At 59.9% G+C, this 57,264-nt stretch carries 54 protein-coding genes and 1 pseudogene (1 of these 55 only partly in view); 33 read left to right on the forward strand and 22 right to left on the reverse strand.

All coding sequences use genetic code 11. The features are described 5' to 3' along the window. Nucleotides 1-552: 552 nt before the first annotated feature. A pseudogene (selD, locus tag OXI69_07865) lies at nt 553-1,530 on the forward strand (selenide, water dikinase SelD). Between the two features lie 58 nt (nt 1,531-1,588). Further along, the gene (locus OXI69_07870; GenBank protein MDE2666051.1) at nt 1,589-3,004 is read left to right on the forward strand and encodes a sugar transferase; all 1,416 of its coding nucleotides are present in this window, start codon (nt 1,589-1,591) and stop codon (nt 3,002-3,004) included. Between the two features lie 11 nt (nt 3,005-3,015). Here the strand turns inward: OXI69_07870 and OXI69_07875 are convergent, their stop codons facing one another. The 4 genes from OXI69_07875 to OXI69_07890 form a co-directional block, all read right to left on the reverse strand. Further along, a complete protein-coding gene (locus OXI69_07875; GenBank protein ID MDE2666052.1) occupies nt 3,016-3,747 on the reverse strand; it encodes a 7-cyano-7-deazaguanine synthase in 732 nt (243 codons plus the stop codon). Nucleotides 3,748-4,115: 368 nt separating this feature from the next. Continuing rightward, the gene (locus OXI69_07880) at nt 4,116-4,385 is read right to left on the reverse strand and encodes a hypothetical protein (protein ID MDE2666053.1); all 270 of its coding nucleotides are present in this window, start codon (nt 4,383-4,385) and stop codon (nt 4,116-4,118) included. 89 nt (nt 4,386-4,474) lie between these two features. Then, on the reverse strand, nt 4,475-7,279 hold the full coding sequence (locus tag OXI69_07885; protein MDE2666054.1) for a pitrilysin family protein: 2,805 nt from the start codon (nt 7,277-7,279) through the stop codon (nt 4,475-4,477). Between the two features lie 31 nt (nt 7,280-7,310). Beyond that, a complete protein-coding gene (locus OXI69_07890; protein ID MDE2666055.1) occupies nt 7,311-8,078 on the reverse strand; it encodes a methyltransferase domain-containing protein in 768 nt (255 codons plus the stop codon). Between the two features lie 474 nt (nt 8,079-8,552). On the opposite strand from OXI69_07890, the gene OXI69_07895 reads away from it, so the two are divergent. Genes OXI69_07895 through leuD form a run of 4 tightly spaced genes read left to right on the forward strand, consistent with a single transcriptional unit; the run spans nt 8,553 to nt 12,438 of the window. Next, a complete protein-coding gene (locus OXI69_07895; GenBank protein ID MDE2666056.1) occupies nt 8,553-9,794 on the forward strand; it encodes a molybdopterin molybdotransferase MoeA in 1,242 nt (413 codons plus the stop codon). Between the two features lie 47 nt (nt 9,795-9,841). Further along, nucleotides 9,842-10,315, forward strand: a complete 474-nt coding sequence (gene moaC / locus OXI69_07900) for a cyclic pyranopterin monophosphate synthase MoaC (protein ID MDE2666057.1) — start codon at nt 9,842-9,844, stop codon at nt 10,313-10,315. A 59-nt stretch (nt 10,316-10,374) separates the two neighbouring features. Beyond that, complete coding sequence (gene leuC, locus OXI69_07905; protein MDE2666058.1) at nt 10,375-11,787, forward strand: 3-isopropylmalate dehydratase large subunit; 1,413 nt, start codon at nt 10,375-10,377, stop codon at nt 11,785-11,787. A gap of 39 nt (nt 11,788-11,826) precedes the next feature. Beyond that, nucleotides 11,827-12,438: a 3-isopropylmalate dehydratase small subunit gene (gene leuD, locus OXI69_07910; GenBank protein MDE2666059.1), complete on the forward strand. Its 612-nt coding sequence runs from the start codon at nt 11,827-11,829 to the stop codon at nt 12,436-12,438. Nucleotides 12,439-12,889: 451 nt separating this feature from the next. On the opposite strand, the gene OXI69_07915 is transcribed toward leuD, so the two are convergent. From OXI69_07915 to OXI69_07955, 9 genes are all read right to left on the reverse strand, one after another. After that, complete coding sequence (locus tag OXI69_07915; GenBank protein MDE2666060.1) at nt 12,890-13,639, reverse strand: hypothetical protein; 750 nt, start codon at nt 13,637-13,639, stop codon at nt 12,890-12,892. 532 nt (nt 13,640-14,171) lie between these two features. Continuing rightward, nucleotides 14,172-14,909: an RsmE family RNA methyltransferase gene (locus OXI69_07920; GenBank protein ID MDE2666061.1), complete on the reverse strand. Its 738-nt coding sequence runs from the start codon at nt 14,907-14,909 to the stop codon at nt 14,172-14,174. Between the two features lie 72 nt (nt 14,910-14,981). Next, nucleotides 14,982-15,887: a 50S ribosomal protein L11 methyltransferase gene (gene prmA / locus OXI69_07925; GenBank protein MDE2666062.1), complete on the reverse strand. Its 906-nt coding sequence runs from the start codon at nt 15,885-15,887 to the stop codon at nt 14,982-14,984. Nucleotides 15,888-15,995: 108 nt separating this feature from the next. Continuing rightward, the gene (gene dnaJ, locus OXI69_07930) at nt 15,996-17,111 is read right to left on the reverse strand and encodes a molecular chaperone DnaJ (GenBank protein MDE2666063.1); all 1,116 of its coding nucleotides are present in this window, start codon (nt 17,109-17,111) and stop codon (nt 15,996-15,998) included. Between the two features lie 23 nt (nt 17,112-17,134). After that, a complete protein-coding gene (gene grpE, locus OXI69_07935) occupies nt 17,135-17,827 on the reverse strand; it encodes a nucleotide exchange factor GrpE (protein ID MDE2666064.1) in 693 nt (230 codons plus the stop codon). A gap of 122 nt (nt 17,828-17,949) precedes the next feature. Then, the gene (gene hrcA, locus OXI69_07940) at nt 17,950-19,032 is read right to left on the reverse strand and encodes a heat-inducible transcriptional repressor HrcA (protein ID MDE2666065.1); all 1,083 of its coding nucleotides are present in this window, start codon (nt 19,030-19,032) and stop codon (nt 17,950-17,952) included. 177 nt (nt 19,033-19,209) lie between these two features. After that, on the reverse strand, nt 19,210-20,091 hold the full coding sequence (locus OXI69_07945) for a lipoate--protein ligase family protein (GenBank protein MDE2666066.1): 882 nt from the start codon (nt 20,089-20,091) through the stop codon (nt 19,210-19,212). Nucleotides 20,092-20,156: 65 nt separating this feature from the next. After that, a complete protein-coding gene (locus tag OXI69_07950; protein MDE2666067.1) occupies nt 20,157-20,804 on the reverse strand; it encodes a hypothetical protein in 648 nt (215 codons plus the stop codon). Nucleotides 20,805-21,126: 322 nt separating this feature from the next. Continuing rightward, nucleotides 21,127-22,689 carry a Do family serine endopeptidase gene (locus OXI69_07955; GenBank protein ID MDE2666068.1) on the reverse strand — a complete coding sequence of 521 codons (1,563 nt, stop codon included), beginning with the start codon at nt 22,687-22,689 and terminating at the stop codon, nt 21,127-21,129. 321 nt (nt 22,690-23,010) lie between these two features. On the opposite strand from OXI69_07955, the gene ndhC reads away from it, so the two are divergent. The 9 genes from ndhC (at nt 23,011) to OXI69_08000 (ending at nt 29,675) form a co-directional block, all read left to right on the forward strand. Then, on the forward strand, nt 23,011-23,388 hold the full coding sequence (ndhC, locus tag OXI69_07960; GenBank protein MDE2666069.1) for an NADH-quinone oxidoreductase subunit A: 378 nt from the start codon (nt 23,011-23,013) through the stop codon (nt 23,386-23,388). Nucleotides 23,389-23,400: 12 nt separating this feature from the next. After that, complete coding sequence (locus tag OXI69_07965; protein MDE2666070.1) at nt 23,401-23,919, forward strand: NADH-quinone oxidoreductase subunit B; 519 nt, start codon at nt 23,401-23,403, stop codon at nt 23,917-23,919. Further along, nucleotides 23,916-24,476 (forward strand): NADH-quinone oxidoreductase subunit C, encoded by a 561-nt coding sequence (locus OXI69_07970; GenBank protein ID MDE2666071.1) that lies wholly within the window; start codon nt 23,916-23,918, stop codon nt 24,474-24,476. The genes OXI69_07965 and OXI69_07970 overlap by 4 nt, the downstream gene beginning before the upstream one ends. Before the next feature lie 48 nt (nt 24,477-24,524). After that, on the forward strand, nt 24,525-25,649 hold the full coding sequence (locus OXI69_07975; protein MDE2666072.1) for an NADH-quinone oxidoreductase subunit D: 1,125 nt from the start codon (nt 24,525-24,527) through the stop codon (nt 25,647-25,649). A gap of 36 nt (nt 25,650-25,685) precedes the next feature. Beyond that, nucleotides 25,686-26,762, forward strand: coding sequence for an NADH-quinone oxidoreductase subunit NuoH (gene nuoH / locus OXI69_07980; protein MDE2666073.1), 1,077 nt, complete (start codon nt 25,686-25,688; stop codon nt 26,760-26,762). A gap of 19 nt (nt 26,763-26,781) precedes the next feature. Then, nucleotides 26,782-27,276 carry an NADH-quinone oxidoreductase subunit I gene (locus tag OXI69_07985; GenBank protein ID MDE2666074.1) on the forward strand — a complete coding sequence of 165 codons (495 nt, stop codon included), beginning with the start codon at nt 26,782-26,784 and terminating at the stop codon, nt 27,274-27,276. 10 nt (nt 27,277-27,286) lie between these two features. Continuing rightward, nucleotides 27,287-27,787, forward strand: coding sequence for an NADH-quinone oxidoreductase subunit J (locus OXI69_07990; GenBank protein ID MDE2666075.1), 501 nt, complete (start codon nt 27,287-27,289; stop codon nt 27,785-27,787). Continuing rightward, on the forward strand, nt 27,787-28,089 hold the full coding sequence (nuoK, locus tag OXI69_07995) for an NADH-quinone oxidoreductase subunit NuoK (GenBank protein ID MDE2666076.1): 303 nt from the start codon (nt 27,787-27,789) through the stop codon (nt 28,087-28,089). The genes OXI69_07990 and nuoK overlap by 1 nt, the downstream gene beginning before the upstream one ends. A gap of 95 nt (nt 28,090-28,184) precedes the next feature. Next, nucleotides 28,185-29,675, forward strand: coding sequence for an NADH-quinone oxidoreductase subunit N (locus tag OXI69_08000; protein ID MDE2666077.1), 1,491 nt, complete (start codon nt 28,185-28,187; stop codon nt 29,673-29,675). Here the strand turns inward: OXI69_08000 and OXI69_08005 are convergent. Genes OXI69_08005 through OXI69_08015 form a run of 3 tightly spaced genes read right to left on the reverse strand, consistent with a single transcriptional unit; the run spans nt 29,670 to nt 32,514 of the window. Next, nucleotides 29,670-30,380 (reverse strand): lactate utilization protein, encoded by a 711-nt coding sequence (locus tag OXI69_08005; protein MDE2666078.1) that lies wholly within the window; start codon nt 30,378-30,380, stop codon nt 29,670-29,672. The two genes, OXI69_08000 and OXI69_08005, sit on opposite strands and share 6 nt — an antisense overlap. Continuing rightward, a complete protein-coding gene (locus OXI69_08010; protein ID MDE2666079.1) occupies nt 30,380-31,786 on the reverse strand; it encodes a LutB/LldF family L-lactate oxidation iron-sulfur protein in 1,407 nt (468 codons plus the stop codon). The genes OXI69_08005 and OXI69_08010 overlap by 1 nt, the downstream gene beginning before the upstream one ends. An 8-nt stretch (nt 31,787-31,794) precedes the next feature. Beyond that, nucleotides 31,795-32,514, reverse strand: a complete 720-nt coding sequence (locus OXI69_08015; GenBank protein MDE2666080.1) for a (Fe-S)-binding protein — start codon at nt 32,512-32,514, stop codon at nt 31,795-31,797. Nucleotides 32,515-33,038: 524 nt separating this feature from the next. Here OXI69_08015 and OXI69_08020 point away from each other — a divergent pair. After that, nucleotides 33,039-33,761: an SDR family oxidoreductase gene (locus OXI69_08020; GenBank protein MDE2666081.1), complete on the forward strand. Its 723-nt coding sequence runs from the start codon at nt 33,039-33,041 to the stop codon at nt 33,759-33,761. Nucleotides 33,762-33,772: 11 nt separating this feature from the next. Continuing rightward, complete coding sequence (locus OXI69_08025; GenBank protein MDE2666082.1) at nt 33,773-34,174, forward strand: EVE domain-containing protein; 402 nt, start codon at nt 33,773-33,775, stop codon at nt 34,172-34,174. An 11-nt stretch (nt 34,175-34,185) separates the two neighbouring features. On the opposite strand, the gene trxA is transcribed toward OXI69_08025, so the two are convergent. After that, the gene (trxA, locus tag OXI69_08030; protein MDE2666083.1) at nt 34,186-35,055 is read right to left on the reverse strand and encodes a thioredoxin; all 870 of its coding nucleotides are present in this window, start codon (nt 35,053-35,055) and stop codon (nt 34,186-34,188) included. Nucleotides 35,056-35,663: 608 nt separating this feature from the next. On the opposite strand from trxA, the gene OXI69_08035 reads away from it, so the two are divergent. The 4 genes from OXI69_08035 to thpR are packed head-to-tail and all read left to right on the forward strand — an operon-like array spanning nt 35,664 to nt 38,268. Next, nucleotides 35,664-36,362: a hypothetical protein gene (locus OXI69_08035; GenBank protein ID MDE2666084.1), complete on the forward strand. Its 699-nt coding sequence runs from the start codon at nt 35,664-35,666 to the stop codon at nt 36,360-36,362. Between the two features lie 24 nt (nt 36,363-36,386). After that, the gene (smpB, locus tag OXI69_08040) at nt 36,387-36,869 is read left to right on the forward strand and encodes an SsrA-binding protein SmpB (protein MDE2666085.1); all 483 of its coding nucleotides are present in this window, start codon (nt 36,387-36,389) and stop codon (nt 36,867-36,869) included. A gap of 23 nt (nt 36,870-36,892) precedes the next feature. After that, complete coding sequence (locus OXI69_08045; protein ID MDE2666086.1) at nt 36,893-37,651, forward strand: Fic family protein; 759 nt, start codon at nt 36,893-36,895, stop codon at nt 37,649-37,651. Nucleotides 37,652-37,686: 35 nt separating this feature from the next. Continuing rightward, complete coding sequence (gene thpR, locus OXI69_08050; protein ID MDE2666087.1) at nt 37,687-38,268, forward strand: RNA 2',3'-cyclic phosphodiesterase; 582 nt, start codon at nt 37,687-37,689, stop codon at nt 38,266-38,268. A 338-nt stretch (nt 38,269-38,606) separates the two neighbouring features. On the opposite strand, the gene cobA is transcribed toward thpR, so the two are convergent. From cobA to ccsA, 4 genes are all read right to left on the reverse strand, one after another. After that, complete coding sequence (gene cobA, locus OXI69_08055) at nt 38,607-40,124, reverse strand: uroporphyrinogen-III C-methyltransferase (GenBank protein MDE2666088.1); 1,518 nt, start codon at nt 40,122-40,124, stop codon at nt 38,607-38,609. Nucleotides 40,125-40,182: 58 nt separating this feature from the next. Beyond that, nucleotides 40,183-41,106 (reverse strand): hydroxymethylbilane synthase, encoded by a 924-nt coding sequence (hemC, locus tag OXI69_08060; GenBank protein MDE2666089.1) that lies wholly within the window; start codon nt 41,104-41,106, stop codon nt 40,183-40,185. A gap of 177 nt (nt 41,107-41,283) precedes the next feature. Then, the gene (gene hemA, locus OXI69_08065) at nt 41,284-42,549 is read right to left on the reverse strand and encodes a glutamyl-tRNA reductase (GenBank protein ID MDE2666090.1); all 1,266 of its coding nucleotides are present in this window, start codon (nt 42,547-42,549) and stop codon (nt 41,284-41,286) included. Then, complete coding sequence (gene ccsA / locus OXI69_08070) at nt 42,546-43,346, reverse strand: cytochrome c biogenesis protein CcsA (protein ID MDE2666091.1); 801 nt, start codon at nt 43,344-43,346, stop codon at nt 42,546-42,548. The genes hemA and ccsA overlap by 4 nt, the downstream gene beginning before the upstream one ends. 167 nt (nt 43,347-43,513) lie before the next feature. On the opposite strand from ccsA, the gene OXI69_08075 reads away from it, so the two are divergent. From OXI69_08075 to OXI69_08125, 11 genes are all read left to right on the forward strand, one after another. After that, nucleotides 43,514-44,230 carry a site-2 protease family protein gene (locus OXI69_08075; protein ID MDE2666092.1) on the forward strand — a complete coding sequence of 239 codons (717 nt, stop codon included), beginning with the start codon at nt 43,514-43,516 and terminating at the stop codon, nt 44,228-44,230. A 24-nt stretch (nt 44,231-44,254) separates the two neighbouring features. Beyond that, on the forward strand, nt 44,255-45,256 hold the full coding sequence (trpS, locus tag OXI69_08080; GenBank protein MDE2666093.1) for a tryptophan--tRNA ligase: 1,002 nt from the start codon (nt 44,255-44,257) through the stop codon (nt 45,254-45,256). Nucleotides 45,257-45,265: 9 nt separating this feature from the next. After that, nucleotides 45,266-46,057: a segregation/condensation protein A gene (locus tag OXI69_08085; protein MDE2666094.1), complete on the forward strand. Its 792-nt coding sequence runs from the start codon at nt 45,266-45,268 to the stop codon at nt 46,055-46,057. A gap of 255 nt (nt 46,058-46,312) precedes the next feature. Next, on the forward strand, nt 46,313-46,996 hold the full coding sequence (scpB, locus tag OXI69_08090) for an SMC-Scp complex subunit ScpB (GenBank protein MDE2666095.1): 684 nt from the start codon (nt 46,313-46,315) through the stop codon (nt 46,994-46,996). 5 nt (nt 46,997-47,001) lie between these two features. Beyond that, entirely contained in the window at nt 47,002-47,739 is a 738-nt protein-coding gene (locus OXI69_08095) for a pseudouridine synthase (protein ID MDE2666096.1), read from the forward strand. 136 nt (nt 47,740-47,875) lie between these two features. Continuing rightward, nucleotides 47,876-48,283, forward strand: coding sequence for a CoA-binding protein (locus tag OXI69_08100; protein ID MDE2666097.1), 408 nt, complete (start codon nt 47,876-47,878; stop codon nt 48,281-48,283). Nucleotides 48,284-48,388: 105 nt separating this feature from the next. Continuing rightward, the gene (locus tag OXI69_08105) at nt 48,389-49,723 is read left to right on the forward strand and encodes a peptidoglycan DD-metalloendopeptidase family protein (GenBank protein MDE2666098.1); all 1,335 of its coding nucleotides are present in this window, start codon (nt 48,389-48,391) and stop codon (nt 49,721-49,723) included. Between the two features lie 61 nt (nt 49,724-49,784). Continuing rightward, the gene (locus OXI69_08110) at nt 49,785-51,356 is read left to right on the forward strand and encodes a radical SAM protein (GenBank protein ID MDE2666099.1); all 1,572 of its coding nucleotides are present in this window, start codon (nt 49,785-49,787) and stop codon (nt 51,354-51,356) included. Between the two features lie 73 nt (nt 51,357-51,429). After that, a complete protein-coding gene (locus OXI69_08115) occupies nt 51,430-53,331 on the forward strand; it encodes a pyrroloquinoline quinone-dependent dehydrogenase (protein ID MDE2666100.1) in 1,902 nt (633 codons plus the stop codon). A 24-nt stretch (nt 53,332-53,355) separates the two neighbouring features. Then, nucleotides 53,356-53,916, forward strand: coding sequence for a cytochrome c3 family protein (locus OXI69_08120; GenBank protein MDE2666101.1), 561 nt, complete (start codon nt 53,356-53,358; stop codon nt 53,914-53,916). Between the two features lie 305 nt (nt 53,917-54,221). Then, nucleotides 54,222-55,508: a porin gene (locus OXI69_08125; GenBank protein ID MDE2666102.1), complete on the forward strand. Its 1,287-nt coding sequence runs from the start codon at nt 54,222-54,224 to the stop codon at nt 55,506-55,508. 12 nt (nt 55,509-55,520) lie between these two features. On the opposite strand, the gene OXI69_08130 is transcribed toward OXI69_08125, so the two are convergent. Next, the gene (locus OXI69_08130) at nt 55,521-56,669 is read right to left on the reverse strand and encodes a cache domain-containing protein (GenBank protein ID MDE2666103.1); all 1,149 of its coding nucleotides are present in this window, start codon (nt 56,667-56,669) and stop codon (nt 55,521-55,523) included. A gap of 501 nt (nt 56,670-57,170) precedes the next feature. On the opposite strand from OXI69_08130, the gene nuoL reads away from it, so the two are divergent. Continuing rightward, nucleotides 57,171-57,264: the beginning of an NADH-quinone oxidoreductase subunit L gene (nuoL, locus tag OXI69_08135; protein ID MDE2666104.1), read on the forward strand. Its footprint extends 1,964 nt past the window's final position; the window shows 94 of its 2,058 coding nt (coding positions 1-94); its start codon is at nt 57,171-57,173; its stop codon lies off the right edge, out of view.

The following is a 57,264-nucleotide window of genomic DNA, read 5'->3' on the forward strand; positions in this document are numbered from 1 at the left end:
ACATAAAGAAGACTGGCCGTGTAAACCATGTATGCGGTTTATTGTGTAAACCATGAATGGATTGCACACTTGAGGCCAGCACAAGGCTTCCGGTAGAACTCTATCACTCCCCCCTTGAGGGGGAGTCGGCGAGGCAAACGCGGCGTCCCTTCGACCAGGCCGCAGCATGCAGCCGAGCCGGAGGGGGGCCAACGCGGCGCCCCGAAAGCGAAGCCCGCAGTCGAACCGGTGGGGGGAACGGAACCGGCGAGATCGCCACCTAGGAGATTGAGCCCGCAGTCGAGCGGATGGAGGGCAAACGCGGCGTTTCGGCAATGACTCTCTGCGGAACGGACACCGCCAGGGAGCATGGGCGTACCCCCAAACAATGCCCGGCATAGCTTTGGATATCTCCCCCAACTTGGGTAATCCCGGGTCCGTGATCGGAAACTCGAGGCGGATGCGTGGCATAATAGGGCGATTTTGGTGGTTTCCAGCAATCCGGAGGCGTGCATGCGCAAGCGACTCACAGAGATGGTGTCCTGCGCGGGTTGAGCTTCCAAGCTCGCCCCACAGGCGCTCATTCAAGTGTTGAGTGAGTTACCCCGACAACCTCGGAATCCCGATCTCCTGGTCGGCTTCGACACTGCCGACGACGCGGGAGTATTTCGTCTCCGGGACGATCTGGCCCTGGTTCAGACGCTGGACTTCTTTACTCCGATTGTCGACGATCCCTTCGACTACGGACGTATTGCCGCTCTGAACTCCCTCAGCGATGTCTGGGCCATGGCCGGGACACCGGTAACGGCTCTTTCAGTGACCTGTTTCCCCAAGAAGGGAGTGGACTGGGCCATCTTGTCGGAGGTGATGCGGGGGGGGCTGGATGTCTTGACACAACACAAGGTGACCCTCCTGGGCGGCCACAGCGTGGATAATGAGCAGATCATGTTCGGCTATGCCGTGACCGGCACCATCCATCCGAATCAGGTGACCACCAACGCCGCTGCCCGACCCGGGGAGCTGCTGGTCTTGACAAAGCCCATAGGGACCGGAGTGATCTCAACCGGGATCAAGTTTCAAACCGCATCGTCTTCGGTTGCCGAGGCCGCCGTGGGCACCATGCTGCTGCCGGGAGAGGCGGCAGCTCTGGCCATGCGTGACTTTAACCTCCGTTGTGCCACCGATGTCACCGGCTTCGGACTGTTGGGGCACCTTTGGGAAGTGGCTCAAGCCAGCCGGGTGAGCCTGGAAATCGATTCGGCAAGGGTTCCGCTGCTGGAGGGAGCTTGGGAGCTGGCGAGGCAAAAGATGCTGACCAGCGGGGACACGAGCAACCGGGAATTCGTAGGGTCGGGAGTTGCCCTCAGGGAAGGCATCGAGTCCGAGCTGATCAGCCTGCTATTCGACCCTCAAACGGCGGGCGGCATCCTGATGTCGGTTCCCCAACAGAGAATCGAGCCCCTGTTGGCTCGGCTGCGGCGAACCTACCCCAGCGCAGACGTGATCGGGCAGGTTGCCGGATGGGGAGACCCGGCCATCCTTGTCCATTGAGCCGAGTTCCGGACTGGCGGACCGTGCCGGTCTCGGGGATGAGGGGAGGCGATGACCCATGATGCAGCGCAAGTACCGCATCGCCCGGCTGGTTTACGCCCTGGTGGAGACGGCAGTCACGGTGGTCTCCTTCCTGCTGGCTTATGTGATTCGAGACCATCTGCCCCTGGCCTACTTCGGAGAGTTGTTTCCCCTCCGCGACTACCTGGGACTGCTGCTGGTGGTGGTCCTGTTGTGGAACGGGTTGGCTCTACTGATTCAGCAGCAGCCGGCGCTCTCGGCCAGCGACAGGCTGGGTGTGGTCAAGGAAACGGCGCTGCTGGTCTTTCTGGGTGGGGTCCTCATCAGCGCGGCCATTTTCGTGCTGAAATACCAGTTCATCAGCCGGCCCTTCATCCTGATATTCGTTCTGGTCAACTTGCTTTTCCTGCTGGCCTTCCGACTGTATGCGGCCAGGGGGGTCAGCCGGTTCGGCCGTCTGGTGTCGGGAGACCGGAATCTCCTGATCGTGGGCAGCGGTGACCGCGCCGCACGGGTTGCGACCGTTCTGGAGGAAGCCGAGGCCTGGGGGTATCACCTGGTCGGCATTGTGCCGGAATCTCCCGACACCCCGCCCGATTCCCGGCTCGGAGGCTATCCCAGGATTCCGCTCTCCCAATTCGGCGAGGCCATCAAGAGGCATACCGTCGATGAAGTCATTTTCGTGGTATCCAAGGATGCCCTGGCGGGACTGGAGGAAATCTTTCTCCTGTGCGAGGAAGAGGGCGTCAAGACCAGGGTCATGCTCAGCTTCTTTCCCCACGTGACGTCCAAGGTCTACCTGGAGGCCTTGCAGGACCTGCCCCTGCTGACCTTCACCACCACGCCCCAAAACGACTACCTGCTCCTGGTCAAGAACGGCATCGACCTGGTGCTGGCCTGCAGCCTATTGGTGTTGACGGCGCCCCTCTTTGCCTTGATCGCACTATCGATCAAGGTCACCTCAAGAGGGCCGATTATCTTCAAGCAGGTCCGCTGCGGGTTGGGGGGACGGGAGTTCGTCTTCTACAAGTTCCGGTCCATGGTCGAAAACGCCGAAGCTGCCCAGGGGCAGTTGCAACATCTCAACGAGATGTCGGGACCGGTTTTCAAGATCGGCAAGGATCCCCGCTGCACGCCGGTGGGCCGCCTCCTGCGCAAGTTCAGCCTGGATGAGCTTCCCCAGCTCTTCAACATCCTGAAGGGAGACATGTCTTTCGTGGGGCCGCGCCCGCCACTCCCGCGAGAGGTGGAAAACTACCAGCGCTGGCAGCGTCGAAGGCTTCGGATGAAACCGGGACTTACCTGTTTGTGGCAGGTTCGCGGCAGAAACGAGATCGATTTCGACGAGTGGATGAAGTTGGACCTGCACTATATCGACAACTGGTCCCTGCTGCTGGACGTCAAGATCGCCTTGAAGACCATTCCGATTGTGCTGCTGGGGAAGGGAACCTGACCGGCTTGGTTTCAGTCCGCCTGATCCCCCCGGACGGAGCCCGCCCGGATCTCCAATCCGGGCAGCCGGTGGTAATCGGTCCGGTCCTGCACGCCCGCCTCGAGGAAGGAGCGCCGGCGCTCGGCGCACTTGTTGCAACCGCCGCAGTGTTTTTCCCCAACCGGGCGGATACAGGAGAACGTCAACTCCAGGGGCAGCCCCGTGCCCAGTTGGACCACCTCTGTTTTTGAGAGATTTCTGAACGGAGTGAGAATCTCCAGTGGATGGGTTAGAGCGTCGCTTGCCAAACGTTCAAAACCGCGAAGAAAGGCCGGGGTGGCGTCGGGGAAGGGGTTCCCCTTCAACAGCCCCAAAGCGATGACGCCGATCCGGTTAAGCGAGCAATAGACCGCGGCCTTGGAGAGGAGAAGGAGGTTGCGGCCCGGCAGATAGACGGCGCTATCCTCGGAATGAGCTCCCGGAACGGCCTGGCCGGTGGTGCTCCAATGGGATTGGTAGGTGTCCTCGACCGGAAGACTGAGCTGCCTCAGGGGTTGGATTCCGGAATAGTTCAGTCGGGCCAGAAACCTCCGGAGCCATATCAGCTCGATCCTTTCCCAGACCAGGCCGGCCCGGACATAAAGGGGTGTGAGCTCCCAGCCCTGTTCGGCAAGGTGGGCCAACAGAACGCAGCTATCCAGCCCGCCACTGATCAGCACACAGGCCCGGCGATGCTTCCGTCCTCTTGAACTGACCGCGGTCATTGCCGTTTCAGGTGGGCCCAGCCCGGTGTGCGGATCATTCGAGGATAAAGAGCCGGTCGTCAATACAGGCGAACCACGAATGGACACGGATGAACACGAATAGACTCGATAACAGATAGACCTGCTTCAACGGCAAGCGGCACCAAAATGTGTCTGAAATCTTGCCCCCGTGGCGTGAGTTCGTGTCCTTGGGGAATGACTCGCTACATTGGTTTCAAGATCTCTTGAATCGAAGAAACACGGACAGGTGAGTCAAGAATTGTGGATTTCAGGCGGATTGCAGCAAATTTATAATTCAAATATTTGGTGTCCATTCATGGTTCTTCGTGCCCCTTCGTGGATAACCCCTCAACTGGTTCGACACAAGGTCAATCCTTGAACAGACTGTCAAAGGCCGACCTGGCGTCGAGGGCTGCGGTTCCGGAAGAGGCGCCGGCCCTTGTCTCGGCGGGTGAAAAGTAGTCGCAGAAGTTTGCCCGCTCTCTGTCGCTCACCCATTCAGCCTGGGTCTCCCGGCATTGATTGTGGACGGTTGGATCGTGGAAGCTGCAATTCTTGCAGACGTGGAGGTCGCTGTGGCATTGGTCGCAACTGTCGTTTCTCGAGATCCTGCTACCAGGATCAAGATCAATGGACATGCCGCATTTCCAGCATTGCACGACACTACCTCCCGGATGGCCGCCAATCACTCCCGACGGCTTCAGCCTCCGAACTAATCGAGGCAGTTCTACTTCTTGGCAGCCGCGGCGAAGTCTCCTGCCTTGACGATGGTCATCTTGTCCAGGTCCAGGTGGCGTCCGAGGGCGGATAGGATCTGGTCCGCGGTGAGAGCATCGATCTTCCGCTCGAAGTCCTCGTCCCAGGCCAGCGTTCGACCCTGAAAAAGGCGACTGGCCATGGTGCCGGCCAGGCGGTTGTCCTGAGATCGGCTCACCTGGCGGGACTGCAGGTACCCCGACTTGGCTGCCGCAATTTCCTTGGCGGTGAACCCGTCGGTGAGCGCCCGCTCAACCTCCTCCCGGAAGGCCGCTTCCACTCTTTCGATATTTTGCGGCGCCGCAATCGCCCAGGTGCTGAAGGCACCGTGCTCGTCCTTGGCTCGCGCTTCCAGATAGGCTCGAACCCCGTAGCTGAGCCCCTCTTTCTGGCGAATGCGCACCGCCAGGCGAGAGTTGAGAAATCCGCCGCCCAGCATGTAGTTGCCCAACACCAGCGCCGGGTAGTCGGGGTGGCTGTCGCTGACAGCCAGGGGCATTCCGGCGATGAAGACTGCGTTGGCCTTGTCGGGCGTCTCTACCGAACGGTTGGCCGGGGCGATTTCCTGATAGGGGTTTTCAACTCTCTGGTAAGCACCGGGGCTGCTCCAATCGGGAAAGATCTCCTTCAGGACCTCAACGATGCTGTCGGTTTCGAAGTCCCCCGATATGGCCACTTCTCCGTCTGAGGCGCCGTAGAAGTCCCGGTGGAATCCTTTCACCTCCTCCAGAGTTGCAGACTTGATGGAGTCAATTCGCTCGTCAAAGGTGGGCGAATAGTTGACATGCCCCTTGGGATAAGTATTGCCGTGGCGCGCAAAGGTGCTCGCGGCAATCGCTTGGGGATTGCTCATCTGCTGCTCTATGGCGGCCAGTCGTTCCTCCTTGAGCGTGTTGAACTCCCCTTCCGGAAAGGAAGCCTGGCGAAACACTTCCCCGACCAGCCGCAGGACTTCGGGAAGATTCTCCTTGACAGTCTCCATCGATGCGGAGGCGCCGGTCGCGCCTCCCGAGACGCGGCCTGTCGCCTTGAGCCGATCCAGTGCATCCTGGATCTCCTGCCTGGTGCGCCCCGCCGTGCCTCGCATGAGCATCGATCCGGTCAATCCCGCGATGATGTTCTTATGCATCAGGCTCTTCTCGTTGCCGAAATGAAGTCTTATGTTGGCGACGACCGTGCTCCCGCGCGTTTTCTTGGGAAGCAGCGCCAGTTTCAGGTTGGATCCGATCGACAGTCGTTGCACTCGAGACTCGATGTTACCGGGTGACGGATCGAATGCCTCACCCGCGGCGACGGCGGCGTCCCCCTTGTAGTCCTTGAGCATGGCTGCGACGTCGGGGCGTTGGGGGATTTCGGCCCTGTCCGGATCCTCGGTGGGGACGAATTGCCCCAGGGTTCGGTTGGATGACTTCAGATAAGTGGACGCCGCCCGGTGCACATCTTCAGGCGTCACTTTTCTGATGCGGTCCCGATGGAGGAAGAAAAGGCGCCAGTCACCCATGGCTACCCATTCACTCAGGCTCAAACCCACTCGATTCACGTCGTTGAGAGCCAGATCGATGTTCTTCAGCAGTTGCGTCCGCGCCCGCTCGACCTCCTCAGCCTTGGGCGGTTCCCGCCGGATGTCCTCGACCGTGCTCAGGTAGGCCTGCCGGGCCTGCTCCAGCGAATCCTGCTGGCGCACTTCGGCGCCCAACAGCACAACTCCCGGGTCGTGTAATTGAAAGTTGAAGCCGTAGACTCGGCTGGCCTTCTTGGTTTCGACCAGTGTCTTGTGCAAACGCCCCGAGGGTGTATCGGAGAGGATATGGGTCAGGAGATCCAGGGCGGCAAAGTCGGGGTGGGATCCCGCTGGAATGTGGTAGGCGGCCATCAGCAACTGCACGTCGCCCACCCGACGCAGCGTTACCGTGCGTTCGCCATCCTGGGTGGGCTCGGAGGTATAGGGTTTCTGCAGTCGTCGGGTCGGGCGGGGAATGGGACCGAATTTCTTGGCAATCAAGGCCAGGGTGCTGGCGACCTCGAACTTTCCGGCCACCAGCAGGACGGCATTATCGGGCTGGTAGTACTTGCGATAGAAAGCCTTCAAGCGGTCAATGGAGACGTTTTCGATGTCGGAGCGGGCGCCGATAGTGGACTTGCCGTAGTTGTGCCAGAGAAAAGCAGAGGCCAGCGTGCGCTGCATCAGGATGCGGACCGGATTGTTTTCCCCGCGCTCAAACTCGTTGCGGACCACCGTCATTTCGCTGTCCAGGTCCTTCTTGGCGATGAAGGAATTGATCATGCGGTCGGCTTCCAGATCCAGTGCCCAATCCAGATTTTTGTCGGTAGCTCTGAAGGTTTCGAAATAGTTGGTCCGGTCGAACCAGGTAGTGCCGTTGGGGCGGGCTCCATGCTCGGTCAGTTCCTGCGGGATGTTGGGGTGCCGCGGAGTGCCCTTGAAGACCAGGTGCTCCAGCAGGTGGGCCATCCCGGTCTCACCGTAACTCTCGTGCAGGGATCCCACCAGGTAGGTGATATTCACGGTAATGGTGGGCTTGGAGGGGTCGGGAAAGAGCAGAATCCGAAGCCCATTGTCCAGGCGGTATTCGGTGATTCCTTCGACCGAAGTCACCCGCTCCATTCCTTCCGGCAGGCTGGAGTCTTGCGGCCGCACGGGAACCGGCGCCGCGGCAGCGGTGGACCCCGTCCACAAAACCAGGGCGAACAAGACCACGCCCGCCAAAATCATGGCAAGGGGTCTGGAAGAGAGGGAGATTGTTCTGGGAGACTGCATGGTTTCTATCCTCGCTTTTATTGGAGCGGTATCAATTCTTGACAAGCGGTGCCACTGGCTCCTTGTCGCGATTCATCTCCGGCAAACCGCTGCCGTCAGAGCCTTTGCGGCAATAGCGGGCTTTGGCGGGCGGGAGATTCCACCACACCTGGCGGCAGTCGAACTGGTGTTGTCGGGCAAACCTGCCAATCCTCGAGTTGACCTTCCGGAGCCGGTCGCGGTCCGCGGCCTTGAGAAAGCGGCTCCTGACGCCGGGGGACAGGGAGTATTCGAAATAGACAAACACGCCCCTGGCGGTCAGGTGGTTCATCAGGATCTCCAGGATTTCATCGACCGTCTGAACATCGAAACTGTTGAAGGGAAGTCCGCAGACGATGAAATCGTAAGGCCGTGCCTGCTCCAATTGACGCACGTCGGCATTGTGGAGGTTGCATCGGACGCCCCGGGCGTGGAGGTCCTGATTTTGAAGGAAGCGACTCAAATACCGGCAGAACCTGGGGTTCGACTCGTAGATGTCCAGCCGGTCTCCGGGGATCAGAGACTTGAGGATCCGGGCGGTGAAGACCCCGGTGCCGGCTCCCACTTCCAGGACCGCAATGGGGCGTTCCGGCCGGTCCTGAAGGGGTTGGACAATTGCCTTGGCCAGAAGCGGTGAGCTGGGGGCGATGGCTCCCACGGTGCCGAAACTGGACAGGACCTGGGAAAGAAAAATCCGATTCTGGTCCCAAAAAGGTCTGACTCTCCCCATGGCCTGTTGCAATGGACCGCGGCTGGAGGGGCAGTCGATCAAAGGACTCACCGGAAATTCCCGGGTATGGGTTTCAACCCGGTTGCTGGACGAGTTCCGGCCTTGAAGCATACCCGATCTCGGACCGTGCGCCAAGCGCGGCGGGCGAGTCGGCGCAAGCGTGTCCCATGCTGCCCCACTGTTCGGGCAACCCTTGTGGATGCCCATTGTCGGCGCTCGCCCGGTTATCTCCGCATGGGACGTCCACAAGGGGCACCCACAAGGGGCGCCCCTACGGTCGCACAAGGAATCTGGGCCTGATGGGGAACAATAGATCAGTGGCGCAATACCTCCCGGAGCCAAGAATTGATTCCGGGAGGCACTGCCAGCCCTGTATCATAGGGGCGCAAATCGGGGAGAGAGGGTGGTTTTCAATGGGAATTCAGTTACCCTCTCGGCAATAGTCGACCCGTGCGGCGTCACCTGATCTTGTGTTGGGGTGCCCGCCAATCCGCACTAACCAACTGCTGACTTGGAGTTTCTTCAATGTTGACCGTCAAGGCCGCCAGGGGAATCGTTCTGGACCATTGCGGCTCCATCCGGCCCGGCCGGTTGTCCACGGAAGTGGTGTCGTTGCCGGCCTCACAAGGTCGGGTCCTGGCCGAGCCGGTACACCTCGACACAGACCAGCCGCCGTTCGATCGCAGCATGCGAGACGGATATGCCGTCAAGTCCCGGGATCTCGATCCGCTGCCGGCCCGGCTCCGATGTGTGGGTGAGATTAAGGCGGGGGAGGTCCCGACCCGGGTTCTGAAATCGGGAGAGGCCATTCAAATCATGACAGGGGCGCCGGCGCCCAAGGGCGCAGACGCCGTCGTCATGGTCGAGCATACGGAAAGCCTGCCCAAGGATGAAGTGGCTGTGCTTCGATCGGTTCCTTCGGGAGCCAACATCGCCCCCAGAGGTTCGGAACGCAGGTGCGGCGAACTCCTGATGCCGCCCGCCACCCGCCTGGGTGTTCTGGAGGTGGGAGGCCTGGCCGCGGTAGGAAAGGCACGGGTTCAGGTTTTTGGGCGTCCGGAGGTCAGCATTTTGGCCACCGGGGACGAACTGGTCGACGTCGATCAGGAACCCGGTCCGGGGCAGATCCGCAACTCCAATGCCTATTCTCTATCCGCCCAGGTGGTGAGTCATGGTGGCGTGCCCCGAGTCTTGGCCACAGCCGGAGACACCATGGAACAGCTCAGGCGGCAAATTCGCCTGGGTCTGGAGAGCGATGTTCTGCTGGTGAGCGGTGGCGTTTCGGCAGGGAAATACGATCTGGTCGAGGAGGTCTTCGAGGAACTCGGTATTCAAATCCTGTTCGAAGCGGTGAGCATGCGACCCGGAAAACCCACGGTTTTTGCGAGGCGCGAGCAGCAATTCGTTTTCGGTCTTCCCGGCAATCCCGTGTCGACTTTTGTGGCCTTCGAGCTTTTTGTGTCTCCCGTGCTAAAGGTCCTGCAGGGGTTGCCGGCCGGAGCCCTGAATATGGTGAGGGGGCGGGTTCAGGAAAAAATTCTGGAGAAATCAGGACGCACGGCTTTGCTGCCGGCAACCGTTACCCTCGACTCCGGCCGCATCTGCATACGACCCGTGTCCTGGAAGGGATCGGCGGACATCTTCAGCCTGGCGGAGGCCAACGGACTGGTGGTGGTTCCCTTGGAGTGCAGGGAACTGCTTCCCGGCCAGGAGGCTGACGCGCTGCTGTTCGAGCCCATGAGAGGACTGTCCGGTTGTGAATTTTGAAGCGCGGACCCTGTGATTTTCTTCTTGACGTGGGGAGGAGTTACAGCATGAGCCAGTTCTCTCACCTCGACGATGCAGGCAGGTTGCGCATGGTGGATGTCTCCTCCAAGCCCGTCACCCAACGCAGGGCTCGCGCCCGGGGTGAGGTCAGGGCGTCCGCGGAAACCATCGCCCAAATCCACAATAACCGGCTGGCCAAGGGCAATGTCCTCGAAGCAGCCAGGCTGGCAGGGATCATGGCGGCCAAGAACACCGGACAGTGGATTCCTCTGTGCCATCCTCTGCAACTGAGCCACGTTCAACTGGAGTTCATGGTCAACGACGAAGGGGTGGAAATCGAAGCGACCACCCTGGCCGAGGGGAAGACCGGGGTTGAAATGGAAGCCCTGGTGGCCGTGTCGGCAGCGGCGTTGACCATTTACGATATGTGCAAGGCCATCGACCGAACCATGGAGATCGGGAACATCCGCCTGATGGAAAAGTCCGGCGGCCGGTCCGGGCACTTCGTCCGTTCCGATTAGGCTGCTCTGGTACCGGTTATAATGGGGGTCAGAAATTGCTGGTGAGGAGTTACTGAATCATGAAGCCACAGACCCTGTTCGACAAGATATGGACAGCCCACCTGGTCCGTGAAGAGCCGGGCCAGCCCTGTCTCCTCTACATCGACCGGCACCTGGTGCACGAGGTGACCTCTCCGCAGGCATTCGAGGGACTTCGACTGGCCCGACGGCCGGTTCGCAGACCGGACCTCACCTTCGCAACCATGGACCACAATATCCCGACCACGGACCGCCAACTGCCCATCCGGGACCCCATTGCAGCCAAACAGGTGCAGACGCTCGAGGAGAACTGCCGGGAATTCGAGATCACCCTGTTCGACCTGAACAGCCCCTACCAGGGCATCGTGCACGTCATCGGTCCGGAACTCGGCCTGACGCTGCCCGGGTTGACCCTGGTGTGTGGAGACAGCCACACCTCGACCCATGGCGCCTTCGGAGCGCTGGCCTTCGGGATCGGCACCAGCGAGGTGGAACATGTTCTGGCCACGCAGTGTCTACTCCAGGACAGACCCAGAACGCTGTTGGTCCAGGTGGAAGGCCAGCGACCCTATGGTGTTGAGGCAAAAGATATTATCCTTTCCATAATCGGTCGTATCGGGACCAGCGGCGGGGCAGGGTCGGTGATAGAGTACGCCGGGCAAACCATCCGAGAGCTCACCATGGAAGAGCGCATGACCGTTTGCAACATGTCGATCGAGGGAGGAGCACGGGCGGGGATGATTGCCCCGGACGACACGACTTTCAACTATCTCCGGGGCCGAAAGTATGTTCCGGCGGACTTTGAAGCGGCCGTTGCCGGCTGGAAACACCTGGCCAGCGACCCTGAAGCGGAGTTCGACGACAGCATCCACATCGCGGCCTCCGGCTTGAGTCCACAGGTCACCTGGGGCACCAATCCGGGCCATGTGGCTCCCATCGATTCCCGGGTTCCCGACCCGGCGGAGTTCGATGATCCCAATGCACGCAAGTCGGCCGAGCGAGCTCTGCAATACATGGATTTGAAGCCGGGCACGCCCCTGGTCGACATTGCGGTGGATCGTGTCTTCATCGGATCCTGCACCAACTCGCGCCTGGAGGACCTCCGGTCGGCGGCGCGCTTCGTCAAGGGGCGACGCGTTTCTTCCGGAGTTCAGGCCATGGTGGTGCCCGGATCTCAGCAGGTGAAATGGCAGGCTGAAAAGGAGGGGTTGCACCATTTGTTTCGGGAGTCCGGATTCGACTGGCGTGAATCGGGGTGCTCGATGTGCCTGGGGATGAACCCCGACATTCTCAGCCCGGGCCAGCGGTGCGTGTCCACCTCCAACCGCAATTTCGAGGGGAGGCAGGGAAAGGGAGGCAGGACCCACCTGGTCAGTCCCATCATGGCGGCTGCCGCGGCCGTTGAAGGCCATCTGGTGGATGTCAGACAATACGACCTGGACGGAACACCTTAACCCAACCTGTCCTGACGCCCAGTCGCCGAGGATGCGAATATGGAACCCTTTGAGAAAGTTCACGGAGTGGTGGCGCCGCTGGATCTACCCAACGTGGATACAGACCAGATCATTCCCAAACAGTTCCTCAAACGGATCGAACGGACCGGCTTCGGCCAGTTCCTTTTCTACGACTGGCGCTTTCTGGAAGGGAAGACCCTCAATCCTGAATTTGAGTTGAATCAGGAACGCTATCGGGGGGCACGCATCCTGGTCGCCCGAGCCAACTTCGGGTGCGGCTCCTCTCGGGAACATGCCCCTTGGTCCCTTCTGGACTACGGCTTCCGTTGTGTCATCGCTCCCTCGTTTGCGGACATCTTCTTCAACAACTGCTTCAAGAACGGTCTGCTCCCGGTGCGGCTCTCCGAGGAGCAGGTGGAAGCCATTTTTCAGCGCGTTCGAGGGACCGCTGGCTTTCGGATGACGGTTGACCTGCAGAAGCAGCAGATTCATGCCGAAGGCGGGATGAGCTACAGCTTCCAGGTCGATCCCTTTCGGCGCCGTTGCCTCCTCAACGGTTGGGACGATATCGGCCTCAGCCTGCGGCATGAAGACCTGATCTCACAGTTCGAATCCCGAAACGCCCCGCCTCTGAACCACCCGTCGGTCTGAGCCTGAGCGGCCGGTTGTTTCAAGCCGCGTCGCACGGGCAGTAGACGAGCCTTGCCGCCCAACCGCATCGGGCTTCGCCATCCGGCTCGGCTTCTGCGACTCCCCCTCAAGGGGAGAGTGATAGCTGGGGTTCTTGAAGGATGTTATGCGAATATGGAGGGCAGACGCTCGAAGATAATCAGTTGAAAAATCCTATCCGCCGGCAGTTTTGTGGGTTAAGGGGGAGCTGCGAAGCTGCGGCTGGCGTGGGTTACCCGGCGAGACGTCTCCTGCAAGCCATCCTTGTAGAGCTGCAACGCAGCGGCTTCGTGTAGCCCCGGACGGCAGCCCGGGGTCGTTGGAATTCCGCGCAAACCTAGCCGCGAATGCGGCGCATTTAGAGCTGCGTTTCCGAACCCACAGCCACCCAACGTACAGAGAGCGGGGAGCCGGATTCAACTGAGACGGGACACTAATGCTTGGGAGACAGGAAGGAATCGAACTGCTTGGTCAGGCCGAACACGATACCCGACTTGGGGGAGTGGTGTGCCAGCCCGGCCACGGCGGCGACGTCCCAACGCAAACCACCGGCGTGGATCTGGAGTCCCATGCGAAACTGAGAGAGGCTCTCGGTTCCCAGAGGCGCTTGGTGGCGGCTGTTGCGGTGGCCGAATACCTCACCGGCGAGATTGACCTTGGAGGTAAGGGGGTAGATCCCGGCCAGCCCATAGAGCATGACGTCGTTTTGAACTCCCGCCAGTACGGGGTTGGCCAGGATCCCCAATCCCAGATTGCCGAAGACATGGAGTTCACCGAAGTGCTTCCCCACCAGAATGCCGCCGCGATATTGGGTGGCGTTCAAGCCGAGGCCCTTGGCGGTGGATGCATTGGGCACCTGAACCGAAGTGAAGAAGCCAAAAGAAGGTTTGGGGCCGCCTTCGCGCAACATGCGTATCTTGGTGGAAAGGAAGAGATCGCCGTAGTCGCTGGTTGCGGTCCCGCCGGAACTCAAATGGGGCCTCACCGGGGCGGGCGTGGATTCGGTAACCGAGAGAAGGTTGTGCGCAGTCCAGTCCATCTGTACTTCCGCCACCCCGGCCAGGCTGATATGAAGGCCCATGACTCCCAGACCGGTCTGATCCCCTCGTAGTCCCGAGACCGGAAATTTGGCGTCCTGCAGGAAATCGAACCCGAACTCCACCGAGGCGCGACCCGATTTCAAGATGGTGGGGTCTTCGGTTTGCAAGGGACGCTGTTGTGCGTCCGCATAAAGGGAACACACCGCAAAAGCCAGCACTAGAGTGGAAAGCCTCTGGAGGCTGCGAACGATCGGGCGGACTGGCGTGCAATGAGATGGATTCAATCCTCCGAAGTGAGATTTCGGGGGGCTGGTGTTCTGTCTCAGAAATAGGGTTGCCATTTTTCGGCGCGAAGCGGGGCTGGATGCTCGGAGCGGATACTAGTGTCCTGTCTCAGGAATAAGGTTACCATCTCCGATGGAGGTTCCACCGGGAAACGGTCGTAGGAAAGGTCCGTTGCGTTTCAGAGAACCGCCACCGTTGTGCTCCCCCGCCCTGGAACCTCCATCGGCCCTCCGGGTTCGGGCGGAACAGCGCCGTCGTCGTCGTCGCTCCTCCTCACAATGAGTGGGCATTGCATCGTCGTCGCTCCTAGAATGCGGCGCTGTTGCGCTCCGAAATATGGCAACCCTATTTCTGAGACAGAACACTAGTCCAAGGCCGGTGCGGAAGCAATCAATTTCCCGGGAACAGTTCGTACCGCAAAAGGGCCGCCGCAACCGTAGCAGCGGTTTCGGTTCTCAGGGTGCTGTGGCCCATTTGAACCGACTGAAACCCGCTACGCAGGAAGGTCTCGCATTCGCCGTCGGTCCATCCGCCTTCCGGACCGACGGCGAAGGCGACCGACGGCCAGGACCTGCCCCGGAGCAGCTTCTTGAGGGACATAGCCTGGGGAGCGGCCTGAAAGAGAAGTTTCAGATCGGCATCGACAGCTTCACAAATCTCACGGCACTCCACCGGTGGATAGAGTGTCGGTATGGTGGACCGACGGCACTGCTTGGCAGCGTTGACAAGGATGGTCCTCCACCGTTTCACCTTGGCCCGCCTCCTGTCCTGGTCGAAACTGACCACCGAACGGCGACCTTGAACCAGGTAGATCTCGGAGACCTCCAGTTCAGTGGCCTTCTGCAGGATCCAGGTCAGTCGATCGGACTTGCATAGGGCCTGGATCAGTGTCAACCGGACGTCGGGGTCGGCTGTCGAGGAGAGTAGGGAAACTTCCACCAGCCGGACCCGGTTTTCCGATATTTCCCCGACGCGGGCCGACCACAACCGTCCCCTTCCGTCTATGAGCTCCACGCTGGTGCCCACATCCGCCCGCAGGACATGAATCAGGTGGTGAGCCTCGCGTTTCTCCAGCATTGCGATGGCTCCGCTTGGGGGTGTGTCCAGAAAGAATCGTCGGACCGGCATGGTGGATCCCAAACAACCGGTTATTCGAGAACCGGGAGAGTGGCCGGGAAGTCAGGTTCCGGGCCGTTTGGATCAAGATCCCTCGGGCCGGGACGAGGGGTTCCTTCCAAACACGAGACACCGCCATTCTCCCTTGGCGATGTCTTGCGACAGCGTCAGTGGCAGGTCGCGAACGATTTCCGACCGGAATATGCCCGTTGCATCCCGTTCCAGCAGCCCGGAGAGAATGAGGCTGCCCTGCGGATTGAGGTGTTGGGCGAAGTCGGCCAGTTTCTGCTGAATCAGGTTGCCCTCCAGGTTAGCCAGGATGACATCGAATCCGCTTCCGGCAAGAGCGTCGACTTCTCCCGTAAACAGGCGGATCCGTTGGTCAACCCGATTGCGGCAACAGTTGGCCCGGGCGACCTGAATGGCCACCGGATCGATATCGAACGCCAGGACGCTTGCAGCGCCCAATTTGGCGGAGGCGATTGCCAGAATCCCGGATCCGGTGCCGATGTCCAGCACGGTTCTGCCGGTCAAGGGGAGTCTTTCCAGCACCTCCAGGCAGAGCTGGGTCGATTCGTGCGTGCCGGTTCCAAAGGCCATTTGAGGCTCCAACCACATGGAAATGCGATCCTGGACGGAAGTCCCGGAAACCTGCCGCCCGGGAATGATCCAAAAGCGAGCGCCGACCGGGAAGGGCTTCAGATTCCGGCGCCATGCCTTCAGCCAGTCGTGTTCTTCCTCGATTCCGGCGGTGCAGCCGGCAACCGAGACGGCTGAATCCCGGCATCGGGACTGGAAATCACTGTGCACACGACCGATGTCGCTGGAGGCATCGAAATAGGCCTTCAGTAACACCGCTCCCGACTTCAGTGGCTGTTCGTGCAGGCCTCGGGTCCCCATTTCGGCAACGATGGCCGAGGCCACTTCAACATGCCGGGGGTGAAGGGAGAACTGGAGATAGTTCCACTGTCGCATCGAAATTTGAACCAAGGGACGATACCGGCGACAGTCTTGACAAACCGGCTCCCGGCGGGGGACCTGTGGTTCAGGGCCTGTCCGGTCAGGGAAATGCGGAATGAGAGAGGCGGGTCTCGGGGATCAACCCAGAATGTCCTTGACCCTGTCGAACAACCCCCGCTCCAGGGGCTTGTTCTCCACCGGTGTCAGTTTCGCCAACTGCTCCAACAAGCGGCGTTGGTCCCGATTGAGCTTTCTGGGAGTCACCACGTTGACGGAGACGAATTCGTCTCCACGGCCGCGGCCGTTGACACCGGGGATGCCTTTGCCTCTCAATCGAAAGACCTTGCCACTTTGAGTGCCTGGCGGGATCGACAGGGTTTCCTCTCCTTCCAGGGTAGGGACCTTGATGGTCGCACCCAAAGCCGCCTGGGTGAAACTGATGGGAATCCTGCAGTGAATGTCGTTCTCCTGGCGCTCGAAGACTTCATGGTCTCCCACTCTCAAGACCACGTAGAGGTCTCCCGGCGGTCCACCCTGGAGACCTCCCTCACCCTCCCCGGAATACCTCACCCTGGAACCGCTGTCGACTCCGGCCGGAATCGTCACCTGGAGGAAGCGCTCCCGGCGAAGGCGACCCTCTCCGCGGCAATCGACGCAACGATCCTTGACCAGTCGTCCCGATCCCTGGCACTGGTGGCAGGGGCGGCTGATAGTGAAAAACCCTTGCTGGTAACGCATCTGGCCCTGCCCGTGGCAGGTGGGGCAGCTGGTGGCCGTAGCCCCGGGCGAGATACCGGAACCTTGACAGGGCTCGCATGACTCCATGCGGGGCACCTTGATCCGGGTCTTCATTCCAAAGGCCGCGTCCATGAAGTCGATCTGCAGGTCGTAACGGAGGTCGGCTCCCCTGCGCGCGGAAGATTGGCGGCGGGACGCTGATCCGAACAGGTCGCCAAAGCCGAAAAAGTCGCCAAAAATGTCTCCGAATTCCGAAAAAATGGTCGGGTCGAAGCCGGCTCCCCCGCTCCCGCCGACCGAACTGTGGCCGAAACGGTCATATTGAGCCCGCTTTTGGGGATCGCCCAGAACGCTATAGGCTTCGGCAGCTTCCTTGAATTTTTCTTCGGCGGATCGGTCCCCGGGGTTCTTGTCGGGGTGGTACTTGACGGCGTGCCTGCGGTAAGCGCTCTTGATCTCCTGGTCGGAGGCCGATTTGGAAACACCGAGGACTTCGTAGTAATCGCGCTTGCTCAACGCAACAATCTCCCTACACCGTTCTAATTGCTTTGTGTTTCGGTCGTCGTCTTGTCCGGAGCGGCAGCAACCTTTACCAGAGCGGGACGAAGCAGACGGCCCTTGAGAGTATAGCCCGGCTGCAGTTCATCCATAATCTGATTGTCGGCAAAAGCTTCCGTCTCCTCCCGCATCAGGGCTTGATGGCGATTGGGGTCGAAAGTTTGACCCGAAGTTTCAATGGGTTCCAGACCTGATTGGGCCAGCAGGTCCGTGAATTGCTTCAGGACCAGTTGAAACCCCGTCTTGTAGTCTGCAACCGTCTCACCCTCGGCAACTTCAAGCCCTCGTTCAAATGCGTCCAGGACCGGCAGCAACTTGCGTACAAAGTCGGTCAGAGCATAATCGAAGAAGTCATGCTTTTCCCGTTCGGTCCTCTTGCGAAAGTTATCGAATTCGGCCTGAAGTCGAAGCAGCCTCTGAAAAAGCGCCTCCTTTTCGGCCTTGAGGCGATGGAGTCGGGGATCCTCAGGGGCCGCCACGGCCGTTTTGTCGGTCGGGGTTTCGCCAGCGGGCTCCTCCGGGCCCTCAGCCGGTGGCTGTGCCCCGGGCGGCCCCTGCCGTGGGGTGGACTCCCGATCTCCTGTTTCACCTCGTTCGAGCGACGCCGATGGGTTTTGAGCCTCCGCGGCAGCCGTCACCGGGGGAGAATCCGCATTTTCTGAAGTTGAAGCCATGGCTGTGGTCATGCCGCGCGACGGCACCGGTTCGCCGTGCCTGCGTGTCTTCGCAAATTGGATGCAGCCGCTGTGAAGCGGTCGGTCCGAGGTGGCTTTTCGACTTGAATGGGGGAATTCAATCAGAGGCGCGCCACTTCGCCGCTTCCGGAGTCGGCGCCGAGGATCTGACCATAAAGCTTGGCGACATAGTCAACCGTGTTGATGGCTTTGGCATATTCCATACGCGTCGGCCCCAGGATACCCACCGAGCCCAGATTCCGATCATGGATCGTGAGCGGAGAGGAGATCAACGTGTATTCCCGTAATCCCGGCAACGAGTTTTCCGAGCCGATGATGATTCTTACACCCTGTCCGGGTCGTGCTTGAAGACACTGGTTGAGGATCTTTACCAGCCGGCTCTTTTCTTCGAAAGTCCTGAAGATGGACCGCATCCGTTCGGTGTCGGCAAACTCGGGTTGACCCAGGAAATTGGAAGCGCCGTCGAGGTAGATGTCGACATCGGGCTCGGCCACCTCGTCGATCAGACCTCTATCGCAGAGCAATATCACGTTGTTGAGGAAACGGTCGTAGAGGGCTTTTTCCTCCTTCATCTTCTTGAGGATGTCATCGCGGATGGAGAGCAGGCTGTAGCCGGAGTAGTTCTCGTTCAGAAACCTGGCCGTCTGGTCCAGCTCGCGTTGGTTGAACGACTCGTCGATTTGAATGATTCGGTTCTGCACCAGACCCGATTTGGACACGGTGATCACCAGGATCTTGGAATCGCTGAGCTGAATCAACTCAAGGTGTTTCAACAGGCTGTGACCGAGCGAGGGAGATATGACGAAGCCGACATTGTTGGTGGCGTGGGAGATCGCCTGGGAAATCCGCTCCATGACGTTATCGTGGGAGTCCGGAGTGAAAATCCTGCCGTTGATCAACTCCTGGTCCGAGCTGTTCAGGCAGGAAGATTCCAGCAGGTTGTCCACGTAGAATCGGTATCCCTTGTCGGTGGGAACCCTGCCTGCCGAGGTGTGAGGCTGAATCAGATAACCCGCTTCCTCCAGGTCGGCCATGATGTTACGAATGGTTGCAGGGCTGATACGCTGACTACGCTCCTTGGCAAGGATACGGGAGCCTACCGGTTTGCCGCTGGCGATGTAGTGCAGGATTACAGACTTCAGAATGTCTCTTTCCCGCTCATTCAACTCACGCTTGGTGTCCATTGGAACCGTTGCCTGATCGAAGGTTACTGAACGGTTTATAGTATCTGTATTCTGGAGTGTCAAGCGCTTTTGGCTTGCCGTTATGTCTCCCCTGGAGCCTCGCCGTGGCATTGGATTTTTCCCTGTGCCCCAGTGGCATACGGAGAATGAAACGGGCCGTGTCCGTCCTCGTGACAGTCATTGAAGTCGTGGCTCAGGACGAGGAATGGGGCAAGCGTCGACCAGGCGGGTCTGTCCCAGTGCCTCCGCCTCCGACCGCATGTCCGGGTCCAGGGAGCAGGCCTCTATTCGGACGTTGAGACCCCGCCGAAAGCCGTCCTGCAAGCATGAGACAACCGCAGAGAACTCCGGTGCCTCCCCAAGGCAGGATTTGAGGGTGGCAACGTTCGAGGCCAGGTTCGAAAGTGTCTGTCCGCGCAGGGCCCCTTGCAGCAAACCCGGATCAAAGTCCAGGAGAATGGACCCGTGCTGCAGGAATCCCCGGAGGGTCCTTCGCTGGGCGCTGCCGACAAGTTTTTTGCCCGCGAATAGAATCTCGTGGTGAAGGGTGGTGGCAAAGCAGGCATGGCTGCGATGGGACCGTTGACTGCGTCTTTGCCCGACTGCCGGGCCGGCGAGGGTGGTGTCGATCCCGAGCAGTGCCAGACCCTGCTGCAGAGCTGCTGAAATTTTCCCGTAGGTATCTTGTATGGACCAGGCGGGGAAGAGGGAGCGGTCGTTGGAGATGAAGGAGTAGGTGACTTCCCGATGGTGCAGCACTGCCTTCCCCCCGGTGGCCCGGCGAGCGACCGCAATGCCATGTCGCCGACAATACCCGAAATCCACCACCCGGGAAGCCTGTTGGGACATGCCGAGGGACAAGGTCGGTTTCGGCCAACCGTAGAAGCGCAGGAACGTCTCGACCACAGCCGATTCTACCGAGACTCGACGCAACAACAATTCATCCAGTGCCAGGTTGGAGGCTCCGTCGCCAAGTTGTTCCAGAACCAGTGCGCAGAACGGATCAGCCGGGTCGGAGACTGGACCGATACTGTATTCGGTAGCGTCGGCTGGCGCCATGGACGGGGGTTAGGAGTGTGGGTACGCAGCCTGCCGCCGGCCTCTCGTGGGGCGAGCGATGACACCTACCTGGTGGAGATGACGGTCAACGGGCGATCCAGGCGGATGACCATGAGAGTACCTGCCGGGATTTCTATTTCCTTGCCACCCCGCCTCAAGACGTCGACCAGTCCGATGAGTCCGCCGGCGCCCGCACCGATGGCTGCTCCCTTTCGGCCGCCGGCGATGGCTCCGATCCCGGCGCCGATTGCTGCCCCGGCTCCGATTTCGGCGGCGCTGCTCTTGCGGCTGGACTCTCCCAGGATGGTCCCTTCACGGCGGTCCATTTCCTCTTTTTGAGTATCGTCCAGCTCGGCCTGGGAGGCGATGATGGTCTCCGAAACGCCGTTGGGAAAAATCAAACGCTCATAGATGAGGTTGACCTCCGCCCGCCCCTTGATGCGGCCAGGTTGTCGGACTTCAGCAACCCGGCCCTCCACCGTGGTGCCCATCGGAATGACCTCCTTACCCCGAACCTGAACACTTTCAACTACCTTTGCGGTGAAGCGGTCTCCCTGCCGATTGGTCTTGGAGTTGACGGTTGATTCCAGGCGCACCTGTATGCGTGTTCCCTCGGGCACCAGGTAAGATCGGGTGGCCTGGGCCTGTAGATTGATTGGGGAAAAGAGGCCGGCACAGAAGAAAACGGACAGAACGGTTGGAAACGATTTCATGGCGTGTCTTCTTTCAACTCTCGTCTGACGTTAGCGCGAAAAATCCGCGGCTCGCGGAGCAACCAGACCGGGCACGAGCCCGCATTTCTCACCAGGGGGCATGATCATGGCGCAGGAATTTTCCCTTCAGCGCGTGCTCGCGACCGAAGAGCGTAGCGGTCACTACGGTCGAGGGAGCCTGTGCGCGCTGAATGGAAAAGGACCAGTCAGGGCATGCCCAGCGCCGTCTGTTACCTGCAAGCCCTTACCATGGAGCCAATCAAGGTACTGAAAGATAAACTGCCTTTCGTCATGCTACCAGCGACCTGGTGAGAAATGCGGGCTAGGGCACCGACCCCGTCAGGAAGAGCGTGGTAATTTCTCCCGCTTCGCGGTCCCAGCGCTTCACCAGGAATAAAAGGTTCATGCCGGACTGCAGGTCGGAGGTGAGTTCCTGCAGGTCACCGACGGTGCGGGTCGGCTTCTTGTTGATCTCCATGATCAGGTCGTGGGGTCTGATCCGGGCCTCCTCGGCAATGCTGTCGGGTTCGACCCTCATGACGTAGACTCCGCTCTCCTCATCCGACAAATTGAATTGCCGGGCCAGTCGGGGAGTGAGGTTCTGTGCGGAAATTCCCAGGCGGACCGATTCGGAAGGTCCCTCCTCTGCAGGAGCAGCGCCGCGGGAAACCGAAGGAAGGTCCTCTCGATCCATGGCCGTCAGTTGGGTGGTCCTGAGCCGGCCGTCCCGAATGTACTTGATGGTGATCCTGGTTCCCGGGGCCACGGCGGAGAGCACTCGATGCATATCGTAGGTGTCATTGATCTTGTTCCCGTCCACCTCCACGATCACGTCGCCCTGCTCGAGCCCGGCCTTGGCGGCGGGACCGTCAGCCGGGTCGGCCCTTTCCACAATCACTCCCTTGCCGTCGGCTGCACCCAAGGCCTTGAGTGTTTGAGCGGTAGCCTCCCCCTGCATCCGAATTCCTATGGCCCCGCGCCGAACCTTGCCATGTTCGATGAGCTGGTTATAGACGTTGGTGGCCAGGTTGGAGGGAAGAGCGAATCCGATACCGAGATTTCCCCCCATTCCCCCAAAAGTGTTTTGGGTCAAAATGGCGGTGTTGACGCCGATGACCTCTCCGGCCATGTTGACCAGGGGGCCTCCGCTGTTGCCCCGGTTGATGGCGGCATCGGTTTGCAAGAACTGTTGCCAGGGCGTGGCATCTCCCATGTTCTTGCGACCGGTGGCGCTGATGATGCCGGCGGTGACCGTCTGCTCCAGACCAAAGGGGCTGCCCACCGCCAGTACCCAGTCGCCCTGACGCATCCCGTCCGAATCGCCCAACCTGGCAGCGGTGAGCTTGTCTTCGGCTTCTACCCGGATTACGGCCAGGTCGGTATTGACATCCTTGCCCACCACCTTGGCCTCGTACTCGTCTCCGGTGGACAGCTTGACGGTGATGGTGTCGGCATTTTCAACCACGTGGGCGTTGGTGAGAATATATCCCTTGGCATCCACCACGAAGCCCGATCCGAGGGACTGGCTCCTACGACTCCGGCGGGGCATTTCCGGACCGAAGAAGCGTTCGAAAAAGTCCTGGAACGGGTCGTTGCGGTACTGCCGGCGGGGGGAAGACTGCCGCCTGACGATGGTTTCAGTGCTGATATTGACTACCGCGTTCTCGACTTTTTGAGCCACTGTTGAAAAGTGCGACGACAGCTTGGTGGGAGAAGGCACGCTGATGGGCGCGGGCGTGGAGGCCGCCGACCTGGCGGCGCTCACGGAATGGTCGATCATGGTGCCGATGGCCACCCCCAGGATGAGGGTTCCCAGAATCATCGAGAAGAAAAGAAGTCTGCGCCTCCTCATGGCTCTCAATATCCTTTCGACGGAAGCGATCATGTTCACACCTTGAACAAAGTGTAAGTTATCGCCTCGGTGAGGGCAACCTTGAATGCGCGCGGTACGGGAGCAGCCGGCCCCACCCTCGCCTCATGATCCTGCCAATATCTTTTTTGGTAATCGTACGGGGATATGCTAACATCCCGCCGTAATTTGGGCGAGGACGGGCCGGGCAGTTTCGGTCCCCGGCGGACCGCCTGAGTCCCGGCGGTGGCCGCGCCCTGTGCTTTCCGGGTCCGGGACAGCATTGCTTTCGAACCCCAATCCCTCACATCATCCCTGGCAAGGGATCCTTCGGTTCCCGACCGGCCACTATCGCCGATGACGCTTCAATTTGCCAATGTGCTGGTTTTTCTGGGCGTCGGCGCGCTGTTCATCTTCGTCAATCTGCTCATTGCAAGCTTGATTCGCCCCTCCAAGTACAGCGAGGAAAAGTTGATTCCCTACGAGTGTGGGGAGAATCCGGTCGGCAGTCCCTGGATCAAGTTCAATATTCGTTTCTACGTTTTCGCCTTGATTTTCATCATATTCGACGTGGAGGTGGCCTTTTTGCTGCCGTGGGCTGTGGTTTTCAAGGAACTGGGGTGGATCGCGTTCATCGAAGGACTCATCTTTATCGCCATACTGGTGGTCGGCCTGGCCTACGTTTGGGCCAAGGGGGATCTGCAATGGGTGCGGCCCGAAGAACGTTACCAGTGATGGAAGGGAGCCATGGGAATCCTGGAGAATAGGTTCGGCGACAACATCGTTCTTACGACCGTGGATACATTGCTGAACTGGGGAAGAGCCTCGTCGCTATGGCCGATGACCTTTGGCCTGGCCTGCTGCGCCATCGAAATGATGGCGACCGGAGCTTCCCGCTACGACTGGGATCGCTTCGGAATGATTCCCCGGGCTACGCCCCGCCAGTCGGATGTCATGATCGTGGCGGGGACGGTCACCTTGAAGATGGCCACCCGTGTGAAGCGGCTTTATGAGCAAATGCCGGAACCCAAGTATGTGATCTCCATGGGCAGTTGCGCCAACAACGGAGGACCCTACTGGCAGCATGGCTACCATGTTCTTAACGGCGTGGACCACGTGATACCGGTAGATGTCTACGTTCCCGGCTGTCCCCCGCGTCCGGAAGCCCTTCTTTTCGGCGTCATGAAGCTTCAGGAAAAGATCATGCGGCAGCGTGTACTTCGCAAGAAAGGGTCCACGCAAGAAAGGGCCCGCCAAATCGGATGAAACAGGCCTCGGAGATCATCCAGACCCTCCAGGATCAATTCCCGGACCAAATCATCAAGTCCAGCCAGGAATGCCTCCAGCCCTTCGTTGTAGTGGCTTCGGATGCCGTGGCGGAGATCTGCGCCTTTCTCAAGAACGATCGCGACCTGGCTTTCGATACCTTGATGTGCTTGAGCGGCGTGGACTACAAGAGTGCCAAGAACGAACCGGAGCGGCTCGAGGTGGTCTACCACCTTTTTTCCATGCACCACAGGCACAAGATCGTGCTCAAGGCGGAACTGCCGAGAGAAGACCCGGCCCTGCCCACGGTCGAAACCGTCTGGGACATCGCCAACTGGCATGAAAGAGAGGCCTACGACATGTACGGCATCCACTTCGACGGCCATAGCGACCTGCGCCGAATCCTTTGTCCAGACGACTGGGTGGACTTTCCGCTGAGAAAGGACTATGTCCAACCGGAGACCTACCGCGGCATGCCGGCCGCGGCGTCCAAACAGTTTGCCGAACGGGCCCAGGAGGGAGAAGATCTGGGAACCGATCCCTTCCAGGCCGGTTGACGGGATCGTTTCAACCTGCCCCGGAGCGCCGTCCCCCGAGTAATTTACATGCAAGTCGAAGCTTACGCCGGCGAGGAAATGGTCCTGAACATGGGCCCCCAGCATCCCAGCACGCACGGCGTGTTGCGCCTGGAGCTGGAAACGGACGGTGAAATCGTCAGGAACGTCACTCCCCACATCGGCTACCTGCACCGCTGTTTCGAGAAGCACGCCGAACACATCGACTATCCCGGCGTCATCCCCTTTTGCGACCGCATGGACTACATTGCCTCCATGAACAACAGCCTGGGCTATGCGCTGGCCGTTGAAAAGTTGATGGATCTGGAGGTCAACGAGCGGGTGAAGACCCTCAGGGTGTTGATGGCCGAACTCAACCGCATTGCCAGCCATCTGCTTTCGGTTGGCACCTATGCCATGGATATCGGGTCTTTCACCCCTTTCCTGCATTGTTTCCGGGAGCGGGAGAAAGTTCTGGACCTGTTCGAATGGCTGTGCGGCGCCAGGCTCCTGTACAACTACAACTGGGTCGGTGGCGTTTCGCACGACATTCCCGAGGGCTTCGAGGCCAAGACCCGCGAGTTTCTGACCCAGTTCGAGCCCGTCATCGCGGAGTTGGACAAGTTGCTCAGCTATAACAAGATCTTCCTGGAACGCACGGCCGATGTCGGGATCATCAGCGAGGAGCAGGCCCTGTCGCACAACGTGACCGGACCCAACCTGCGCGGATCCGGAATCGCATGGGACCTGCGCAAGGAAGAGCCCTACTGCGGCTACGAGACCTATGAATTCGAGGTTCCGGTGGGCCTGGGCGAGCACGGTCCTCTCGGCTCCTGTTGGGACCGTTACTATGTGCGGGTTCGCGAGATGGAGCAGAGCCTTGGACTGATTCGCCAGGCCTTGGATCGACTTCCCGAAGGAGACGTGCACGAGCACATTCCCCGACGGGTGCGGCCCGCCAAGAGCGAGGTCTACGACCGCACCGAAACGCCTCGAGGAGAGTTGGGATACTACATAGTGAGCGCCGGAGGACTCATCCCCTTCCGGGTCAAAGTCAAGTCCCCCTGCTTTACGGTGCTGAGCCTGCTTCCTGCCATCGCCAAGGGTGGAATGGTGGCGGATATCATCGCCATAATCGGCAGCATCGATATCGTGATGGGTGAGATCGACCGTTAGTTCCTTCGGCAGGGCCGAGGATCGACTGCCGATTTCATGCCCACAAAGAAGATCCGGTACGCATCCATGGAATACCTCAGAGAGGTACTGACTCAGCAGGTGGCAGGGTACGATCAATTGCCCGAGGTTCTGCAGATCTTCCTCCCCATGCTGCTGGCCTGTTTACTGTGCCTGGGGTTGGTTGCCTTCATCCCCCTGGTGGCAATCTGGGGGGAGCGCAAGGTTTCGGCCCACATGCAGGACCGGTTGGGACCGATGCGGGTGGGCGGCTGGCACGGATGGGCCCAGACCATCGCCGACGGAGTCAAGCTGCTATTGAAAGAGGACATCATCCCGGCTCAGGCCGACCGGCTGCTCTTCAAGCTGGCCCCACTGGTGGTTTTCGCCGGGGGCTTTGCCGCCTTTGTGGTGTTGCCCTTCGGCGAGCGGCTCATCGTCAGCGACCTCAATATCGGAGTGCTGTATATCGCGGCCATCTCCTCGTTGGGCGTGGTGGGGATCATCATGGCCGGTTGGGCCTCCAACAACAAGTACGCGCTGTTCGGGGGAATGCGGGCGGCTGCCCAGATCGTCAGCTACGAGATCCCCACCGTTCTGGCCATCCTGACGGTGGTGATTCCGGTGGGCAGCCTCAGCATGCAGGAGATCGTGCGGGCTCAATCGGGGGGTGTTTTCAACTGGTTCATCTTCCAGCCCGTCACCTTCCTGGCATTCTGGGTCGTCTACCTGGGTACGCTGGCCGAGGTGAACCGGACTCCCTTCGATATTCCGGAGGCCGAATCGGAGCTGGTGGCCGGGTACCACACCGAATACAGCGGCATGCGCTTCGCGTTCTTCTTCCTGGCGGAGTATGCCAACATGTTCCTGGTGAGCGCGCTGGCGACCACCCTCTTCCTGGGGGGATGGCATGGGCCGGGCTTTCTTCCGGGGCCGGTCTGGTTCATCCTCAAGGCAACGGCTCTGGTCTTCGTGCAGATGTGGTTGCGGTGGACCTTGCCCCGTTTGAGGGTCGATCAGCTCATGCACGTGAGTTGGAAGGTCCTGTTGCCCATTTCTTTCGTCTTGGTGTTGGCCGCGGGGACGCTGGCCCTGTGGCGGGAGGGAACCCCTTGACCATGGGGAAGGGGAAGCCATGAAACGTTATATTCGAGATATTTTCCAATCCATCTGGACGGTGCTGCAGGGAATGAAGATCACCGGGATCCACCTCTTCACCCGCTCCTGCACGCTGCAGTACCCCAACGTCAAATGGGAGCTGCCCGAGCGCTCCCGCATGCGGCTGTTCAACAAGATCGAGGACTGCATCGGCTGCGGTCAGTGCGTTCGGGCCTGCCCGGTCGACTGCATCTACATGACCACCGAGAGACGCGGCAAGGAGGAGGCTCCCATCTTCGCGGCCGACGGGACCCCCATCAAGCTGCGGGTCACCCAGTTCGATATCGACATGTCTCTCTGCTGCTACTGCAACCTCTGCACTTACCCATGTCCGACCCATTGCCTGGTCATGACTCCCGAGTACGAGTTTGCGGTGCAGTCCAAGCAGGACTTTCTCTACCGCTTCGCCAAGGACGAACCCCAGGCCCCGCCCAAGCCCGCTCCGAGCCCCCGGCCGGCAGGGGCCAGTTGAGGGTATCCCGATGAGTGTTACCGACATCGTTTTCATTCTTACCGCCATCGTCACGGTGGGATCGGCCGTGGTGGTGGTGGTGTCCCGAAGCTTGATCTACTCGGTTTTTTCCCTTCTCTTCACCTTTTTCGGGGTGGCGGTTCTTTACGTATTCCTGGGGGCCGACTTCCTGGCCGGTGCCCAGGTGCTCATCTACGTGGGAGGGATCCTGGTTCTGCTGCTGTTTGGCGTGATGCTGACCCACCGGCTCTACAATCTGAATCTGACTACCGAAAGATTTCAGCCGGTTGCAGGCACCCTGATTGCGGCGGCGGTTTTCGCTTCCATCAGCCTGGCTGCGTTCAAGACCAAATGGAAGCTGGTTGGCGAGAGGGAATTGGAGCCTACCACCCAACAGATCGGGGAGGCCTTCCTGAGCAGCTACCTTCTTCCCTTTGAAATTGCATCGGTACTCCTTCTGGTCGCCCTGATCGGAGCCGCCATGCTGGTGAGAAGGAGGACGGACGTTTGATCGAACTCAAGTATTTCCTGCTGATTAGCGCGTGTCTGTTTTCCCTGGGCGTGTTCGGCGTGTTGACTCGGCGCAACGCCGTCAACGTGCTGATGGGAGTGGAGCTGATCCTGAACTCGGCCAACCTGAACCTGGTGGCCTTCTCCCGCTACAGCTCTACCGGGATCGACGGACAAATGTTTGCGGTTTTCGTCATTGTGGTGGCCGCCGCTGAAGTTGCCGTGGCCCTGGCGATCGTCCTCACCCTCTACCGGGTTCTGAACACGGTGAACCTGGATCGGGCCGATGTGCTCAAGCGGTAGACGGGCCGGAGGCCTGCCTTGGCGCCGGGACCCCTCGTGATCCTCCTGGGCGCAGCATTTTCCAAGCGGGAAGAAAGAAAGAGGTTGGATCCTCAATGAACCTCGGCAACCTGGACAGCCTGACCTTTTTCCGCCCGGAGCTGATCCTGCTGGGTGGCATCCTCCTGGTGGTGATTTCCGACATCGCGCTCAAGGGGTTGAGGAACCACGTCAACCCGCTGCTGACCCTGGCGGCGCTCCTGCTGGCTCTCTTCTACACGCTGCAGACCGATCATGGCTCGGCCATGACTCTCTTCGAAGGGATGCTGGCTCTGGACAACTTTGCCCTCTTCTTCAAGGTCTTCCTGCTGATGGCGGGGATCCTGGTGCTGCTGGGTTCTCTGCACTCGGAGGAATTGGCTTCCGTCCACCAGGGAGAATTTCACGCTCTCCTGCTGGCGGTCACCCTGGGCATGCTGCTGATGGCCAACTCGGCCCACCTGGTCATGCTCTACCTGTCACTGGAGCTGGTGTCACTGACCTCCTATGTCATGGTGGGCTACCTGCGCAGCGATCGTCTCTCCAACGAGGCCTCCATGAAGTACATCCTGTTCGGCGCCGTGTCGACTGGAGCCATGCTGTATGGATTCTCCCTGCTGTACGGCATGACCGGAAGCCTCGATCTCTTCGCAATCCGGGACGCGCTGCTGGCGCAGGAAGTGGTCGGGTTCAATCAGGTCACCCTGGTGCTGATCGTGGTGCTGACCACGGCCGGTTTCGGATTCAAGACGGCAGCGGTGCCCTTTCACTTCTGGTGCCCGGACGTCTATACCGGCGCTCCCACACCGGTGACGGCCTTTCTCTCGGTTGCTCCCAAAGCCGCCGGCTTTGCCATTCTGGTGCGCTTCTTCCTGGGCGGACTGAGTCAACCGGCTGGGGAGCAGTGGGGATTCATCAGCGGAATCGACTGGCCGACGGTGCTTATCGTGGTGTCGGTAATGACCATGAGCCTGGGGAACATCGCCGCGCTCACCCAGAACAACCTGAAGCGGATGCTGGCCTATTCCAGCATTGCGCACGCCGGCTACATCCTGATGGGTGTGGTCCTGCTGACCGGCACCGGCCTCAAAGCCATGCTGGTCTATCTCTTTGTTTACCTGTTCATGAATCTGGGCGCCTTCTTCGTGGTCACGGTAATTTTCAACAGCGAGAAGACCTTCGAACTGGAGGACTACAACGGCATGTTCCGTCGCTCGCCCTTTCTGGCGGTCGCCATGAGCATCTTCCTGTTGTCTCTGATCGGCATTCCGCCCTTTGCCGGATTTCTGGGCAAGCTCTATATCTTCGGCGCCGTCATCGACCAGGGCCTCTACTGGTTTGCTCTCGTGGGAGCCCTCAACGCCGCCGTGGCGGCCTTCTACTACATGAGGGTCATGAAGCACATGATTCTGGAAAACGATGACCGGCCGCCCACCCCGCTGCGCATCTCCACTCTGAACCGGGCCCTGCTGGTTCTGCTGCTGGTTCCCAATATCCTCCTGATTGTCTTCTGGACCCCCATCGACCGCTGGACGGCCAACTCCATCACCCTCTTCGGCGGACTATAGCCCCCCGATCACCCAGGTGAGTTGTCTCACCGGACCGTGGGCCCCCTTGATCAGGACCTTTTCGATATCGGCGGTGCGGCTGGGACCGGTGATCATCGTCAGCGCCGCCGGCAGCCGGCCCTCTTCAGGTGCGGTCCCCAATTGGTGGAAGACGGCAGCCAGGTCCGGACAGATCTGGTCTGGGGTGGCCAGCACCAGGTGGGCAGTAGGGAGCAGGCTGATCTGACGACTGGAGCCGGTGCTGGCAACAAGGACGGTACCGCTCTCAGCGATCAGGAATTCCGCCCCCGTGATGGACAAATCCGCTTGGGCCAGTTGCCGGGAATTCCGCCGCCGGGAACCCCTGCTATCCGAATCTCCTTCCTCGGTCCAAAGACTCACCTCGGGAAGCAGGTCCGAAAGCGCCTGGGCCAGGCGATGGCGCCGGCAGATTTCATGGTTGGAGACGGCGACCCTGCGGTATCCGGCGGCCACAACCAGGTCCTGAATGCCCCTCAGGGCTTCCTCACTATCGGTGCAGAGTCGGGGCTCGCCACCGACCCGTTCCGATTGTTCCCGAAACTGCCCGAAGAGCTGAGCGGGATCCACCCGGCCGGGGGACGAATCAGCCCTGTTGAGGCTGCCATGCGACTGTCCCTGCCCAGGGCCGGGGCGAAGCAACGCCCGCCGAATACGGCCAAGGATGACCTCCCGGGAACCGTTCATCATCCCTCTCCCCGTGGCCGGTTCTCCTCCCACCACTGCTTGAAGGAGGTCTCGGCCAACGCCGGAAAGTCCCGGGTTGGACTCCATCCCGGAACGGCGAAAGGGCGATTGCCTTTACCTGACACCTTCAACAACAGACGCAACAGCGCCGAGCCCATCCGATACAGGGCCGGATCCTTCATGCCGGCCGCGAAGAGAGACATCGCCAGACGCTCCTGCCAGGGAGTCGCCCGGCGGGATACCAGCTTCTCGCGCAGCCACAGCAGTTGGTGATGGAGGTCGATCTTGACCGGACAGATATTGGAGCAGGAGCCGCAAAGCGAGGAGGCGTAGGGGAGATCCTTGGCGACCTCCAATCCTTGGAACAGTGGCGTCAGCACCGATCCGATGGGACCGGAGTAGACGGACCCGTAGGAGTGCCCTCCGACTCGCTGGTAGATCGGGCAGGTATTCAGGCAGGCGCCGCAACGAATGCAGTAGAGCGAACGGCGCATTCGAGGATCAGCCAGAATGTCGCTGCGCCCGTTGTCGAGCAGAATCAGATGAAATTCTTCGGGGCCGTCCCATTCCCGCTCTCGGCGCGGTCCGCTGATCATGGAGACGTAACTGGTCTGCCTCTGTCCGGTCGAGCTGCGGGCCAGCAGCCTCAGGAAAAGCGGAAGGTCTGCAAACCGGGGGATTACTTTCTCCAAACCCATGATGGCCAGATGGACCCGAGGAAGGCTGGTGCAGAGACGGGCATTGCCCTCGTTTTCCACGATTACGATGGTGCCCGTATCGGCCGCGGCGAAATTGACCCCTGAGATTCCCAAACGGGCCGATAGAAACTCGCGGCGCAGCCGTTGCCTGGCAAAAGCACACAATTCCGCCGGAACATCCGTGTAGGGAATTCCGAATTTTTCATGAAAGAGGTTTCCGATCTGCTGGCGGGTCATGTGCAGGGCGGGTGCGATGATGTGGGACGGAGTTTCGCCGGCGACCTGAATGATGAACTCACCCAGATCGGTTTCCACGGGTTCCACTCCGGCAGACTCCAGCGCATCGGCCAGCCCGATTTCCTCGGCAGCCATTGACTTGGATTTCACCACGGTCGGGGCCTGCAGCCGGCGGCAGAGATCCACTACGTAATTGGAGGCCTCGCTTGCGTCCCGGGCCCAGAACACCCGGCCGCCCCGCCGAACCACGCTGGCTTCCAGCTTCTCCAGGTAGAAGTCCAGGTTCTCGACAGTTTCTTCCTTGATGCGATGGGCTCTCTCTCGAAGATCCTCCCACTCGGGCACCAGTTGGACGGACTGGGCGCGCTGCCCCAGGGCATGGCCGGTGGCCGATTGAAAGGTGTTGCGAAGACGCTGGTCTGCGACATTCTCCGAGGCAAGAATCTTGAATTGGCTGGGCGTACGATTCATCCCTGCAGTCAAAGGTTCTCTCCCAGCAGGTCGGCCAGATGGAGCGGCTTGATCGGAAGGTTCTGACGACTCAGGTAGCCTCCGATCTGCATCAGGCAACTGGAGTCGTTGGCCACTACATATTCCGCTTCCGTCTTGAGGATGGCTTCGCTCTTGTCCTGCGTCATGGCGGTGGATATTTCGGGGAACTTGACTGAAAAGGTGCCACCGAATCCGCAACAGGCGTCGCTGTTTTCCATCTCCACCAGTTCGATCCCGCGGACGTGTCGGATCAGCTCTCGGGGGGCACGGTGCACCCCCAGCTCCCGGAACAGGTGGCAGGCGTCGTGGTAGGTGACACGATGGGGAAAGGTGGCCCCCAAATCCTTGATTCCCATAACGTTGACCAAAAAATCGGAGAATTCTCGGGTTCTGCGGGTGACCTCCTGGAGTTGCTGGCGCAGGCCGGGATCCGGGAGTATCTCCGGGTAGAACACCTTCACCATGCTGGTGCAGGAGCCGGAGGGAGAGACAATGGTTTCGGCTTCTCCGAAGACCTCCAGGAAACGCCGAGCCAGCTGGGTAGCCTCCTCATGATATCCTGAGTTGAACGCCGGTTGACCGCAACAGGTCTGCTCCCGCGGGTAGTCGACCGACACTCCCACTTTGCGGAGGATCTTGACCAGGTTGATACCCACGCTGGGAAAGAACTGATCCACCAGGCAGGGGATGAACAGTGAAACGGTCATGGAGCGTCCGAGGTGCGGGAACAACGCGCGGGGAAGCCATTAATAGCACAATTGGGCAGCGTCCCCTATTCCTCTTTTTTCGGTTGTTTCAATAAAGTTCCACCGCCGCCCTGTGCTGCCGATCATGCGAGCGTGAAACAAGAGCAGTCCATGGCCTGTCGGGAACAAGATTTTGAACATCGATGCACAGGATTTACAGGATAATCAGGACGTGGCGTTGCTGCAACAGAGACTGACTCCGGCGATGATCACCTGCGGCTATGCGGATGTTCAGGACTGCAAGCCAGCCGTCTCCGGATAAAATCCGGTGCATCCGGTGCATCGATGTAACTGGACCATCTGCTCAGGCTCGATTTTGAACCGGTTGCCAGCCAACGGAGGTCGTGGTTTGAAACTCACGCGGGGGCGCGGGCTGGATTGCCGGGTCGCAACCCTGCCGATGCGTCCGAGTCGTCACGCTTGGTGGCCCTTCGTGTCACTTCGTGGATTACTCTTTTTTGGGTTGTTGCAGGTATGAACTCACCGTGGTATCGATTAGAGACCGCATAGCTATTGTGACCGGCGGAACGCGGGGAATCGGTCAAGCCATCGCCCGCGCTTTGCTGGAGGCCGGCGCCCGTGTGGTAATCTGCGCCCGAGACCGGGAGGCAGTGGCCGCCTGCGTCGAGCAGTTGCAACCACAGTGGGCCGGCAGGGTCAAGGGAACGGCCTGTGACGTTTCCCGCTACGACCAGGTCCGGTCCCTGGTGGACTTCACCCTGGAGGAGTTCGGAGGGCTGGACATACTGGTGAACAACGCGGGGGTGGGAGTGATGGGCGATATCGCCGAGATATCTCCCCGGCAGTGGCAAGAGGTCATCGGAACCAACCTCACCGGTGTTTTCCACTGCTGCCATGCGGCCGTTCCCATATTGAGAAGGCGAGGAGGCGGGTATATCCTCAACATCGGAAGCTTGGCGGGGACACAGGGTTTTGCGGGCGGCTCGGCCTACAATGCCTCCAAGTTCGGCCTCAATGGCTTCAGCGAAGCCATCATGCAGGATCTGCGCCACGACAATATCCGTGTCAGCGCCGTCCTTCCGGGAAGCGTCAATACCGGATTCCGCGGGCATCGGACCGGCAAGGAGGTCCGCTGGAAGCTGGCGCCGGAGGACGTGGCCCAGGTGGTGGTGGATCTGCTACGGCACGATCCCCGGTCCCTTCCCAGCCGGGTGGAACTGCGCCCCTCCCGGCCCCCCAGGAAATAGAGAGAATTGCCATGGCCTACTGGTTGTTGAAGACGGAACCTTCGGACTACGCCTATGCGGATCTGGAAGCAGACCAGGGGACCCTCTGGGACGGGGTCAGCAACAACCTGGCTCTGAAGCACCTCAGACAGATCCGTCGTGGAGATCAGGCCCTGATATACCACACCGGCGGAGAGAGGGTGGTAGTCGGCATCGCGGAGGTGACCAGCGATCCCTTTCCCGATCCTGAGCGGGACGATCCCCGGCTGGTGGTGGTGGAGGTGAAGCCCGGGCGCAAGCTGGCAAAACCGATTCCACTTGCCGACATCAAGTCGGACCCGGAACTCAAGGATTTCGACCTGGTTCGGCTGCCGCGTCTTTCGGTCATGCCGGTAACCGAAGCTGTCTGGAAACGCCTTTTGTCGGTTGGCTGACCAATGGGGCACTAGTAAAGAGTTCGGGCCAAGCGTCCCCTGAACTCCTCGGCCAGGTCGCTTCTTTCCCCAATCAGGCTGAAAACGGCCAGCATGGCCTTGCGGGCGGAGTCCTCCCGGTAATGCTTGTCCCGGGCGACCACGGCCAGAAACTCCTCCAGCGCTTCCCGATATTGTCCGGTCGCCGCCAGGCAGGAGGCCAGGGCCATGCGTGCGCCCAGGTCTTGCGGAGTGCTTTCCAGGATTTTCCTCAGAGAGGCCTGACCGCCCGCCTCCGCGCAATCCGCCTGGAATCCGATAACCTGTTCCAGCCGGTCGGCGGCTTCCTTTTCGTCGGCCAGAAACGGAATGGCCTTGAGATGGGATCGGGCCTGTTCCGGCAGGTGCTCCTCAATCAACAGCCTGGCCAGAGCCAGACGGGCCGGCGAGTGTTGTGGTTCGCGGTCGATGACCTGTTCCAGAAGACCTTTGGCCGCCTCTTTTCTCCCGGCCTCCAATGCAACTCGTGCCTCAGAAAAGAGCTTGTCGACCTCGGTGGGACAGTAGGGTTTGAGAAACCGGCGAATCTCGGCTTCAGGGATGGCTCCCGCGAACTGGTCGACCGCTTTCCCCTCCAGGAAAAGGACGACTTGCGGGATGCTGCGGATCTGGAAGGCAAGGGCCAGGTCCGGACTTTCGTCGGTATTGATCTTGGCCAGCAGGAAGGCTCCAGCGTACTCTACTGCCAGTTTCTCCAGGACCGGACTCAAGCTGTGGCAGGGACCGCACCAGGGAGCCCAGAAGTCCACCAGCACCGGGGTGGTGCGGGATTTTTCGACCACTTCGGATTCAAACTGGTCCTGCTCGAGGTCAACGACAAATTTTGAAGTGGATGACGCCATTTCCAGTCCTCCCGTAAACCCATGTTACCAAACCCTGTCCTGCAACAAGAAACGGATCCACGAACACGATTGTACGACAAAGCTGTGAAGGGAGATCCGTGGATCAAGTGCCCCCCTACTGGGGCCAGACATTAACCGAAAGAAATTTCCACGCTCAGCAGCATTGTGGGTTAGGGGAGAGCCGCGAAGCTGCGGTTGGAGTGGGTAGGCAAGGAAACGCTTACTACAAGCCATCCTTATAGAGCTGCGTAGCAGCGGCTCAGGGTAGCCCCGGGCGGCAGCCCGGGGTCGTATGGTTCTGCTCCAACCCCGCCGCGAAGGCGGCGAATCAAGAGCCGGGTCCCGCAACGCACAGCCTCGCCAGAGCGCAGCCCGGGGTTTCCTGATCCCGCGCGCCGCCCTGGCCGCGTATGCGACGAATCAGGTTCGTCGTGCAGCACCGCAGTGCCCGTCCAATAAAGGCTAAGCATCCACCCATCCAATCGAGCGTTACAAGTGCCAAGGGGAGAGTTACATGTCGGCCAATTTTTGTTGGTGTCCGCCGTCGGTTGTCTTGGATCGGGAGCGGTGTTAGGATGGAGGGCGAAGCGGGCTAAAAGAGGTGACCGATGCGCAAGGTGCTGTGGATGGCTTCATTGCTACCGGTTGTTGCCACAATGCACCATCCTGTGGCAGCCCAGGTCAACCTGTCCTTTGACGGCAGGGTGGTGAACCTGACGGCGTCGAACGAGAGTTACGGAAGCATCCTGGACCTTCTGGGCCGGCACACGGGAATGGCGGTGGAGATTCCCGGCGAGTTGAAGTCCGTGCGGGTTCCCCTGCTGGAGATACGAGGGCTGGAAGTCAAGGCAACCGTTCTGAAGATCATGGAAGGGAGTGGTTTTGATTACTTTCTGTTGACTCGGACGGGTCGTCCCGACACCCTGTCCCGCTTGATCGTATCCGGCAAATCCAAGAAGATCGCGCCACCGGCCCGGCGCAGTCGACCGCCCTCCCGATCTCCCCGCAGACCCTTTGTTGGCCGCAATGTGACACCTTTCAACCCACGGACGGGTTCAGGGGCAAGGACTGGCTCCAGGGCGCAGAAGATCAAGCCGGCGGTGCAGCCCAAGACCACGCCGACCGCCCAGCCCGCCACTGCCTTTCCGGTCGGCCAGCCCTACGGCCAAACCTTGAGCAGCCAACCTCCTGGTATCGGCCAACCCGCTGCAGCGCAGCCCCGGCAGGTGCGTTCCCCACGGGCCTCCGGGGGACAGACAACCGCGAATCCCAGCCGTCGTGCACCCAACCCATACCAGCGGAAATAGCCCTTCAAGCGCAGTGCCGGGCTCATGAAGTCTTCCAACACGCAGCGGACCGGAGAAAAGACAGTCAGCCTGAACAGGAAGGCCTTCCACCAGTACCACATCTCCGATGTTTTCGAAGCCGGCATGGCCTTGCGCGGCACCGAGGTCAAATCCATTCGAGCCGGTCGGGTCAACTTGAAAGAAGGGTACGGTGCGGTCAAAGGCGGGGAAGTGTGGCTGCTCAACTGTCATATCAGTCCCTATGAGCAGGGAAACCGCATGAACCACCATCCCCTGCGGCCGCGAAAGTTGTTGCTTCACCGCCGGGAGATTCGAAAACTGATTGGGCAGACCAGTGAGCGGGGCATGACCCTGGTGCCGCTTCGCATCTACTTCCACAAGGGCCGGGCCAAGTGTGAGATCGCGCTGGCCAAGGGGAAGAAGCTCTTCGACAAGCGGGAAAAGGAGAAACGCAAGGCCATGGAGCGGGAAGCCCGCCAGGCCATGAAACAGAAGGCGGTTGGTTGAGGGAAGGCAGTGCGAGGTCGACTGTGGGAAACAGCTTCGAGTTGAAGACCCGCCGGCTTTTCGCCGGCATCATCGGTCAGCGGGACCGGTGGTTAGAGCGGCAGCGGTCTCCCGGGGCCGATGTGACGTTCGAGCGATTGACCGGAGACGTTTGGGCCAGACACAACTGCGCTCTGGACCAGCCCGGGGTGAGGGCCGGTCCTGTACCGGCCTCCTGGCAAAACGAGGGGCGGCGTCAACTGGAGCGCCACCTCAAGGCTTGCCGCTGGTTTCTGGAGAGAGTCCCACAATCCGCTGCGCCGACTCCTGCCGACCTGCGGCAGCTGCACTCCCGACTCATGGGACAGCCCGCGGATCGACTATCCGACTACCGGAATGCGCCGGCAGCGCCCCTGCTGGAAAGTCATGACCCTGCAGAGTGGGAACTGGTTCCACACCTGGTTGATACGGCCCTTCAGTGGTGCCGGGCGGATAGTTTCGGCGAGATGCACGAGGTGGAGCAGACTGCGTTGGTCCTGCTGAAGTTGACCGACATCCAACCCTTTGACCGCCACAACGGAAAGACACTGCGCCTGTTCTCGAACTTCTTTCTGGTCAGATCGGGATATCCGCCCGCTGTGATTCGCTCCGAGCAGGCCGATCGGTATCTGATGGCGCTTCAGAAGGGTCTGTGCTACCAAACCGGTTCGTTGGTCGAGCTCTTGACCGAATCGGTGGCATTCAGCCTCGGCTACTGTCTGGGAGAACCTCCCAGCCCGCCACCTTTTGTGGTTCTGGACTGAAGACATCCCGGGCCACCTCTGACCTGTTCTCTCCCATGGAAGCCGTCAGAACCTTCATCTGCCTCCAACTTCCCGCGTTCGCCAGGGAACGGCTTGCGTCCACCCAGCACCAGTTGCGGGAGAGTGGAGCGCAAGTCAGTTGGGTCAAGCCGCACAATATCCACCTGACCCTCAAGTTTCTGGGGTCGGTCCCGGCGGAACGCCTGCATGAGGTGGTGCGGGCAGTGCAACGGGCGGTGGTGCCGGCCCCGCCCATCCAGTTGGAATTGACCGTGTTGGGTTGTTTCCCCAACAGGCGTGCGCCCAGGGTTATCTGGGCGGGGCCGAAACAGCTGCCCGAAAAGCTGAGAAACCTGCAGCAGAGGGTTGAAAAGGAGCTGGTCGCAACAGGGTTTCCTGCTGAATCACGTCCCTTCTCTCCCCATTTCACCTTGGGTAGGGTCCGATCGGGCCGAAACATTGGGAAGCTGGTGGCGGCAATGCAAGCGGCGCGGCTGGAGCCGCTGCTGTTCGAAGCAGCCGAAGTCATAGTGATGGCCAGCCGGCTCCACCCCTCTGGTGCCCTTTACACCCCCGTCTCGCGCGTCCCCTGGAATTCCCCCGACCCCGGCCACTGAGCAGGTAGCTGCTAGCCCGCATTTCTCACCAGGGGGCATGATCATGGCGCAGGAATTTCCCCTTCAGCGCGTGCTCGCGACCGAAGAGCGTAGCGGTTTCTACGGTCGAGGGAGCCTGTGCGCGCTGAAGGGAAAAGGACAAGCCAGGGCATGCCCAGCGCCGTCTGTGATGCGCAAGCCCTTGACATTGAGCCAATCAAGGTGCTGAAGATAATCTACTTCTTGTAATGCCTCCAGCGGCCTGGTGAGAAATGCGGGCTCGTCCTGGCATCTGCAGCCAAGACGCCTGTACGGCCCACGAGAATTCCCTATCCGATCGGCAGTTGGACTGTCGAACTTCAACCCTTCCTTGAGAAATACTCCTCCATGGCCTCAATTAGCGAAGCCGTGGTGTACTTTTCAGGGACGAGGTCTACCTGTAACCCCAAGTCCCTGGCAGTGCCGGCGGTGATGGGTCCGATACAGGCTACGGCTGCGCCCTGCAGGCTCTCGGCCAGGGACTTGGGGCGGGTGAGGTCGGCCAGGTTGGCGACGGTAGAGGAGCTGGTGAAGACCACCATGTGGGGAGGAGCGTCATTGAGCACTTGCGCCCATCGGAACTGTGCATTTTCCGGGGGCCCGGTTCTATAGGCCTCGACCACCTCCACGCGGGCGCCCTGTCGCTGCAGTTCCCGGGGCAACACCTCGCGGGCGACCCGGGCCCTTGGAAGCAGCACCCGCATGCCCTTGACCACCTTGCCGCGCAGGCTCTCCACCAGGCCCTCGGCCTGGTAGTCGCTGGGAAGGGTGTCCACGGCCAACTTGAAGTCAAGAACAGCCCGGCGAGTTGCCGGCCCGATGGCTGCGATACGGACCCCCTTGAGCTGTCGAATGTCGGGATGGCGTCGAAAGTACCTATTGAAGAAGTATTTGACCCCGTTAACGCTGGTGAAGATGAGCCAATCGTATCGATCGATGGTTTCAAGGGCTCGATCCAGCTTTGCCCAGGAGTCCGGTTCACGCACCTCCACCGTGGGAAAGGAGATGGCCATGGCCCCCAGCAGCTCCAGGGCTCTGCGGAAGTCCCGGGACTGGTGGCGGGGGCGGGTGATCAGGATGCGCTTTCCGAACAGGGGACGGTTGTCGAACCATCGCAGCCGCTCCCTTAGCCTGACCACTTCGCCGACAACGATCAAGGTGGGGGGAGACATTGGCGCGACTTGCTCCAGGATGGACCCCAGTGTGGCGGTGACGACCTCTTGTGAGGGACGTGTCCCCCAGCGGATCAGAGCAATGGGCGTGGACGGGCTGCGACCGTGGCGGGTAAGCTGCTCCACCACCTGCCTCAAGCTCCTGGCCCCCATAAAAAAGACCAGGGTTTCGGCGGCCGAGGAAATTTTCTTCCAGTCCAGCGCAGAATCGTCGCGGGTCGGATCCTGCTGGGCTGCCACAAAAGCCACGGTCGGACCATAGTCCCGATGGGTCAGCGGAATTCCCGCGTAGGCCGGTGCAGCCGAGCCTGCCGAGACTCCGGGCACAACCTCGAAGGGAATACAGGCCCGAGCCAGAACTTCCGCCTCCTCGCCGCCGCGTCCGAAGATGAAGGGATCGCCTCCCTTGAGGCGGGCCACCGTTTTCCCTTGGCGGGCGCGCTCCAGCAGCAGGGAATTGATCTCCGCCTGGGCAATATGGTCCCGGCCTCCCTGCTTGCCCACGTAGACTCGTTCCGCCGAGCCGGGAGCGTACCGCAGCAGTTCCCGGTTCACCAGGTGGTCGTAGATCACGCAGTCGGCCGCCTCCAGACAGCGGCGTCCCTTCAAGGTGATGAGCTCGGGATCGCCCGGACCGGCCCCGATCAGATAGACGGCCGTCTTCATGGACCCTGCCTCTCCCGTTTGGTCAGCATGACACCGAGGATACCGGGGCTCACGTCGCTCACCCGGTCATTTGCAACAACTCGCCGGCGCCGCGGTCGAGGAGTCTGCGGGCGACCGAATGGCCCAACTCTGCAGATTCCTCCAGGGTTGCCTGGCCGACCTCCCGAATCAGGCGGCTTCCATCGGCAGCCCCAACCAGTCCGGTCAGTCGCAACTGCGCCTCGTGGATGACGGCAAATCCGGCAATGGGCACCTGGCATCCCCCACCCAGACGGCTCAGCAGACTCCGTTCCGCCTCGGCAGCTTTTCTGGAGTCCCTGTCGTCGAGCCCCTGGATTCGGTCGAGGGTCAAACGGTCGTCGCAGCGAACCTCCACCGCCAGCGCGCCTTGTCCGATGGCCGGACAGATGGTGTCGACCGATAGCTTCTCGCGAATGCGATGATCCAGTCCCAGTCGAATCAGGCCGGCGCAGGCCAGAATAATGGCGTCGTAGTCTCCCTCATCCAGTTTGCGAAGGCGGGTATCCAGATTCCCCCGCAGGTTCTTCACGTGCAGGTCCGGACGGAGGTGCAACAACTGGCATTGCCGTCTCAGGCTGCTGGTCCCGACGGTGGACCGAGGGGGAAGTTCCGCCAGGCAGCCAAACCGGTTGGAAAGGAAGGCGTCTCGTGCATCTTCTCTTGAAGTGATGGCACCCAGGCAGAGGCCATCGGGCAGGCGGGTTGGGAGGTCTTTGAGACTATGGACAGCCAGATCGATCTCCTCGCGAAGCAGGGCTTCTTCGATCTCCTTGGTGAAGATCCCTTTGCCCCCAATCTGGTGCAGCGGAGGTCCGCTGCGTCGATCCCCGGTAGTGAGAATGCGGCGGACGGTTATGGGTAGAAGGGGCTGTGTCCGGCTCAGCTGGTCCTTTACGAGGTCAGCCTGCCTGAGGGCCAGAGGGCTGCTTCGCGAGCCAATGACAAGAGGTTTATCGGCCATGATCGGTTTCCCATCCGGACGGCAACCGGTTTCCGGAAAGTACCGCGAGTAAAGAAGAGAGAAAAGACGGGCCGGGTGTGATCCCTTGCCTGAAACGACCCTGTTGCGCCACAGTGAGCCGCGGCGTCACAAAGGAAGGGGGCGGCCAGTCGAAAAGATTACCCAATCTCCCGCGGGTCAAGGCTTAAGTCCCAGCATCTTCTTGATGGTGGCGATTTTCTGCTCTGCGGCGGGGTCCTGGCCCAACGACTTGATTTCCGAGATGGGGCCGTGCAGGATCTTGTTCAATATCCCTCGAGTCAGCTGCTCCAGGGCGGCCTCCTGCTGATCATTCAGGGCCCCCAGCTTCTTGCGGTTCCTGGCCAGTTCCTCTCTCCGGATGTCGTCCCAGTGCTTCCGCAGCGAGACGATGGCCGGAGCCACATCCAGTCCTCGGGTTTGCTTGATGTAGGACTGGACCTCCTCCTGGATGATGGCTTCCGCGAACTGAGCTTCCTTCCGACGCTGTTTGAGGTTGGCATCGACCACGTGCTGGAGGTCGTCGATGTCATAGAGAAAAATGTTGTCCAGGCGGTTTACCTCGGGGTCCACGTCGCGGGGCACTGCGATGTCGATGATGAAGACCGGCCGGTTCTTGCGCAACTGGATCAACCTCTGCCCGTCGGACCTGGTGAGGATGAACCCGGGAGAACCGGTGGAACAGATGAGAATGTCTGCCCGTTCGACATGGCGAAAGAGCTCTTCCGGAGGGATCGCCTCTCCATTCAGGCCACTGGCCATTTCCACGGCCCGCCGGTAGGTCCGGTTCCAGACCAGCAGTCGGGAGATTCCTTGAGAAATCAGGTGTTTGGCTGCCAGTTCACTCATCTTTCCGGCCCCCAGCAACAACACCGTGCGTCCTCCCAGGTGGTCGAATATTTTCCTGGCCAGTTCCACCGCGGCAAAGCTGACCGATACTGCGGCGCTGGAGATGGCGGTCTCCGAACGCACTCGTTTGGCCACAAAAAACGCTCGATGAATCAGGGGGCTCAAGGCATCCCCCACGGATCCGATACTGCGAGCCAGACTGAAGGCGGTCTTGAATTGACCCAGTATCTGGGGTTCTCCCAGCACCATCGAATCCAGACTGCTGGCGACGCGGAACACATGACGCACCACCTCGGAGTGGGTCAGATCGTACAGGTAGGGGTGCAGGGACTCTTCCGGCTGGCGGTGAAAATCGGAGATGAAGTTTCTGACCATCATGACGCCGTGTCGAGCATCCGCCGAGTGGGCCAGAACCTCCGTCCGATTGCAGGTCGACAGTATCAGACTCTCGGCGATGGCCGATTGGGCGGTGAGGCATTGCAAGGCCTCCCGCAGCCTGGAGTCCGGAAAGTGAAGCCTCTCGCGGACCTCGACCGGGGCTGTCTTGTGGCTAAGTCCTACCAGTAGCAGACTCATTGGATGAAAGGATGGGCGCTGCCCTGGGAGCGGGTGCCGAAAAAGGTTGCCAGGATGAGAATGAATCCCAGGATGGACATCCAGGCAGCGCGCCTGCCGCGCAGACCCTCCGAGAATCGATAGGCGATAAGCACGGCGTAGACGATCCAGGTGCTGAAGGAGGCGATGATTTTCTTGTCCAGCTCCCACGGCGCCTGCCAAAGGACGCCGGCTATCAGTCCCAGAGTCAACAGGGGAAAACCGATGCTGAGAGCCCGATACCCCAACTCGTCACAGACTTCAAGCGAGGGAAGGCGATAGTAGAATGCCTGGGGTCTACGTCGCTTCAACTCGTTTTCCTGGATGAGGTACATTAATCCGGAGGCAAAGGCCACGAAAAAGGCCGCGTAGGCAAAGAAGATGAATGGCACATGCAGGTAAAGCCAAAGGCTCCCCAGCATTTCGGGAAAGGGCTGGCTCGGCTCCGACGTCAGGTTGGCGGCCAGCGTCAAGATGAAGGCCAGCGGGAAAACGAAAACGCTCAATGAATCCAGCCGGTAGCGGGCGTAGGCCAGGAGGAATGCCAGCACGATCACCAGGGCGAAAAAGGAGAGCACGCCCTGCAATTCGTTGATCGGCGGGTGACGGGTCTCGAACCAGGCCACGGAAATCGCCAGCAGATGGCACAGGAATCCCGCGGAAATACTGGCCAATGCGACCCGAAACAGTGTCTTCTTGCGGGTAATGACGGTCAGGAATGAGTGGAGCAGGCCTACCGAGTAGAACGCGATGGTCAAGCGAAGCAGCAGCAGGCTCATAGGGATCTCTGGGACAAGCTTGGAAGCGGTTGCCGCTCGGGACGAATCGCCGCAACCCATTATACTATCGGCATTTCGATCCAACAAGGAGCCCCGATACCGGTCCCCGCCGCACTTCCGGACCGGCTAGAGTTTATTCGCGCACCTATGCTAAGCTGCGGCTGATCGTGGCACTCGGGCCGCCCTGGAGGGTCATCGGGTCGGGTGCCGTCTTCGCCATCGGAGCCTCCGTGATCGACACCGCGCAGTTGGTCCAGTTTCTTTTTTTCATGATCGTGTTTCTGTTTTCTCTCAGTGTGCACGAGGCGGCTCATGCCAAGACCGCAGAGTGGTTTGGAGATCCCACGGCGCGATACCTCGGACGGGTAACGTTGAATCCGATCGCGCATATCGACGTGGTTGGAACCCTGATTTTCCCCGCCATTGCTTTCTTTTCGGGGGGGCTGCTGTTTGGTTGGGCCAAGCCGGTTCCCTGGAATCCGCTTCACGTCAAGGATCGCCGCAAGGCGGATATCTGGATTTCCGCGGCCGGACCCATCAGCAACCTGCTGCTGCTGGCTGTTTTCCTCCTGGGCGTAAAGGGCCTCCAGAGCTATGAGATGGGCGGAGGGGTGATCGTTGGGACAGTGCTGGAGCCACTGTGGCGGATGTGTCTGCTGGGAGCCTTCCTCAATACCGCCCTGGCCGTGTTCAACATGATTCCCATTCCACCCTTGGACGGAAGTTGGATTCTGCCCCACTTCCTGCCGAGTGGTTTGGCCGATGCCTACCACCAGATTCGCCCCTATGGATTTCTTATTCTGTTCGTGTGTCTTTATCTCGGCGTCCTGGGTGGAGTGCTGAGACCCTTCATGCAAATCGTCCACTGGATCATCGCCGCCTGACAGTTGCCGGGCGACCCTATTCACATGGTTCCCTCAGAGTCAAACAAACCTCGAATTTCCAGTGGAATGCGTCCCACCGGCAAGCTCCATCTCGGGCACGTGGTAGGTGCCCTGAAGAATTGGGTGGAACTGCAGGAGAGTTACCGGAGTTTCCACTTCATTGCCGACTGGCACGCGCTGACCTCCGATTTCGCCGATACTTCGGAAATCGACCACTTTCGCACTGAGATCATGATCGACTGGCTGGCAGCCGGTCTTGACCCGCAGAAGTCGGTGCTCTTCGTGCAGTCGGCAGTTCCCGAGCACGCCGAGCTGCACCTGCTTTTCTCCATGATCACGCCGCTGGGATGGCTGGAAAGGGTTCCGACCTACAAGGAACAGCGAGACAACGTACCCGACAAGGACCTGGGCAACTACGGCTTCCTGGGGTATCCGGTGCTGCAAGCCGCGGATATCCTGATGTACAGGGCCGACGCCGTGCCGGTGGGCGAGGATCAGGTGCCGCACGTGGAGCTCACTCGGGAGATTGGCCGGCGTTTCAACTCCCTCTACGGTCGGGTCTTCCCGGAACCTCAGGCTCTGTTGACTCCCGTCCCCAGGCTTCCCGGACTGGATGGGCGCAAGATGAGCAAGAGTTACGGCAACGATATCTCCCTTTCCGACTCCCCCGAGACCATTCACGCCAAGGTCAGGACAATGATGACCGATCCGGCCCGAAAGCGCCGCCACGATCCGGGAAATCCTGAACTCTGTCCGGTTTTTTCCTACCACAAGATCTATTCGTCCCGGGAGACACAGGCGACGGTCGATAGAGAATGCCGGACGGCCGGGATCGGTTGCGTCGACTGCAAGAAGTGGATGAGCGACGGCTTGATCCGTGAGTTGTCCCCCCTGCTGGAACGCCGGCGGGACTACGCGGGCCGTCGTCAAGAGATCGGTGAAATCATTCAGGACGGGAATCGACGGGCCGCCCAGGAGGCCGGCGAGACGATGCAGGCCGTTCGACAGGCCATGAAGATGACCTGACAACCACCCATGGACGATCCTTACAGGATTCAGTTGCCGGCCTACGAGGGCCCTCTGGATCTGTTGCTGGAGCTGATTCGCAAGCAGCAGATCGACATCTACGACATCCCCATCGCCAAGATTACACGGCAGTACCTGGACACGATCCGGGCCATGCAGGAACTCGACATCAAGCTTGCCGGCGAGTTCCTGTTGATGGCGGCAACCCTCATCCACATCAAGTCCAGGATGCTCCTGCCCGCCGATCCGCTTGAGCCGGAGGGCATGCAGGACGACCCCCGGGCCGAGCTGGTGCATCGGCTTCTGGAGCACGAGAAGTTCAAGAACGCCGCTCAAATGCTCCACCAGAAGGAACAAGTGGAGCGGGCCAGCTGGACCCTGCCGGGAGTGTGGGATTTTCGGGAGACATCGGTGGAACCCGAGCAGAAAGCCAGCTCCTTCGACCTGATTATCTCTCTGCACAGGATTCAGGAGCGGCACAGGGCCGTCCGAGCCATGGAAATCGAGCAGGAAGAGGTGACCATCGGGAAGGTTCTCCATGACTTGAAGACCATTTTCGAGGATTCCGGGGGCGAGGTCTCCGTCGACCGGCTGTTTGCCCTCTATCGGAGCCGAAAGGCGCTGGTGGTGGTGTTTGTCGCCCTCTTGGAGATGTCCTATCTGCAGGCCATTGTGCTGGTTCAAAAGCAGCGTTTCGGCGATATCGTGGCCAGGCGCAAGGACAAATTTACCGAGGTGATGGGTGACCTTGAACTATGGACAGGCCGGATAGAACTGGCGGTGGCCGGCAGACCCTCCTGAAATCGGATTGATTGGTGGAGAGTGAAGAGTGAAGAGCTACTTGATCGACACGCAAAGCATCTTGTCGGTCTCGGCGAAGTCCTTCGCGAAGTGCAACCAAGTCATCGGGCACTGGCTTGCATTTGCGACTGACCACTGGCCACCGGCTACTCTCCACTCTCCACTATTCACCTATCCGTGCCGCTGTCCCGGACGACGGGGCGTCTCATGAGGGGCGAAACAGGGGACTGTTCCAGGCAAGCTTCGGAGTGCGGGATGAATGAAGAAGAGCTGAGACCGATCGTGGAGGCGCTCGTCTACCTGGCGGAGGAACCCGTCACCGTGGCTTCCATGGTCGAATTGTTGGGAAAGGAAAACGAAGCTTCCATTCGCCAAGCGCTTTCTCACCTTCGTCGCCGCTACGCCTCGCCCGAGCACGGAATCGAGATCAAGGAGATCGCCGACGGCTACAGGATGGCCACCAAGCCCGAGCATCACGCCTGGGTTCAGAAGTTTTTGAAACACCAGGCCCCAGTGATCAGGCTCTCGCTGCCTGCCTTGGAAACCCTGGCGGTGATCGCCTACAAGCAGCCGGTCACTCTCCCGGAAATCCAGGAAATTCGGGGAGTCAACGCCACGGCCGTTATGAAGACTCTGGTCGAAAAGAAACTGGTAACCGCCGGCGGGCGCAAGAACGTTGTGGGCAGGCCCATTCTTTACAAGACCACTCGAGACTTTTTGCTTCAATTCGGGCTCAAGAACCTGGGGGAACTCCCCAGCCTGGACGAATATGAGGAACTGGCGCAGGCATCCCTGGAGGGAATGGCGGTCACGAGTGGAGCCGAATCGGAAACGGGAGCGGAAGGCGCCTCCAACCGGCGGGAGACCGCCATCGCCTCCTCGAGCGCCGGCGAACAGTCGGGCGACGGTCGGGTGGTTCCCGGGAAGCAGACGCCTTGAGAGCCATGGTGACGGACCGGCTGCAGAAAGTCATTGCCCACGCCGGCGTTTGTTCCCGGCGCCGGGCCGAAGTCTTGATTCAGGAGGGGAGGGTTTCCGTAAACGGCAAGCCGGTCACCCGGCCAGGCGCCAAAGTGGATACCTCCCGTGACCATGTTCGAGTCGACGGGAACCGTATTCGTCCGGACGGGCGGCGAACCTATCTGCTGCTAAACAAGCCGCGAGGATATTTGTGCACCCTTTCGGACCCGGCCGGCAGGCCACTGGTGGGCCAGCTGATTCGGGGGTGCCCACCGGGAGTGAACTCGGTCGGCCGTCTGGATTTCAACACTGAAGGTCTACTGCTCTTGACCAATGACGGCGAATTTGCCAACCGGATCGCCTCAGCCGGATCTCATTGTCCCAAGACCTATGTGGCCAAAGTGAGAGGGACTCCCAGTCGGGCCATTCTGGCGAGGGTCTCGAAAGGACTCTCCCTGGACGGAAGAAAGCTGGCGCCTTGCAAAATCGCCATGGCGAAGCAGGGCGACAACTGTTGGCTGAGAATTACGTTGATCGAGGGCAGAAACAACCAGATCCGTAAAATGTTTGACCGTGTCGGACACTCTGTGATCAAGTTACGACGCATCCAGATCGGGTATTTGAAGGACGCCCGGCTGAAACCGGGGGAGTACCGCCACTTGAGCCGCCAGGAAGTGATGCGCTTTCTGGATGCGAAGTCGGATACACGCAAGGAAGCGTGAGAATCGCGGGCTCGGGTTGGAACCGGAGAGACGGAATCGATCCGTATTCTCACCCCTGGCCCGCGGGGGCGCAGGCACTGGTGTCCCGCACTGCCAACCCGGTGAGAAATATGGGCTTGTCCCACGGGGTGGACCCATGAACGACCCTACGGAAATCAAGCGCCTGCTCGAGTGTTCCAGGACCATTGCCGTGGTCGGACTCTCCGCCAATCCAAGCCGGCCCAGCAATGCGGTGGCTCGCTACATGCAGACGCAGGGCTACCGAATCGTTCCCGTGAATCCCAACCACCAAGCGGTCCTGGGGGAGTTCTGCTACCCCAGCCTGCTCGACATCCCTGCTTCCACTTCCATCGATCTGGTCAATGTTTTCCGTCGTCCGGATGCCATTCCCCTAGTGGTGGAGCAGACCATGCAGATCGGTGTCGGAGCCATATGGATGCAGGAGGGTGTCGTCGACGGACAGGCGGCCCGGAAGGCCGAGCATGCCGGATTGACGGTGATCATGGATCGGTGCCTGCTCAAGGAACACAGCCAGTACATCTAGCCTTCCTTTTGCTTGAATGCGTCGGGACGATCTGTTAGCTTAAATTGCTTTCCGGGCGTTTCAAGAAAACTGAATCGGGTCCGAATTTTCCCCTTGGGTGGCGCCATGGCGCAGCAACGACCTCACGGTCTCGCTTCCAGGTTGAACGAACGGCTCGAGTCCGTTGTCATGGTCAGCGCAATCTTGGGACTGTCGCTGGCGTGGCTGTGGCTGCTGCCCGATGATCCCTCGGCAGCACCCATCCAGCCTTTAAACCACCAGACCCCTCCTGCCACCGAGCACCCGCCACCGCCACCTCAACTGAGTGTGATTGAGGGGAAAGTCGCGAGAAACGCCACCTTCGGCCAACTGATGGGTGCCCACGGTTTTTCCCCTGAGACCGTTTACCGGCTGACGCGCACGAGCCGGCCGGTCTACAACCTGGCCAGACTCAGGGCAGGGAATCGATTCGAGTTGGAACGGCTGGCTGACGGCAGGCTGAACGCATTCCGCTACCAGGTGGACTCCGACAAGTATCTGCAGTTGGATCGCACCGGCGACGGCTTTCGGGCTCAATTGATTCCCATCGAGTACGAAAAGCGCGAACTGCCGGTGGCAGGAACCATTGAGTCTTCCTTGTTCGGCACGCTTTCCGACCTGCAGGAAAAGGATCAGTTGGCTCTGGACATGGCCGAGATCTTTTCCTGGGACATTGACTTCAACACCGAGATCCAAAGAGGGGACCATTTTCGCCTGATGGTCGAAAAGCTCTATCTGGAAGATCGAATGGTCCGATATGGAAACATCCTGGCCGCGGAGTTTCATAACGCCGGGAAACTCTATACCGGATACCGCTTCGAAGATCCTGAGGGTGAGGTCGGTTATTTCGACGATCGCGGGCGATCGCTCAAGCGGGACTTTCTAAGATCTCCGGTGAAGTTTTCCCGCATCAGCTCGCGCTTTTCCTACAGGAGGCTTCATCCCATCCTGCGAAAGCGACGGCCGCACCTGGGAGTCGACTACGCGGCGCCTACAGGGACTCGGGTTGTGGCGGCCGGCAACGGCCGAGTACGGTTCCGCGGATGGAAGGGCGGTTACGGCAACCTGATTGAAATCAGGCACGGCAACGGGTTCACGACCTACTACGCCCACTTGTCCCGCTTTGCCCGAGGATTGCGGAGGGGTTCGAAAGTCATCCAGGGCCAGGTAATTGGCTACGTCGGGTCGACCGGACTCTCCACCGGTCCCCACCTCGACTACCGAGTGCGGCGAAACGGTGTCTTTGTAAATCCGCTCACTCTCAAGATGAAGCCGTCCAAACCGCTGAAGCCCGAATACCGGAGTGCGTTTCGGCAAGTCAAGCTGCAGTGGCAGCAACAGTTGGCCGCGATCGCTCCTCCCGCGGAACAGACCCGACAAGCCAGTTCGGCCCACGGCTTCGAGGCAGATTTCATCTACTAGATGGTTGTGACCTGAACGTCCCGGATGCTGCTGACCAGCAGTGATTCCCCAGGAGGTAGCGGTGAACATTCTGCTTTTTTCGATGCCGGACTCGTTTGAGCACATGCCCACCGTGGCCATTCGCATGCCTAACGGAGCCCTGACGTCGCTTGCAGGCAACGTCGATTCACATCATCGCGTGTCTGTCGCCGATCTGATTCTGGTGCAATCTCAGGTTCGCCAAACCGTGATTCGCCTGGTTCAGGAGTGTCAGCCGGATGTGGTCGGGCTATCGGTGATGACCTTCCAGCGCCATACTGCCCAAAAGATCATCAGCCTGGTGCGCCGGCTCAAGCCCGATGCCCATATCGTGGTGGGCGGCTACGACCCCAGCCTGGATCGGGTTGCCTACACCCGTCCTGTGCCCGGGAGGCCTGATTTTATCGTTCGCGGGGAAGGAGAGAAGACCTTTCGGGAGCTGCTGCAAGCCCTGGAAAACGGCAAGGATTACTCTGCCATCGCCGGTTTGTCGTATCGGCAGGGAGACCGATTTCACCATAATCCGGAGCGCCCGGCAAGCTCACTGACGGGCGAGGAGGTCAAGCTTCCGCGCAGGGATTCCAGGGTTCTGCAGGGCTACACGTTGCTGGGGAGGCCGGTTGACGTTGTGGAGACCTCACGCGGTTGCACCTATGATTGCAGCTTTTGCTCAATCATCGAAATGCGGGGACGAAACTTCCACACCTACCATATCGAGCGGGTCATCGAGGATATTCGTGATGCCTACCAGCGGGGGGCCCGGGCCGTCTTCCTGGTGGACGACAACATCACGCTGAACGTGCACCGCTTTGAAGCCTTTTGCCAGGCAATCATCGACGCGGAGCTGAACGACGTCGACTACATTCTTCAAGGCATGACCTCGGCTCTGGCCAACCACGGGGAACGTCTGGCCCCGCTCATGCGCCGGGCCGGATTCCGCTATGTGTTCCTGGGAATTGAAAATATCCTGGAAGAAGATCTGAAATTCCTGCGGGCCAGCTCCAAGAACCAGGAGCGCCAGAATGGACGCTCTGTAGGCAATGCCTCCATTCGGGCGATCGAGTATCTCCATCAGAACGGGATCTACGTGGTCGGCGGACTTATCGTCGGGAATCCGGACGATACCCGGGAATCCATCCTGACCAACCTGGAGTTCGCCAAAAAGTATATCGACTGGCCCTATATTCAACACCCCACACCCTATCCGGGCACTCCCATGACCCTGGATTTCCGCGCCCGCAATCTGATCATCAACGAAGCGCTGGAGGAATATGACGGCACCACCGCCGTGGTGAAGGCGGAGCACCTTTCGGCTCAGGAAATCGAGTTTCTGCGATGGCAGGCCGAGCGCTGGATCAAGACACGGCATTTCCCTACGGCGCTGTGGCACAGTCCCGGATTCGTGTTTCGGCACGGGCACAAGATGCTGACCCATACCTTCAGGGGCAGCAGTTGGAAATCTGCGTTGGGGTTGGAATCGTCTCGTCAAGTCTATGAGCGCTACCAGGCCATCCGCAAATCCGAACGGAACTACCTGCCACTTGAGGTTCCTTCCCGGGATGCCGCGGACATTCCGCGAGACACCTCTTCCCGGCCGGTCCGAAAAACCGCATAGGTCCCCCATTATCTCTATCTTCTCCGATTCCAGCCGCCAATCCGTTGATTCTCAAGCTCCTGGTTCCTGCGTCATGAAGCGTCCCTCGAGATATCTGCGCCTCATTCCGTGGCTGCGATGGGGCTTGCCGGTGTTGCTGCTCAGCCTGCCGGCAGTCACCGTGAAAATCCTTCCTCAGGAATGGCCCCACTACGGGGGGGATCTGGCCGCACGGAAATATTCGGCTCTGGACCAGATCAACCGGGACAACGTCGCGAAACTGAAGGTCGCGTGGACCTACCATACCGGTGATGTCAGCGATGGATCGAAGTATCCGGTGCGGTCTGCTTTCGAATGCACACCCCTGGAGGTGGACGGAGTCCTTTACCTGACCACCCCCTTTGGCCGCGCGGTCGCCCTGGACTCGGCGACCGGTAAGGAGCTCTGGGCCTTCGACCCCAATCTCGACAAGCATCGGCCCTACAACCTGTTCATCAATCGCGGCCCGGCCTATTGGCGCCGGGGCAAGCAGAAACGGCTCTATTGGGGAACACTGGACGGGCGGCTGTTCGGCTTGAATGCCCGCACCGGACGGCCGGTTGCGAGTTTCGGCAGCGGCGGTGTCCTGAACCTTAGAGCTGGCATGGCCGACCGCTTTCCCAAGCGTATCTACGGGGTGAGTTCACCTCCATTGATTTTTGAGAACCTGGTAATTGTGGGCTCGGTGGTGTCGGACGGCCTGCCCGAGGGACCCGATGGAGATGTCCGCGCCTTCGATGCCGATACGGGGCGACTGGTCTGGCGGTTCAACACGGTACCCGGTCCCGGAGAGTTGGGGAACGACACCTGGGAAGGAGAATCCTGGAAGGGCCGGGGAGGGACCAACGTCTGGGCTCCCATGAGTTGCGATGCCGAACGAGGCATCCTCTATCTCCCGGTGAGCTCTCCTTCCCCGGACCGATACGGAGGCGGGCGCAAGGGGAAGAACTGGTTCGGGGATTGCCTGGTCGCCCTGGACATTCGCACCGGGCGGCGTCTGTGGCACTACCAGATCACTCATCATGATCTTTGGGACTGGGACCTGCCGGCGCAACCCAATCTGGTTGACGTGCGCCGCCAGGGAACCATCGTGCCTGCGGTGGCCCAAATCACCAAGATGGGTTACGTCTTCCTGTTCGATCGGGTGACGGGAAAACCCCTGTTCCCGATTGAGGAGCGGCCCGTTCCCCCCAGTCCGGTTCCCGGAGAGGAAGCCTGGCCGACCCAGCCGGTGCCGCTCAAGCCTCCGGCCATTGCCCGTCAAGGAATGACAGCCGACGAGATCAATCGGCTGGACCCCGAAACGGAGGCCGAGTGCCGGACAATTCTAAAGAATGCAAACCTGGGCAAGATGTATCAACCGCCAGGCCTGGAGTACACGGTGCTGTTCCCGGGCACCAACGGCGGACCCAATTGGGGCGGGGCATCCTACGATCCCACCTTGAACTTGTTGTTCGTCAACTCCATGGACGTGGGCCAGGTGGTGAAGATGGTGGAAGGGCGGGCAGGGAGTCGACTGCCCTATATGGCCCGGGGAATTCGGCAGGGACGTTTCTGGGATTCCAGGCGGCTGCCCTGTCAGGTTCCCCCCTGGGGAACCCTGACGGCTATCGACCTGAACCGTGGAAGCCTGCGCTGGCAGGTGCCGCTCGGCCTGGTGGAAGAACTGGCAGCTCGCGGGATCACCGAAACAGGCTCACCCAACCTGGGCGGCTCCATCGTAACAGCCGGCGGCCTGGTGTTTATTGCGGCCACCAATGACCGCCGCATTCGAGCCTTCCACTCTGAAACGGGCCGCCAGCTTTGGGTGACCCGGCTGGATTTCAGCGGGCACGCAACCCCCATGACCTTCTGGTCGAAGCGTTTGAAGAAGCAACTGGTGGTCATCGCCGCCGGTGGCGGCAACAAGTACAACGACAGTTACGGCGATGCCCTGGTAGCCTTCGCCTTGCCTTGAACTATCGTCGGACCGGTCGCCCCCATGCCCAAAATCCCGGAGGGTCTGCTACATTGGGGTGCCAGAACGTCGATTCAGACGATCTGCCTGGCCTTGCTGGCGGCGATCCCCTGGATCTCCGGTGCTTACCAAGTTTCGTCGCAGAGTCGGAACGATACGCAGCCGCTCTCGCAACCGCTCCCCTTCAGCCATCGCAGCCATAGTCAACTGGGGTTGAATTGCTCCACCTGCCATAGCATGGAGGGTAGAGGCGGCAGCGCAGGCTTTCCTCCCGTAGCTCTTTGCCTGTCCTGTCACCGTGGAGGCAAGGGAGAAATCACGCCTGTTGGAGTCTCGTTGGAGGGCTACGAGCAAAGGGGCGAAACCATTCCCTGGGTCCGGGTCTACAAGATCCCCGATTTCGTGTTCTTCAGCCACAAGGAGCACCTGGACTCAGGAGCCACCTGCACGACCTGCCACGGTGCGGTGGAGCTGCGGGACAGGCTCAAGCAAGAGGTCCCGACTTCAATGGAGCATTGCATGGATTGCCACAAGTCTCGGGGAGCCTCCCTGGAATGCCATTTCTGCCACGAGTTGAACCAGTGACGACCGCGGTAGATAACCCGCGAGTGACCGGTGATCCATAATCTGTATTGATAGTTGGCATAAACAAAACTGATTTTGACCATCGGAGCGGTAACTCTACAATGAGCTCACTTCTTCGATACAGAGCCGTATCGAGGGGGATAGATCGCCCACCGCCGACGGGAGTGGCCCGGTGGTGGTGATTTGGACAGAGACGTCCATTGGATCCGAGCGGGGACTCGTGCCGATGGACGTCTTTTTTTATTTGGGGCCTCTATAGGGTTCCGCAAGAAGGGACTAATGGGACCGGAAAGGAATGGAAAGCAATGAAAACGAATTGGGCCAGGTTGCTTATGGCTGGACTGCTGGCCTCGGGTTTGTCGAGTGGGGCGACCCTTGCGCAGGACAGCAGTCAGGAGGAGTTGCTGGAACGAATCAAGAAACTGGAGGAGCGGATCGCTGAACTGGAAGGGACGAGCAAAGCCACTTCCAAGGAAGCCGAACCGGCCGCCGACGCCGCACCCGGCGAGGCGGCTGCTCCTGAGGCGGAAGCCAGTGACACGGCGCCCATACTGGATTTTTTCAAGGCGACCAAAGTCAGTGGATATGTCGATGCCTATTACGGCTACAACTCAAACGATCCCGATAGCGGTATTGTCGACCTTCGTGGCCTGGATACCAGGCACAACAGCTTTCAGTTCGATCTGGCAAAAATAGTATTCGACCGGCCTGCCGGCGAGACCAACAGCCTGGGCTACCGCATCGACCTGGTCTACGGTCCGGCGGCCGACACCTACCACTCATTTGAACCCGTTGGCGGCCAGCAGGAAATCATCAAAAACATTCAACAGGCCTACGTGAGCTACATCGCCCCAGTCGGTGACGGCCTGACCGTCGATGTCGGAAAGTTCGGAACCTTTGTGGGTGCGGAAGTGCTCGACACCATCGACAACTTTCAATACCAGCAATCGATTCTCTTCGGCTTCGCCCAGCCCTATTACCACACCGGAGTCCGCACCAGCTATTCGGTTTCAGACACGGTGGACGTGGGCTTCTATCTTGTGAACGGTTGGAACAATTCCACCGACAACAATACCGGGAAGAGCGTCGGCTGGTCGATCGCCGTTTCGCCGAACGACAATTTCAGCATCAGTCAGGGGTATCTGGGAGGCCCGGAGCTGGACGGCATCAACAGTCCCTGGCGGCACCTCTTCGACACTGTGATCAGCGCCAGCGTCAACGACCAGGTGGAGGTGCTGATCAACTATGACTATGGATACGATGCCGCGGACCTGCCCCATTTCGAGCGAACGGCCTGGCAGGGCATTGCCGGCGCCGTGCGTTTCAGCACGACCGACAAGAAGTGGGCTTTTTCACCACGCTTTGAATACTTCGCGGACAAAGATGCCTTTGCTACCGGGATCTCCCAGGACCTGAAGGAAATCACCCTGACGGCCGACTATCGGGCGCGCCCGAACTTCAGCACCAAGTTCGAATACCGCTACGACTGGTCTGACCAGCCCTTCTTCGTCTCGGGAGCCGACGACCTGGTCACGAGCCAGAGCGTTTTCCTGATTGGGTTCGTGTACAGCTTTGGTTTCGGCGACGAGTGATGGCGCTTGGCGTCAACCTTCCTTCGTTTCCGCAATGTCGGTGACTTCCATCTTTCCATGGGTGGCCAGGTAGATGGCCAGTCCAATGGTTACGACCAGGATCCCCAGAGCTGCCAGCAGCAGATGGCGGTTCATGGTATCGACGGCGATATGGGTTTCGCTCATGTCCTGTTCGACAATGGAGATCCAACGGAGTTGGGGGTATTTCGACGACAGGGCCAACTTCCTGAACGCCACCATCTTTCTGCCGCCGCCCAGGGCCGTGGCTTCAATGAAGTCCGGCTGACCCGGCTGCCGCAGTGCGTTGAGAATTTCATCGAAATAGGGCACCTCCATCAGTTGAGCGGCCACCAGGTGGCCGGAATCCTCACTCTCCGTGGAGGTGGGATCACCAGTCTGAGCAGGGGGGAAGTCCACCACCTCGCTGCCGATGATGGTGCCGTCTTCCCGAGCCAACGACATGTTTCCAGTGGCTCCGATGGGAGTTCCCGTAACCAGAAGAAAAAGGTCGCTGATGTCAACGGCCACCCCGATGACCCCGATGACTTCCTCCGGCGATTTGTTCGCCACGGGGACGACGATGTGAAGCACGTTGATCTGGGTCAGGGGGTCGAAACGGACATCCTCAATGACCACCTGGCCGGTGACGCCATCCCTGAAGCTCTGGCGCCACCAGGGTTCGTCCCCCTGCTCGAAGTCGATGGGCTTGACGTTGGCCGCCACCGTCCCGCCGAATCGATCGGTAACGGTGATGCGCCGAAAGGCCGGATTGATGGCCACGAAGCCTCTCAAGTATCGGGAGGCAGGGTTGGAGAGAATCCGTTGAACCGTGGCTTCCCCCCGAGGTTGCAGCCAAGCTTGCTCGATGGCCGTGATTTTTCGGCGCACCGCGTCGGGGGATCTCGGATAGGAGGCGTTTCCGGCCACAATAGCAGCTTGAACCGCGGCGTTCACGGCCAAGGTTTCCACTTCTCTGACCAGGTTGTTGACGGCATAGCTCATGGTGGCTGCGTTGTTTCCGGAAATAGCCCTGAAGTTGGCCGCTACTTCCTCTTCGATAGCGGTCTTGGCCTGGTCGACTGTGAAGAAAATAACGATCCAGGTCGGGAGGTTGGCCAATATCAGCACGATCACGGCTGTGCGCAAATCGATGCGTCTCATGATGCCTCCTTTGGCAAACGTCTGTAGGGGGTTTGCTGATTCAAGTCTATTGGCTGGGTAGGCAATCGTCAAGCGAGGCCATAGTCGGTTGCGGATCTCGAAATAATGGCATTCGAGGAATGAGGACGTGTTCTCGACCTCCCTTTCTACAGGCACTCGCCAATCCCTCGAACCGATGTCGCGAGTGGAAACCGGGACGCATTCTCTTGGAAACCGTAGCCATCAGGATGCACGGCGAGCCTGTTTTTGGGCCGCATAACCCTCTCGGGGAATCATTGGTCATTGACTTCAAAAAAGGACTTATGCTAAAAATCCTGCGGCTTACCTACAGGGTCCGGCGAATGCGTGTTCCTTGAGGTTCTCGAGCGTTGCGCAATCGACGGTAGCCATTCCCAGCCTGACACTTCCAGAACCGGCCAACGGCTGTTCCGTGTCCTTCTCCATGGTTCCATCTGAGGTCTTTTCGATTCTGGCCTCCTGCAACATCACCAAGGTCATTTCATGAATTTTCTGGAGATGCTCGCGCTGATTCCGTTGTTTCCCGCGGCCGGAGCGCTTGTTAACGGCCTTTTGGGTCGACGGTGCTCCAAAGCGT

This window comes from Acidobacteriota bacterium, assembly GCA_028875575.1.
Classification (GTDB): domain Bacteria; phylum Acidobacteriota; class Terriglobia; order Versatilivoradales; family Versatilivoraceae; genus Versatilivorator.

Bases quoted from the DNA above. Each gene is read 5' to 3' on its own strand.
- OXI69_07965 (MDE2666070.1), top strand. From the start codon at position 23,401: ATGGGAATCCTGGAGAATAGGTTCGGCGACAACATCGTTCTTACGACC.
- leuC (MDE2666058.1), top strand. From the start codon at position 10,375: ATGAAGCCACAGACCCTGTTCGACAAGATATGGACAGCCCACCTGGTC.
- OXI69_08005 (MDE2666078.1), bottom strand. From the start codon at position 30,380: ATGAACGGTTCCCGGGAGGTCATCCTTGGCCGTATTCGGCGGGCGTTG.
- OXI69_07990 (MDE2666075.1), top strand. From the start codon at position 27,287: ATGAGTGTTACCGACATCGTTTTCATTCTTACCGCCATCGTCACGGTG.
- OXI69_07950 (MDE2666067.1), bottom strand. From the start codon at position 20,804: ATGAAATCGTTTCCAACCGTTCTGTCCGTTTTCTTCTGTGCCGGCCTC.
- smpB (MDE2666085.1), top strand. From the start codon at position 36,387: ATGAAGTCTTCCAACACGCAGCGGACCGGAGAAAAGACAGTCAGCCTG.
- hrcA (MDE2666065.1), bottom strand. From the start codon at position 19,032: ATGGACACCAAGCGTGAGTTGAATGAGCGGGAAAGAGACATTCTGAAG.
- OXI69_08025 (MDE2666082.1), top strand. From the start codon at position 33,773: ATGGCCTACTGGTTGTTGAAGACGGAACCTTCGGACTACGCCTATGCG.
- OXI69_08085 (MDE2666094.1), top strand. From the start codon at position 45,266: ATGGACGATCCTTACAGGATTCAGTTGCCGGCCTACGAGGGCCCTCTG.
- OXI69_08125 (MDE2666102.1), top strand. From the start codon at position 54,222: ATGAAAACGAATTGGGCCAGGTTGCTTATGGCTGGACTGCTGGCCTCG.
- nuoH (MDE2666073.1), top strand. From the start codon at position 25,686: ATGCCCACAAAGAAGATCCGGTACGCATCCATGGAATACCTCAGAGAG.
- ndhC (MDE2666069.1), top strand. From the start codon at position 23,011: ATGACGCTTCAATTTGCCAATGTGCTGGTTTTTCTGGGCGTCGGCGCG.
- OXI69_07970 (MDE2666071.1), top strand. From the start codon at position 23,916: ATGAAACAGGCCTCGGAGATCATCCAGACCCTCCAGGATCAATTCCCG.
- OXI69_08100 (MDE2666097.1), top strand. From the start codon at position 47,876: ATGAACGACCCTACGGAAATCAAGCGCCTGCTCGAGTGTTCCAGGACC.
- OXI69_08095 (MDE2666096.1), top strand. From the start codon at position 47,002: ATGGTGACGGACCGGCTGCAGAAAGTCATTGCCCACGCCGGCGTTTGT.
- ccsA (MDE2666091.1), bottom strand. From the start codon at position 43,346: ATGAGCCTGCTGCTGCTTCGCTTGACCATCGCGTTCTACTCGGTAGGC.
- moaC (MDE2666057.1), top strand. From the start codon at position 9,842: ATGAGCCAGTTCTCTCACCTCGACGATGCAGGCAGGTTGCGCATGGTG.
- trxA (MDE2666083.1), bottom strand. From the start codon at position 35,055: ATGGCGTCATCCACTTCAAAATTTGTCGTTGACCTCGAGCAGGACCAG.
- leuD (MDE2666059.1), top strand. From the start codon at position 11,827: ATGGAACCCTTTGAGAAAGTTCACGGAGTGGTGGCGCCGCTGGATCTA.
- trpS (MDE2666093.1), top strand. From the start codon at position 44,255: ATGGTTCCCTCAGAGTCAAACAAACCTCGAATTTCCAGTGGAATGCGT.
- OXI69_08035 (MDE2666084.1), top strand. From the start codon at position 35,664: ATGCGCAAGGTGCTGTGGATGGCTTCATTGCTACCGGTTGTTGCCACA.
- OXI69_08120 (MDE2666101.1), top strand. From the start codon at position 53,356: ATGCCCAAAATCCCGGAGGGTCTGCTACATTGGGGTGCCAGAACGTCG.
- OXI69_07920 (MDE2666061.1), bottom strand. From the start codon at position 14,909: ATGCCGGTCCGACGATTCTTTCTGGACACACCCCCAAGCGGAGCCATC.
- OXI69_07985 (MDE2666074.1), top strand. From the start codon at position 26,782: ATGAAACGTTATATTCGAGATATTTTCCAATCCATCTGGACGGTGCTG.
- cobA (MDE2666088.1), bottom strand. From the start codon at position 40,124: ATGAAGACGGCCGTCTATCTGATCGGGGCCGGTCCGGGCGATCCCGAG.
- OXI69_08130 (MDE2666103.1), bottom strand. From the start codon at position 56,669: ATGAGACGCATCGATTTGCGCACAGCCGTGATCGTGCTGATATTGGCC.
- OXI69_08115 (MDE2666100.1), top strand. From the start codon at position 51,430: ATGAAGCGTCCCTCGAGATATCTGCGCCTCATTCCGTGGCTGCGATGG.
- OXI69_07885 (MDE2666054.1), bottom strand. From the start codon at position 7,279: ATGCAGTCTCCCAGAACAATCTCCCTCTCTTCCAGACCCCTTGCCATG.
- OXI69_07955 (MDE2666068.1), bottom strand. From the start codon at position 22,689: ATGATCGCTTCCGTCGAAAGGATATTGAGAGCCATGAGGAGGCGCAGA.
- OXI69_07880 (MDE2666053.1), bottom strand. From the start codon at position 4,385: ATGTCCATTGATCTTGATCCTGGTAGCAGGATCTCGAGAAACGACAGT.
- OXI69_07870 (MDE2666051.1), top strand. From the start codon at position 1,589: ATGATGCAGCGCAAGTACCGCATCGCCCGGCTGGTTTACGCCCTGGTG.
- grpE (MDE2666064.1), bottom strand. From the start codon at position 17,827: ATGGCTTCAACTTCAGAAAATGCGGATTCTCCCCCGGTGACGGCTGCC.
- OXI69_07875 (MDE2666052.1), bottom strand. From the start codon at position 3,747: ATGACCGCGGTCAGTTCAAGAGGACGGAAGCATCGCCGGGCCTGTGTG.
- hemA (MDE2666090.1), bottom strand. From the start codon at position 42,549: ATGAGTCTGCTACTGGTAGGACTTAGCCACAAGACAGCCCCGGTCGAG.
- OXI69_07895 (MDE2666056.1), top strand. From the start codon at position 8,553: ATGTTGACCGTCAAGGCCGCCAGGGGAATCGTTCTGGACCATTGCGGC.
- scpB (MDE2666095.1), top strand. From the start codon at position 46,313: ATGAATGAAGAAGAGCTGAGACCGATCGTGGAGGCGCTCGTCTACCTG.
- OXI69_08015 (MDE2666080.1), bottom strand. From the start codon at position 32,514: ATGACCGTTTCACTGTTCATCCCCTGCCTGGTGGATCAGTTCTTTCCC.
- thpR (MDE2666087.1), top strand. From the start codon at position 37,687: ATGGAAGCCGTCAGAACCTTCATCTGCCTCCAACTTCCCGCGTTCGCC.
- OXI69_07945 (MDE2666066.1), bottom strand. From the start codon at position 20,091: ATGGCGCCAGCCGACGCTACCGAATACAGTATCGGTCCAGTCTCCGAC.
- OXI69_08000 (MDE2666077.1), top strand. From the start codon at position 28,185: ATGAACCTCGGCAACCTGGACAGCCTGACCTTTTTCCGCCCGGAGCTG.
- OXI69_07975 (MDE2666072.1), top strand. From the start codon at position 24,525: ATGCAAGTCGAAGCTTACGCCGGCGAGGAAATGGTCCTGAACATGGGC.
- OXI69_08105 (MDE2666098.1), top strand. From the start codon at position 48,389: ATGGCGCAGCAACGACCTCACGGTCTCGCTTCCAGGTTGAACGAACGG.
- OXI69_08010 (MDE2666079.1), bottom strand. From the start codon at position 31,786: ATGAATCGTACGCCCAGCCAATTCAAGATTCTTGCCTCGGAGAATGTC.
- hemC (MDE2666089.1), bottom strand. From the start codon at position 41,106: ATGGCCGATAAACCTCTTGTCATTGGCTCGCGAAGCAGCCCTCTGGCC.